59 protein-coding genes, 1 tRNA gene and 1 other RNA gene (2 of these 61 only partly in view) are annotated in these 57,671 nt (G+C 32.6%); 41 read left to right on the top strand and 20 right to left on the bottom strand.

The features are described from left to right. A protein-coding gene (gene gdpS, locus SBL15_RS02185; RefSeq protein WP_037536363.1) for a GGDEF domain-containing protein GdpS crosses the window boundary here: on the bottom strand, nucleotides 1-523 show its 5' end (the start). Its footprint begins 548 nt before the window's first position; only the first 523 of its 1,071 coding nucleotides appear in the window; its start codon is at nucleotides 521-523; its stop codon lies beyond the left edge, outside the window. A gap of 364 nt (nucleotides 524-887) precedes the next feature. On the opposite strand from gdpS, the gene SBL15_RS02180 reads away from it, so the two are divergent. Then, entirely contained in the window at nucleotides 888-1,973 is a 1,086-nt protein-coding gene (locus tag SBL15_RS02180) for a glycosyltransferase family 4 protein (RefSeq protein ID WP_107611476.1), read from the top strand. Nucleotides 1,974-2,033: 60 nt separating this feature from the next. Here SBL15_RS02180 and SBL15_RS02175 read toward each other — a convergent pair whose 3' ends face one another. Next, nucleotides 2,034-2,675, bottom strand: a complete 642-nt coding sequence (locus tag SBL15_RS02175) for a YigZ family protein (RefSeq protein ID WP_037536361.1) — start codon at nucleotides 2,673-2,675, stop codon at nucleotides 2,034-2,036. A 143-nt stretch (nucleotides 2,676-2,818) separates the two neighbouring features. On the opposite strand from SBL15_RS02175, the gene fakB1 reads away from it, so the two are divergent. The 20 genes from fakB1 to whiA all read left to right on the top strand — a co-directional run bounded on the left by fakB1 (nucleotide 2,819) and on the right by whiA (nucleotide 27,509). Beyond that, nucleotides 2,819-3,685: a fatty acid kinase binding subunit FakB1 gene (gene fakB1 / locus SBL15_RS02170; protein WP_107613421.1), complete on the top strand. Its 867-nt coding sequence runs from the start codon at nucleotides 2,819-2,821 to the stop codon at nucleotides 3,683-3,685. Between the two features lie 145 nt (nucleotides 3,686-3,830). Further along, complete coding sequence (locus SBL15_RS02165) at nucleotides 3,831-5,087, top strand: DEAD/DEAH box helicase family protein (protein WP_317955035.1); 1,257 nt, start codon at nucleotides 3,831-3,833, stop codon at nucleotides 5,085-5,087. Beyond that, nucleotides 5,080-5,754 carry a ComF family protein gene (locus SBL15_RS02160; protein WP_317955033.1) on the top strand — a complete coding sequence of 225 codons (675 nt, stop codon included), beginning with the start codon at nucleotides 5,080-5,082 and terminating at the stop codon, nucleotides 5,752-5,754. Before SBL15_RS02165 ends, SBL15_RS02160 begins: the two co-directional genes overlap by 8 nt. Nucleotides 5,755-5,815: 61 nt before the next feature. After that, nucleotides 5,816-6,394: a ribosome hibernation-promoting factor, HPF/YfiA family gene (gene hpf / locus SBL15_RS02155; RefSeq protein WP_053019045.1), complete on the top strand. Its 579-nt coding sequence runs from the start codon at nucleotides 5,816-5,818 to the stop codon at nucleotides 6,392-6,394. Nucleotides 6,395-6,824: 430 nt separating this feature from the next. Beyond that, nucleotides 6,825-9,362, top strand: a complete 2,538-nt coding sequence (secA, locus tag SBL15_RS02150) for a preprotein translocase subunit SecA (protein ID WP_107611473.1) — start codon at nucleotides 6,825-6,827, stop codon at nucleotides 9,360-9,362. 102 nt (nucleotides 9,363-9,464) lie between these two features. Further along, nucleotides 9,465-10,581, top strand: a protein-coding gene (gene prfB / locus SBL15_RS02145; RefSeq protein WP_317955032.1) for a peptide chain release factor 2 whose coding sequence is annotated in 2 segments (ribosomal slippage) — nucleotides 9,465-9,536 and nucleotides 9,538-10,581 — 1,116 coding nt in all. Because the reading frame shifts where the segments join, the coding sequence is not laid out codon by codon here. Between the two features lie 260 nt (nucleotides 10,582-10,841). After that, a complete protein-coding gene (locus SBL15_RS02140; protein ID WP_182477419.1) occupies nucleotides 10,842-11,699 on the top strand; it encodes a CHAP domain-containing protein in 858 nt (285 codons plus the stop codon). A gap of 400 nt (nucleotides 11,700-12,099) precedes the next feature. Continuing rightward, a complete protein-coding gene (locus SBL15_RS02135; protein ID WP_107611471.1) occupies nucleotides 12,100-12,915 on the top strand; it encodes an oxidoreductase in 816 nt (271 codons plus the stop codon). 207 nt (nucleotides 12,916-13,122) lie between these two features. Continuing rightward, nucleotides 13,123-13,764 carry a YfbR-like 5'-deoxynucleotidase gene (locus tag SBL15_RS02130; protein ID WP_107611470.1) on the top strand — a complete coding sequence of 214 codons (642 nt, stop codon included), beginning with the start codon at nucleotides 13,123-13,125 and terminating at the stop codon, nucleotides 13,762-13,764. 5 nt (nucleotides 13,765-13,769) lie between these two features. Beyond that, complete coding sequence (locus tag SBL15_RS02125) at nucleotides 13,770-13,997, top strand: CsbA family protein (protein ID WP_037536344.1); 228 nt, start codon at nucleotides 13,770-13,772, stop codon at nucleotides 13,995-13,997. A 451-nt stretch (nucleotides 13,998-14,448) separates the two neighbouring features. Next, on the top strand, nucleotides 14,449-16,434 hold the full coding sequence (uvrB, locus tag SBL15_RS02120) for an excinuclease ABC subunit UvrB (RefSeq protein ID WP_016930981.1): 1,986 nt from the start codon (nucleotides 14,449-14,451) through the stop codon (nucleotides 16,432-16,434). 7 nt (nucleotides 16,435-16,441) lie between these two features. After that, entirely contained in the window at nucleotides 16,442-19,276 is a 2,835-nt protein-coding gene (gene uvrA / locus SBL15_RS02115) for an excinuclease ABC subunit UvrA (protein WP_107611469.1), read from the top strand. Between the two features lie 336 nt (nucleotides 19,277-19,612). Continuing rightward, nucleotides 19,613-20,548, top strand: coding sequence for an HPr(Ser) kinase/phosphatase (gene hprK, locus SBL15_RS02110; protein ID WP_011276393.1), 936 nt, complete (start codon nucleotides 19,613-19,615; stop codon nucleotides 20,546-20,548). A 3-nt stretch (nucleotides 20,549-20,551) separates the two neighbouring features. After that, nucleotides 20,552-21,400, top strand: a complete 849-nt coding sequence (gene lgt, locus SBL15_RS02105; protein ID WP_107613416.1) for a prolipoprotein diacylglyceryl transferase — start codon at nucleotides 20,552-20,554, stop codon at nucleotides 21,398-21,400. Then, on the top strand, nucleotides 21,397-21,876 hold the full coding sequence (locus SBL15_RS02100) for an acyltransferase (protein WP_053019094.1): 480 nt from the start codon (nucleotides 21,397-21,399) through the stop codon (nucleotides 21,874-21,876). Before lgt ends, SBL15_RS02100 begins: the two co-directional genes overlap by 4 nt. A gap of 16 nt (nucleotides 21,877-21,892) precedes the next feature. Further along, the gene (locus SBL15_RS02095; protein WP_107611466.1) at nucleotides 21,893-23,332 is read left to right on the top strand and encodes a tetratricopeptide repeat protein; all 1,440 of its coding nucleotides are present in this window, start codon (nucleotides 21,893-21,895) and stop codon (nucleotides 23,330-23,332) included. A 63-nt stretch (nucleotides 23,333-23,395) separates the two neighbouring features. Beyond that, on the top strand, nucleotides 23,396-24,337 hold the full coding sequence (gene trxB, locus SBL15_RS02090) for a thioredoxin-disulfide reductase (RefSeq protein WP_037536326.1): 942 nt from the start codon (nucleotides 23,396-23,398) through the stop codon (nucleotides 24,335-24,337). Between the two features lie 198 nt (nucleotides 24,338-24,535). After that, on the top strand, nucleotides 24,536-25,450 hold the full coding sequence (gene rapZ, locus SBL15_RS02085; protein ID WP_011276388.1) for an RNase adapter RapZ: 915 nt from the start codon (nucleotides 24,536-24,538) through the stop codon (nucleotides 25,448-25,450). Continuing rightward, nucleotides 25,447-26,433, top strand: a complete 987-nt coding sequence (locus SBL15_RS02080; RefSeq protein WP_037536325.1) for a uridine diphosphate-N-acetylglucosamine-binding protein YvcK — start codon at nucleotides 25,447-25,449, stop codon at nucleotides 26,431-26,433. Before rapZ ends, SBL15_RS02080 begins: the two co-directional genes overlap by 4 nt. Nucleotides 26,434-26,564: 131 nt before the next feature. Beyond that, nucleotides 26,565-27,509, top strand: coding sequence for a DNA-binding protein WhiA (whiA, locus tag SBL15_RS02075; RefSeq protein WP_037536323.1), 945 nt, complete (start codon nucleotides 26,565-26,567; stop codon nucleotides 27,507-27,509). A 359-nt stretch (nucleotides 27,510-27,868) separates the two neighbouring features. Here whiA and SBL15_RS02070 read toward each other — a convergent pair. Next, nucleotides 27,869-27,940, bottom strand: a tRNA-Arg gene (locus tag SBL15_RS02070). A gap of 193 nt (nucleotides 27,941-28,133) precedes the next feature. Between SBL15_RS02070 and clpP the strand changes: the two genes are divergently transcribed. Continuing rightward, nucleotides 28,134-28,721, top strand: a complete 588-nt coding sequence (clpP, locus tag SBL15_RS02065; protein WP_011276385.1) for an ATP-dependent Clp endopeptidase proteolytic subunit ClpP — start codon at nucleotides 28,134-28,136, stop codon at nucleotides 28,719-28,721. A gap of 205 nt (nucleotides 28,722-28,926) precedes the next feature. On the opposite strand, the gene SBL15_RS02060 is transcribed toward clpP, so the two are convergent. The 3 genes from SBL15_RS02060 to SBL15_RS02050 form a co-directional block, all read right to left on the bottom strand. Further along, nucleotides 28,927-29,112, bottom strand: coding sequence for a hypothetical protein (locus SBL15_RS02060; protein WP_317955030.1), 186 nt, complete (start codon nucleotides 29,110-29,112; stop codon nucleotides 28,927-28,929). Nucleotides 29,113-29,134: 22 nt separating this feature from the next. After that, a complete protein-coding gene (locus tag SBL15_RS02055; RefSeq protein ID WP_317955028.1) occupies nucleotides 29,135-30,034 on the bottom strand; it encodes a TIGR01777 family oxidoreductase in 900 nt (299 codons plus the stop codon). Nucleotides 30,035-30,339: 305 nt separating this feature from the next. After that, nucleotides 30,340-30,519: a hypothetical protein gene (locus tag SBL15_RS02050; RefSeq protein WP_107611463.1), complete on the bottom strand. Its 180-nt coding sequence runs from the start codon at nucleotides 30,517-30,519 to the stop codon at nucleotides 30,340-30,342. A gap of 207 nt (nucleotides 30,520-30,726) precedes the next feature. On the opposite strand from SBL15_RS02050, the gene SBL15_RS02045 reads away from it, so the two are divergent. Beyond that, on the top strand, nucleotides 30,727-31,476 hold the full coding sequence (locus SBL15_RS02045) for a DUF4887 domain-containing protein (protein ID WP_107614126.1): 750 nt from the start codon (nucleotides 30,727-30,729) through the stop codon (nucleotides 31,474-31,476). Nucleotides 31,477-31,542: 66 nt separating this feature from the next. Here SBL15_RS02045 and SBL15_RS02040 read toward each other — a convergent pair whose 3' ends face one another. Beyond that, a complete protein-coding gene (locus SBL15_RS02040; protein ID WP_033079633.1) occupies nucleotides 31,543-31,761 on the bottom strand; it encodes a hypothetical protein in 219 nt (72 codons plus the stop codon). Nucleotides 31,762-32,098: 337 nt separating this feature from the next. On the opposite strand from SBL15_RS02040, the gene SBL15_RS02035 reads away from it, so the two are divergent. The 14 genes from SBL15_RS02035 to SBL15_RS01970 all read left to right on the top strand — a co-directional run bounded on the left by SBL15_RS02035 (nucleotide 32,099) and on the right by SBL15_RS01970 (nucleotide 47,261). Continuing rightward, nucleotides 32,099-33,112 carry a sugar-binding transcriptional regulator gene (locus tag SBL15_RS02035; RefSeq protein ID WP_317955026.1) on the top strand — a complete coding sequence of 338 codons (1,014 nt, stop codon included), beginning with the start codon at nucleotides 32,099-32,101 and terminating at the stop codon, nucleotides 33,110-33,112. Nucleotides 33,113-33,163: 51 nt separating this feature from the next. Beyond that, on the top strand, nucleotides 33,164-34,171 hold the full coding sequence (gene gap / locus SBL15_RS02030; protein WP_317955025.1) for a type I glyceraldehyde-3-phosphate dehydrogenase: 1,008 nt from the start codon (nucleotides 33,164-33,166) through the stop codon (nucleotides 34,169-34,171). Between the two features lie 163 nt (nucleotides 34,172-34,334). Continuing rightward, nucleotides 34,335-35,525, top strand: a complete 1,191-nt coding sequence (locus tag SBL15_RS02025; protein WP_107613412.1) for a phosphoglycerate kinase — start codon at nucleotides 34,335-34,337, stop codon at nucleotides 35,523-35,525. Nucleotides 35,526-35,652: 127 nt separating this feature from the next. Beyond that, entirely contained in the window at nucleotides 35,653-36,414 is a 762-nt protein-coding gene (gene tpiA, locus SBL15_RS02020; protein ID WP_011276375.1) for a triose-phosphate isomerase, read from the top strand. 2 nt (nucleotides 36,415-36,416) lie between these two features. After that, nucleotides 36,417-37,934: a 2,3-bisphosphoglycerate-independent phosphoglycerate mutase gene (gpmI, locus tag SBL15_RS02015; protein WP_317955022.1), complete on the top strand. Its 1,518-nt coding sequence runs from the start codon at nucleotides 36,417-36,419 to the stop codon at nucleotides 37,932-37,934. A gap of 154 nt (nucleotides 37,935-38,088) precedes the next feature. Next, nucleotides 38,089-39,393 carry a surface-displayed alpha-enolase gene (gene eno, locus SBL15_RS02010; RefSeq protein WP_037537260.1) on the top strand — a complete coding sequence of 435 codons (1,305 nt, stop codon included), beginning with the start codon at nucleotides 38,089-38,091 and terminating at the stop codon, nucleotides 39,391-39,393. Nucleotides 39,394-39,658: 265 nt separating this feature from the next. Next, the gene (locus SBL15_RS02005) at nucleotides 39,659-40,129 is read left to right on the top strand and encodes a hypothetical protein (protein WP_107611459.1); all 471 of its coding nucleotides are present in this window, start codon (nucleotides 39,659-39,661) and stop codon (nucleotides 40,127-40,129) included. A 67-nt stretch (nucleotides 40,130-40,196) separates the two neighbouring features. Then, nucleotides 40,197-40,430 carry a preprotein translocase subunit SecG gene (secG, locus tag SBL15_RS02000; RefSeq protein ID WP_011276371.1) on the top strand — a complete coding sequence of 78 codons (234 nt, stop codon included), beginning with the start codon at nucleotides 40,197-40,199 and terminating at the stop codon, nucleotides 40,428-40,430. Nucleotides 40,431-40,654: 224 nt separating this feature from the next. Continuing rightward, a complete protein-coding gene (locus tag SBL15_RS01995) occupies nucleotides 40,655-41,395 on the top strand; it encodes an alpha/beta hydrolase (RefSeq protein ID WP_037537259.1) in 741 nt (246 codons plus the stop codon). Nucleotides 41,396-41,437: 42 nt separating this feature from the next. Further along, nucleotides 41,438-43,816 (top strand): ribonuclease R, encoded by a 2,379-nt coding sequence (gene rnr, locus SBL15_RS01990; protein WP_317955020.1) that lies wholly within the window; start codon nucleotides 41,438-41,440, stop codon nucleotides 43,814-43,816. Nucleotides 43,817-43,840: 24 nt separating this feature from the next. After that, entirely contained in the window at nucleotides 43,841-44,311 is a 471-nt protein-coding gene (smpB, locus tag SBL15_RS01985; protein ID WP_011276368.1) for an SsrA-binding protein SmpB, read from the top strand. A gap of 206 nt (nucleotides 44,312-44,517) precedes the next feature. Further along, nucleotides 44,518-44,879: a transfer-messenger RNA gene (gene ssrA, locus SBL15_RS01980) on the top strand. Nucleotides 44,880-45,381: 502 nt separating this feature from the next. Continuing rightward, on the top strand, nucleotides 45,382-45,702 hold the full coding sequence (locus SBL15_RS01975; protein ID WP_053019122.1) for a hypothetical protein: 321 nt from the start codon (nucleotides 45,382-45,384) through the stop codon (nucleotides 45,700-45,702). A gap of 551 nt (nucleotides 45,703-46,253) precedes the next feature. After that, on the top strand, nucleotides 46,254-47,261 hold the full coding sequence (locus SBL15_RS01970; RefSeq protein ID WP_142400140.1) for a hypothetical protein: 1,008 nt from the start codon (nucleotides 46,254-46,256) through the stop codon (nucleotides 47,259-47,261). Nucleotides 47,262-48,077: 816 nt separating this feature from the next. Here the strand turns inward: SBL15_RS01970 and SBL15_RS01965 are convergent. The 5 genes from SBL15_RS01965 to SBL15_RS01945 form a co-directional block, all read right to left on the bottom strand. After that, on the bottom strand, nucleotides 48,078-48,254 hold the full coding sequence (locus SBL15_RS01965; RefSeq protein ID WP_011276336.1) for a hypothetical protein: 177 nt from the start codon (nucleotides 48,252-48,254) through the stop codon (nucleotides 48,078-48,080). A gap of 197 nt (nucleotides 48,255-48,451) precedes the next feature. Continuing rightward, nucleotides 48,452-49,183 (bottom strand): hypothetical protein, encoded by a 732-nt coding sequence (locus SBL15_RS01960; protein WP_107611454.1) that lies wholly within the window; start codon nucleotides 49,181-49,183, stop codon nucleotides 48,452-48,454. Nucleotides 49,184-49,310: 127 nt separating this feature from the next. Continuing rightward, complete coding sequence (locus SBL15_RS01955; protein ID WP_107611453.1) at nucleotides 49,311-49,535, bottom strand: hypothetical protein; 225 nt, start codon at nucleotides 49,533-49,535, stop codon at nucleotides 49,311-49,313. A gap of 59 nt (nucleotides 49,536-49,594) precedes the next feature. After that, a complete protein-coding gene (locus tag SBL15_RS01950; protein WP_011276333.1) occupies nucleotides 49,595-49,882 on the bottom strand; it encodes a hypothetical protein in 288 nt (95 codons plus the stop codon). A 75-nt stretch (nucleotides 49,883-49,957) separates the two neighbouring features. Continuing rightward, the gene (locus SBL15_RS01945) at nucleotides 49,958-50,704 is read right to left on the bottom strand and encodes a poly-gamma-glutamate hydrolase family protein (protein ID WP_053019110.1); all 747 of its coding nucleotides are present in this window, start codon (nucleotides 50,702-50,704) and stop codon (nucleotides 49,958-49,960) included. A gap of 136 nt (nucleotides 50,705-50,840) precedes the next feature. Here SBL15_RS01945 and SBL15_RS01940 point away from each other — a divergent pair, with 136 nt between their 5' ends. Continuing rightward, complete coding sequence (locus SBL15_RS01940) at nucleotides 50,841-51,449, top strand: GNAT family N-acetyltransferase (RefSeq protein WP_107611452.1); 609 nt, start codon at nucleotides 50,841-50,843, stop codon at nucleotides 51,447-51,449. 68 nt (nucleotides 51,450-51,517) lie between these two features. Here the strand turns inward: SBL15_RS01940 and SBL15_RS01935 are convergent, their stop codons facing one another. Then, on the bottom strand, nucleotides 51,518-52,273 hold the full coding sequence (locus SBL15_RS01935) for a hypothetical protein (RefSeq protein ID WP_411861516.1): 756 nt from the start codon (nucleotides 52,271-52,273) through the stop codon (nucleotides 51,518-51,520). A 160-nt stretch (nucleotides 52,274-52,433) separates the two neighbouring features. Here SBL15_RS01935 and SBL15_RS01930 point away from each other — a divergent pair, with 160 nt between their 5' ends. Beyond that, nucleotides 52,434-52,670 carry a hypothetical protein gene (locus SBL15_RS01930; protein WP_016931008.1) on the top strand — a complete coding sequence of 79 codons (237 nt, stop codon included), beginning with the start codon at nucleotides 52,434-52,436 and terminating at the stop codon, nucleotides 52,668-52,670. Between the two features lie 47 nt (nucleotides 52,671-52,717). Here the strand turns inward: SBL15_RS01930 and lnsA are convergent, their stop codons facing one another. The 3 genes from lnsA to tsaA all read right to left on the bottom strand — a co-directional run bounded on the left by lnsA (nucleotide 52,718) and on the right by tsaA (nucleotide 53,885). After that, nucleotides 52,718-53,299 (bottom strand): lipoprotein N-acylation protein LnsA, encoded by a 582-nt coding sequence (gene lnsA / locus SBL15_RS01925; RefSeq protein ID WP_011276327.1) that lies wholly within the window; start codon nucleotides 53,297-53,299, stop codon nucleotides 52,718-52,720. A gap of 117 nt (nucleotides 53,300-53,416) precedes the next feature. Continuing rightward, complete coding sequence (tsaT, locus tag SBL15_RS01920; RefSeq protein ID WP_011276326.1) at nucleotides 53,417-53,605, bottom strand: type II toxin-antitoxin system toxin TsaT; 189 nt, start codon at nucleotides 53,603-53,605, stop codon at nucleotides 53,417-53,419. Between the two features lie 22 nt (nucleotides 53,606-53,627). Beyond that, nucleotides 53,628-53,885, bottom strand: a complete 258-nt coding sequence (gene tsaA / locus SBL15_RS01915) for a type II toxin-antitoxin system antitoxin TsaA (protein ID WP_037537251.1) — start codon at nucleotides 53,883-53,885, stop codon at nucleotides 53,628-53,630. A 550-nt stretch (nucleotides 53,886-54,435) separates the two neighbouring features. On the opposite strand from tsaA, the gene SBL15_RS01910 reads away from it, so the two are divergent. Continuing rightward, nucleotides 54,436-54,639 carry a sterile alpha motif-like domain-containing protein gene (locus SBL15_RS01910; protein WP_033079647.1) on the top strand — a complete coding sequence of 68 codons (204 nt, stop codon included), beginning with the start codon at nucleotides 54,436-54,438 and terminating at the stop codon, nucleotides 54,637-54,639. Here SBL15_RS01910 and SBL15_RS01905 read toward each other — a convergent pair. Continuing rightward, nucleotides 54,631-54,873 carry a hypothetical protein gene (locus SBL15_RS01905; RefSeq protein ID WP_011276324.1) on the bottom strand — a complete coding sequence of 81 codons (243 nt, stop codon included), beginning with the start codon at nucleotides 54,871-54,873 and terminating at the stop codon, nucleotides 54,631-54,633. The two genes, SBL15_RS01910 and SBL15_RS01905, sit on opposite strands and share 9 nt — an antisense overlap. Before the next feature lie 227 nt (nucleotides 54,874-55,100). Here SBL15_RS01905 and SBL15_RS01900 point away from each other — a divergent pair, with 227 nt between their 5' ends. After that, on the top strand, nucleotides 55,101-55,709 hold the full coding sequence (locus SBL15_RS01900; protein WP_317955017.1) for a histidine phosphatase family protein: 609 nt from the start codon (nucleotides 55,101-55,103) through the stop codon (nucleotides 55,707-55,709). A 187-nt stretch (nucleotides 55,710-55,896) separates the two neighbouring features. On the opposite strand, the gene SBL15_RS01895 is transcribed toward SBL15_RS01900, so the two are convergent. From SBL15_RS01895 to SBL15_RS01885, 3 genes are all read right to left on the bottom strand, one after another. Then, entirely contained in the window at nucleotides 55,897-56,514 is a 618-nt protein-coding gene (locus SBL15_RS01895) for a LysE/ArgO family amino acid transporter (RefSeq protein ID WP_053017929.1), read from the bottom strand. Between the two features lie 129 nt (nucleotides 56,515-56,643). Beyond that, nucleotides 56,644-57,135, bottom strand: coding sequence for a GNAT family N-acetyltransferase (locus SBL15_RS01890; RefSeq protein ID WP_059747626.1), 492 nt, complete (start codon nucleotides 57,133-57,135; stop codon nucleotides 56,644-56,646). Between the two features lie 284 nt (nucleotides 57,136-57,419). Continuing rightward, nucleotides 57,420-57,671, bottom strand: partial view of an organic hydroperoxide resistance protein gene (locus tag SBL15_RS01885; protein WP_016931015.1) — the 3' portion only. Its footprint extends 171 nt past the window's final position; only the last 252 of its 423 coding nucleotides appear in the window; its start codon lies beyond the right edge, outside the window — the gene reads right to left on this strand; its stop codon occupies nucleotides 57,420-57,422.

The following is a 57,671-nucleotide window of genomic DNA, read 5'->3' as shown; positions in this document are numbered from 1 at the left end:
ACATATCTACAAATGTAATTGCAGAAGCGATGGTTAAAACGAATGAAATTGGGACTAAAAATGCGATTTCAGTAAGATCATATAGCGGACTAAAGATAGATAAAATAAGTAAAATAATAACACTAATCAAATTTAAAACGACTAAAGCTACAATGTCATTTTGTTTTAAAAAAGGTCCAACCATACTTACAATGATACCTATTACAATAAGTACTACACCATAAAGAAGTGAGTTTCCAAATGCGAACACTTCTACTAAAGCAACGATAACTGCCGATACAAGCGTATAGCCCATATTAGTAAAGCGTCCTAAAAATAACAATGGGACAAATGTTAAATGAACTAAGTACTCTTGATGGAATGGAATTGGATAAGCTGCAAGTAGCAATGCAACAATCGTCATTAATACAGTGACATAGCCTTTTGAAAAGACCATTATTTTATTTTCGGAATATTGTAATCGATGAAATAAATAAATGCCAGCTACCATAACTGCAACATTATAAATGATAGATTCAATCATATTGGAATCGACTCCTTTAATTTAACCATTAGTTATTGTAAGTGAAAACTTACCATTTGTCATTAAGTTGTATCAGATTACATAAATAAAATAGATAGAATATTTGAACTTTTATATTCAAATGAATACTGAAGTGATATGATATAAATTGATTATCTTTACAAAAAATTTACAATTAATTAAAAAATAAGGATTAATTTGAAGAAATAGGGTAAAATAGTTGAAGTTTAATGAACTATTTAAAGAATAGTTAGTAATTTACAACTATAGTCCAATACAAAAATGATTTGAAAATTGTTTAAATAGAATGAATAGATAACTCGCAAATATGTAAAATTAAAAGAGATTTATTGAAGGTGAACTGATGTATACTTTACTACTTATTGCTGTAACATTGGTAATCAGTTTAATATTAACACCTATGATTATAAAGGTCTCTATTAAATTTGATTTAGTAGATAGGCCAAATTTTAGAAAAGTACATACAAAACCAGTTTCAGTATTGGGTGGTACTGTTATACTACTTTCTTTCTTAATAGGAATCTGGCTTGGACATCCGATTGAAAGAGAAGTTAAGCCCTTAGTTATGGGGGCTATAGTTATGTATTTAGTAGGATTAATTGATGATATTTATGATTTAAAGCCTATTTTAAAGTTAATTGGTCAAATTGTCGCAGCTTCAATCGTAGCATTTTATGGAATTACCATAGATTTTATTTCGTTTCCTATGGGCCCGACAATTCATTTTGGAATATTAAGTATACCGATTACCATTATTTGGATTGTGGCGATAACTAATGCTATCAATTTAATTGATGGTTTAGACGGACTGGCTTCTGGAGTATCTGCAATTGGTCTTATTACAATTGCTTTTATTGCGATTTTACAAGCTAATGTATTTATTATCATGATTTGTAGTGTACTAATAGGATCATTATTAGGATTTCTATGTTTCAACTTTCACCCGGCTAAGATCTTTTTAGGGGATAGTGGTGCACTACTGATAGGATTTATCATTGGTTTTCTATCCTTACTTGGCTTTAAGAACATCACATTTATTTCATTGTTTTTCCCAATTGTGATTTTAGCTGTACCATTTATTGATACGTTATTTGCAATGATTCGAAGAATGCGAAATGGTCAGCATATTATGCAAGCAGATAAGTCGCATTTGCATCATAAACTTTTAGCTTTAGGATATAGCCATAGACAAACGGTATTATTAATTTATTCAATAGCGATTTTATTTAGTTTATCAAGTATCATTTTATACTTATCTCAACCTTTAGGTGTACTCCTAATGTTCATTTTAATTGTTATCACAATTGAATTGATTGTTGAATTTACAGGTTTGATTGATGATAGTTACCGTCCGATACTTAATTTAATAACAAAAAAGAATGAACAACATCACGGTAATAATGGTGTTGATCAACATGATAAAAAATAAAGCCTTGTTTGTAATAACTACTTAAATGATTAAGTAGTGTTATACAAACAAGGTTTTTTATTAATTAGTGGGTATATCAAAAGGTAATTTCTTTACGTCCGCTTCATGCAATTCGAAATTTCCAGCTGTGTTCTTATTTAAAAATGCAATAAAGTCATCATATTCAGTTTGTACGACATCAATTTGATAACTAACCTTATCGGTATAAGTGGTATCTCTTAGAAAGTACGTTGTAGAGGCCAATTCATATTCTAACTTTCCAGTTAAATCATAATTGATAGTCACGGTAGTAGGAATAGCATCACGCAGTTCTACACGTCCTATATCATAAATGACGTCTCTAACAGCACCACTATATGCCCGTATAAGTCCGCCACCACCAAGTTTAATACCCCCAAAGTATCGAGTAACAACGACACAAACATTATGTACATCTAGTTTTTTTAAAATATCAAGCATAGGGACACCCGCAGTGCCACTTGGTTCACCATCATCATTGGCTTTCTGAATATTCATTTGATCACCGACTGTATAAGCTGAACAGTTATGCGTAGCCTCTTTGTGTTGTTGCTTAATTTCGTTTATGAATGCTTTAGCTTCATCCTCTGATGAAACAGGTTTGATATGTGCGATGAATCTAGATTTATTAATGACATTTTCAATCGAATGTTCTTGTTTAATCGTAATAATATGATTGCTCAAAGATGTTCACCTCCAATAAATAAAAAGAATATTTGACCTTTATTATACACGCTTCATTTTAAATGAATAAATATCTGATTATGAATTTCTTTTTTAATAAAAATAATTTATAATAGCTTTGAGTATAATTGAGGAGGACTACTATGAAAATCGCATTAATGGCAGATTCAACTGGGTATCTACCACAAGACTTTATGGACCAATATGAGATACCTATTGCACCATTAAGTGTTGCATTTGATGATGGAGAAACGTTTACTGAGAATGATAACGTACCAATTGAACGTTTTTATAATAAAATGGCCTCATCTAAAACATTCCCAACAACAAGTCAACCGGCTATTGGAGAATGGATTGAGAATTATGAGAAGTTAAGAGATAAAGGCTACACTGATATTATTGTGATTGCTTTATCAAGTGGTATAAGTGGCAGCTATCAATCAGCTACACAAGCTGGAGAAATGGTAGAGGGCGTCAATGTTCATACGTTTGATAGTAAATTGGCAGCGATGATTGATGGAAGTTATACAATCTATGCTAAGGAACTCATTGACAAAGGATTTACACCAGAAGTAATTATTGAAGAATTACAAGAAATCCGAGAACAAGCTGGTGCTTACTTAATTGTTGATGATCTTAAGAATTTACAAAAAAGCGGACGTATAACTGGTGCTCAAGCATGGGTTGGAACATTATTAAAAATGAAACCTGTACTTCGTTTCGAAAAAGATGGCAAAATTCATCCTTTTGAAAAGGTACGTACTAAAAAACGTGCATTTAATACATTAGAAGAGAATATCTTTGAAATTATTAAAGATATTGATGAAGTGACCGTTTTTGTAATTAATGGTGATAAAATTGATGAAGGTAAAGACTTTTATAACCATTTAAAAGAAACATATCCAAACATCAATATCCAGTATTCAGAATTTGGACCAGTTATTGCATCTCACCTTGGTTCAGGCGGATTAGGTTTAGGATATTTCCCAAGAAAAATCGAAATTAATTAATTGTTGATAATTTAAGTCTAAAAGCGTTTAAGAAAGTATTGTTTAGCACATAGTGTTTCAATACTTTTTTAACATCTTTTAGGCTTTTTTATTTTAAAAGGAGTGATTCGTAATAAAATTTTACGGAAAGTTAGTTAGTCCAGATGTGGCGTTAAGTGATGAGACAGTTATTCAAATTACACCTGGTATTATCGCTACAGATGATAATTATCAATGTCTTCAATGTGGCAATTCAGATAAACGTTATATGTATGAATATGAAACACCCTTTTCAGAAGAACGTATTATTTATTGTAGGTATTGTATACAATTAGGGCGCATGGACAATATTACAGAATTTAGAATTACGCAAAGTGAGAATGCTATTTCTGATGGATATTACGACTTACCCTTTCAATTATCAGAACAACAACAATATGCTTTAGAGGCCATTGTACAAGCAATTAAAACGCTTCACCCATTATTATTATATGCGGTTACTGGTGCGGGTAAGACTGAAATGATGTATGAAGGTATACGGGTAGCGCGCCAACTTGGGTTTAATGTAGCCATAGTATCCCCAAGAGTAGATGTTGTAGTAGAAATTAGTTTGCGCATTAAAGAAGCATTCATTTCAGAAGACATAGATGTATTACACCAAAGTAGCCAACAACAATATAATGGTCACTTCATTGTTGCAACCGTTCACCAATTGTTTAGATTTAAATCTCACTTTGATGTTATATTTATCGACGAAGTTGATGCCTTTCCTTTATCAATGGATCCTCGGCTTATGGAGGCAATTCGATTATCATCAAAACAAAAACATAGCCACATATTTATGACGGCAACACCTCCGAAAAAGCTGTTGAACCTTTTATCTTCTGAGCAAATCATTACATTACCTGCGCGTTTCCATAAACATCCACTACCTGTCCCCAATTTCACATATTTCAAATTAAACGTTAAGCATATACAACTTAAATTGAAAAGAATTTTAATGAATCAAATTACCGAAAAACGATACACACTAGTATTCTTTAACAATATTGAATTGATGGTAAAGACGTACGAACATTATCGTTACCAATTTTCAGATTTAATCTATGTTTCAAGCAAAGATGCACTACGATTTAGCAAAGTTCAAGCACTACGAAACGGTGAACATGCAATCGTTTTTACGACAACAATTTTAGAAAGAGGTTTTACAATGGCACAATTAGATGTCATTGTCATCAATGCACATACTTTTGAAAAGGCTGCACTTATTCAAATTGCGGGTCGGGTTGGTCGTAAACAAGAAGCACCTACAGGAAAAGTGATATTTATGCATGAAGGTGTGAGTATAGCTATGATACAAGCTAAAAGAGAAATTAAAAAAATGAATCGATTAGGTATAGAACGTGGGTGGGTAATTGGTTAAATGTATACAATGCGGATTGCCAATATATGAATCGCTTAATGTTTTTAACTTTTATCGAGTACCTCAACGTATGTGTTCATCATGTCTAGAAATGTGGGATAGTGTGAAATTAATTAAGAATGACCAACGTTGTCCTAAGTGCTTAAATTATCGGGATAATAAAGAAAATGACTGCTTGGATTGTCAATTTTTAGCTAAAAATTTTAAACTAATGGAACAGCTTTATTGTGACTACCAATATTCCGTTATTATGAAAGAAATGATACAGCAATACAAACTAATGAAAGATTATTATTTAGCTGAGGTTATAGCCTCACAACTCAAATTACCAAAAACATCTTATGATCTGATTGTACCAATTCCATCTCCAATTGAACGAGACACTCAAAGAACATTTAACCCAGTCGCAACAATATTAGAAAAAATGGGGGTTCAATATTCGAACCTATTGGCAACTGAATTGCGTCCCAAACAGTCAAAACTTGGGAAAGTAGAGAGAGCAAGAGCTATAAATCCTTTTTATATTAAAGAAGATGTGGACTTAACTGATAAAGATATATTACTCGTTGATGATATTTATACAACAGGATTAACAATTCATCATGCAGGGTGTAAATTATACGATAAAAATGTCAGAAAATTCAAAGTGTTTACGTTTTCAAGATAGGTTAAACGTGGTATTATAATAGTAAGAATTACCAACATAAGAGGTTAAAGGAGAGATAGCTATGATTAGATTTGAAATTCATGGAGATAACCTCACTATTACAGATGCCATCCGCAACTATATTGAGGACAAAATTGGTAAACTTGAACGTTATTTTAACGATGTGCCTAATGCAGTCGCACACGTTAAAGTAAAAACGTATCAAAATTCTACAACTAAAATCGAAGTAACAATTCCATTGAAGAATGTTACATTAAGAGCAGAAGAAAGACATGATGATTTATATGCAGGTATTGATTTAGTTACTAGCAAATTAGAACGTCAAGTACGTAAATATAAAACACGTGTTAATCGTAAGCATAAAACGCATGGAGAACCAGAAGCGTTTGTAGCTGAAGTACAAGAAGCACCGCCAGAAACTGTTGATGACGTTAATGTTGAACCAACAAATGATAGTGAAATTGAGATTATCCGTTCTAAACAATTTAGCTTAAAACCAATGGATTCTGAAGAAGCAGTATTACAAATGGAATTATTAGGACATGATTTCTATATCTTCACTGATCGTGAAACAGATGGTACAAGTATTGTTTATAAACGTAAAGACGGTAAATATGGATTAATTGAAACGACTGAATAATTGATTAATAGTAAGTTATTAATTTAAATCAATTTTGAAATATATTTATGGTGTTAAGTTCACAATGACAATTTGCAGATATAACTAAGCTGAGAAGGTAATAATAATTAAATACACTCAGTTATAGTTATCCTTATAAGGGTGGGACAATGAATTCAAAATGAATTTTGTTCCACTCTTTTTTGTAACTTATATTATAGTAATTCGTGGACGCTAATATCATGCTGTGCTAATGTAATGAGGTAATTGGATATTAAAATAATAAATTAGGCTTAGCGATTCAAATTAGGGGAAAAAGGAAGTAAGTTATTTAAGTTGCGCACAATTAAGCGTCGCACTTATATGAGTATTTAAGTATAAATTCTAAAGTATAAATGATATGATAAATTGTTGTAAGCCAAACAGTTTTTAAGCTAAAGGAGCGGACGTAATGGGATTTTTATCAAAAATTGTTGACGGCAATAAAAAAGAAACTAAACGTCTAAGTAAAATAGCCGATGAAGTACTTTCGTTAGAGGAAGATATGGCTATCTTAACTGATGAAGAAATTAAAAAAAAGACGAAGCAATTTCAACAAGAGGTACAAGAAATTGAAGATGTAAAAAAACAAAATGACTATCTAGATAAAATCTTACCTCAAGCATATGCTTTAGTAAGAGAAGGGTCAAAACGTGTCTTTAATATGACACCTTATAAAGTGCAAGTAATGGGTGGTATCGCCATTCATAAAGGTGATATCGCTGAAATGAGAACCGGTGAAGGTAAAACTTTAACAGCGACGATGCCTACGTATTTAAATGCGCTTGCAGGTCGTGGTGTGCACGTAATCACAGTTAACGAATACTTATCTAGTGTTCAAAGTGAAGAAATGGCAGAGTTATATGAATTCTTAGGCCTAACTGTAGGATTAAATTTAAATAGTAAATCAACAAGTGAAAAACGTGAAGCTTATGCTCAAGATATTACTTATAGTACGAATAATGAATTAGGATTTGATTATTTAAGAGATAATATGGTGAACTATGCCGAAGAGCGTGTAATGAGACCATTACATTTTGCAATCATCGATGAGGTAGACTCTATTTTAATTGATGAAGCTAGAACGCCTTTAATTATCTCTGGGGAAGCAGAAAAATCTACGTCGCTTTATACACAAGCGAATGTATTCGCCAAAATGTTAAAAGCTGAAGATGATTATAAATATGATGAAAAGACAAAAGCAGTTCATTTAACTGAACAAGGTGCAGACAAAGCTGAACGCATGTTTAAAATTGAAAATTTATATGATGTACAGAATGTGGAAGTTATTAGTCACATTAATACAGCATTAAAAGCACACGTAACATTACAACGTGACGTGGACTACATGGTTGTTGATGGAGAAGTACTCATTGTTGACCAATTTACTGGACGTACAATGCCTGGTCGTCGTTTCTCTGAAGGGCTTCACCAAGCGATAGAAGCTAAAGAGGGCGTTAAAATTCAAAATGAATCGAAAACAATGGCATCCATTACTTTCCAAAACTATTTCCGTATGTATAATAAATTAGCTGGTATGACTGGTACTGCAAAAACAGAGGAAGAAGAATTCCGTAATATTTATAATATGACGGTTACACAAATTCCTACGAATAAACCTGTTCAACGTGATGATAAATCTGATTTAATTTACATTAGTCAAAAAGGTAAATTTGATGCAGTCGTTGAAGACGTAGTCGAAAAACATAAACAAGGTCAACCCGTTCTTTTAGGTACTGTTGCGGTTGAAACAAGTGAATATATCTCAAATTTACTTAAAAAGCGTGGTATTAGACATGATGTTTTAAACGCTAAAAACCATGAACGTGAAGCGGAAATTGTTGCAAATGCAGGACAAAAAGGTGCTGTGACAATAGCTACAAACATGGCTGGTCGTGGTACTGATATTAAACTAGGTGAAGGTGTAGAAGAAATTGGCGGTTTAGCAGTTATTGGTACTGAACGACATGAATCTAGACGTATAGATGACCAATTACGTGGTCGTTCTGGTCGTCAAGGTGATAGAGGGGATAGTCGTTTCTATTTATCACTTCAAGATGAATTAATGGTTCGTTTCGGTTCTGAAAGACTTCAAAAAATGATGAACCGTTTAGGCATGGATGATTCAACTCCTATTGAATCAAAAATGGTATCCCGCGCTGTTGAATCTGCTCAAAAACGTGTTGAAGGTAACAACTTTGATGCACGTAAACGTATACTTGAATACGATGAAGTGTTACGTAAGCAACGTGAAATTATCTACAATGAAAGAAACAATATTATCGATTCAGAGGATAGTTCACAATTAGTTAATGCAATGTTACGTTCTACATTACAACGTGGTGTGACCTATCATATAAGTGAAGAAGATGACAATCCTGACTACGCTCCGTTTATTAATTACGTTAATGATGTCTTTTTACAAGAAGGCGATCTTAAAGAAGAAGAAATTAACGGTAAAGATTCTGAAGACATCTTCGAAGTAGTTTGGTCTAAAATTGAAAAAGTATATGAAAGTCAAAAAGCCAAAATTGGTGACCAAATGGCTGAATTTGAGCGTATGATATTACTACGCTCTATAGATACTCATTGGACAGATCATATTGATACTATGGACCAATTACGTCAAGGTATCCATTTACGTTCATATGCACAACAAAATCCACTTCGTGATTATCAAAATGAAGGTCATGAGTTATTTGATATGATGATGCAAAATATTGAGGAAGATACATCTAAATTCATCCTTAAATCTGTAATTCAAGTTGATGAAGATATAGAAAGAGAGAAAACAACTGACTTTGGAACAGCTCAACATGTCTCTGCTGAAGATGGCAAAGAAAAAGCTAAAAAGCAACCTATTGTTAAAGGCGACAAAGTTGGTCGTAATGACCCATGTCCTTGTGGTAGTGGCAAGAAATATAAAAATTGTCATGGAAAAGAAGAATAGGTATTATGTTCAATAATAAGTGGGAGTTGTGAAATAGAATTCACGCTCCTACTTTTTACATATCCAATCAATATGAATTAGGTAAGAATAGGAGAGATAAATATGGAATTATCTGAAATTAAGCGAAATATAGATGAATATCGTAACAACTTAACACAAATTAGGGGGTCTCTTTGACTTAGAAAATAAAGAGGCAAATATTCAAGAATATGAAGAAATGATGACTGAACCTGACTTTTGGGATGATCAGAATAAAGCACAAGATGTTATTGATAAAAATAATGCATTAAAATCAGTTGTAAATGGTTATCATGAATTAGAAGAAGAAGTTGAGGATATGACGGCAACTTGGGAATTATTGCAAGAAGAGTTAGATGATGATGTAAAGAGTGATTTAGAACAAAGTGTTCTCGACTTCAAAGAGAAAGTTGATCAGTTTGAATTGCAATTATTATTAGATGGTCCACATGATGCGAATAATGCAATTTTAGAATTACATCCGGGTGCTGGTGGTACTGAATCACAAGATTGGGCTAGTATGTTACTACGTATGTACCAACGTTATGGTGAACAACAAGGGTTCAAAGTTGAAACTGTTGATTATTTACCAGGTGATGAAGCGGGCGTCAAAAGTGTCACATTGTTAATTAAAGGGCATAATGCGTATGGTTATTTAAAAGCCGAAAAAGGTGTTCATAGACTAGTTAGAATTTCTCCATTTGATTCATCTGGGCGCCGTCACACGTCATTTGCTTCATGTGATGTCATTCCGGAATTTAATAATGATGAAATTGAAATAGAAATTAATCCTGACGATATTACAGTAGATACATTTAGAGCATCAGGTGCTGGAGGTCAGCATATAAATAAAACAGAATCTGCAATTCGAATTACGCACCATCCAACAGGCATCGTAGTTAATAACCAAAATGAACGTTCACAAATTAAAAACCGTGAAGCAGCGATGAAAATGTTAAAAGCTAAATTATACCAATTAAAATTAGAAGAGCAAGAACGTGAAATGGCTGAAATACGTGGTGAACAAAAAGAAATTGGTTGGGGAAGCCAAATTCGTTCATATGTTTTCCATCCTTATTCTATGGTAAAAGATCATCGAACAAATGAAGAGACTGGTAAAGTTGATGCAGTCATGGATGGGGAGATTGGACCATTCATTGAATCGTATCTAAGATATACAATGAATCAAAGTGATAATTAATGTAAAAGAATTGAAAATAGGAGTGAGATAGAGTTCGTTTTGAATTGATTATCTTACTCCTAATTTTTTTGAGAATCTAAATAATAGCTAAGTAAATGTAAATTGAAATGTTATTTATTACTAGAGTATATAATTTCATATGTTATTTAAGCCCTTTTTAACCTTTATATTACAAGCCGATAACATTGAACTTCTATAAAATATGTTGTGCTACAGTATAAAAGAACAATAATATAAAACAACAAAGGAATGACAACATGATTAATAAGACTCTTACAGTAACATTGACTTCTATTGCAGCTTTAGCAGGTTTAAGTGGTTTAGCTAATGCACAAGAACATACAAATTCAACACATACAACTTCACAACAATCAAATACATACAATAGTCAAGTGGAGCAAGAAACAAATCTAGGATTAACAAATAAAGATATCGTTAAAGTTAAAGCTGGCGATACATTATACCAAATTGCGTTATCACATCACTTATCACTTGAACAATTATATAACTTTAATCCAGGTGTAACTGCATTAATTCATCCAGGTGACTTAATTGCAGTAAGTGAAAAAGGTGCAGCAAAATTAGAAAATAAAGAGATCAATTATGCACAAACTTATGCAGAAACAACAGCATTTAATCAATCAGATGTGGTAGCTCAATCGGTAAGTGCTAGCACAACAAATGTGACTGGTTACAATATTGTACCTACAAGTGCACCTACAACTACTACGCACGATTCATACTACTCATCAGTGAATACACCAGTATCGTATCAACATATTACAACTGCCAATCAAGGAAACCGTTATAGTTTCGGAAATTGTACATACTATGCATTTGATCGTCGACAACAATTAGGGCGCTCAATTGGTAGTTATTGGGGTAACGCCAATAACTGGGCATACTCAGCAAAAAATGCTGGATTAACAGTAGATAATCGTCCAGAAGTAGGTGCTATTTTCCAAACAACTGCTGGTTATTATGGTCATGTTGGTGTCGTGGAACATGTTAATCAAGATGGATCAGTATATGTTTCAGAAATGAACTGGAATGGTCATTATAACCATGTTACAAATAGAACAATTACAAACACTTCAAGCTATAATTTTATTCACTAACAAATTTAAAGACATTATTTTTAATATATTCAAATGTCAGAGTTCAATGGCTATGCAATTTAGCATAGTTATTGAACTCTTTTTTTATGAGGTATGCCGTTTTATAAAAATTTATAGGAAGACTAAACGAAATAGCGCGGCATAGTTAGAGCAAGGGGTGTTTATTTTATATAAATAGTTAGGAACCGGTTTGTGTACATTTTAGGAAAACAATCTAATCTTTAATTAAAGTACTTATCACAATACATTTCTATGTAACTAGTATATATTGGGTAATAAATGAAAATGAAATAATTGTTATGTATTGAAGAAAGCTCAATGTAAGCGAATATTTATTAATAGTTTTGCTCTTTTTACGCATAATTATGTTTTAAAATAGAATATAAAGGTGGACTCATTTATGGGAAAAGTCATTTTAATTACAGGAGCAACGAGTGGTATTGGTTATAAAACAGCAGAATATTTAGCAGCACAGGGAAATATTGTTTATGGCGCTGGTCGTAGGATAGAAAGCCTTGAAAAAGTAAACCAAGTTAACCCTTTAAAATTAGATTTAACAAATGAAGCATCAATTAAAACGGCAATCGATACAATTATCGCAAACGAAGGAAGAATTGATGTGCTCGTTAATAATGCCGGTTATGGTTCATATGGTGCAATCGAAGATGTCACAATTGAAGAAGCGAAACAGCAATTTGAAGTAAATATATTTGGTTTAGCACGTATTACACAGCTAGTTTTACCACATATGAGAACGCAAAAATCAGGACATATCATTAATATTTCATCAATGGGTGGACGACTTACAACTTATTTTGGCGCTTGGTATCATGCTACGAAATATGCATTAGAAGCCTTTAGCGATGCTTTACGAATGGAAGTAGAGGAATTCGGGATAGAAGTATCTATTATTGAACCAGGTGGGATTAAAACAGATTGGGGGATTATCGCTGCTGATAAATTAGCTGATTCTGCAAAAGGCGGTGCCTATGAAGCTACTGCGATGAAAGTGGCTCAAAGTATGAAAAAGCAATATCATTCTAATATGCTTTCAAATCCAATGGTAGTCACAAAAGCGATTTCAAAAGCAATAGATAGTAATAAACCTAAACCACGTTATCTATTAGGATTTGCAGCTAAACCCCTTGTGTTTTTACATGCTATATTGCCAACCAAAGTATTTGATAAGATGATGAAAGCTTCAAATTCAATTTAACGAATCGTAATATAATCATTCGACAAATTGTATACATAAGACTCCTCGATAGTTCATTTAAGCGTGAAACTATGTTGAGGGTCTTATTTTTTATACTTCTTCAACATTTTACAATATATAAAGAATTGACACTTCTCATAGAAATGTTGATTGATATAATAAATGTAAGTATAATCTTTATTTAATAGAGTATGGAGGTAAGGTAAAATGGGTGTTCATCAATACTTTAAGAGACTTTCTGATTTAGAGAAATTAATTCGCTTACCAGGTAAATTTAAATATTTTGAACATAATGTTGCTGCTCACTCTTTTAAAGTTACTAAGATTGCACAATATTTAGCGACTGTAGAAGAACATCATGGTAATACTATTGATTGGAAAAGTTTATATGAAAAAGCACTGAATCATGATTTTGCAGAAGTGTTTACTGGTGACATTAAAACACCAGTGAAGTACGCTAAAACGGAATTGAAAATGTTGTTTTCTCAAGTTGAACAAGATATGGTGGACACGTTTATTAATGAAGAAATACCTGAACCTTATAAAGATATTTATCGAGAACGACTACAAGAGGGGAAAGATGATTCGTTAGAGGGTCAAATTTTATCTGTAGCCGACAAAATTGATTTATTGTATGAAACGTTCGGCGAAATACAGAAACGTAATCCCGAGGACCTGTTCTTTGAAATTTATGAACACAGCTTGGAAACAATCATGCAATTTGATCACTTAAGTTCTGTTCAAGATTTCATAGAAAATGTCATACCTGAAATGCTAACTGAAAACTTCATTCCTCGAGCAGAATTGCGAGAAACTACAATGGCGATTTTAAATCGAAGAAATGGGTGAGATAAATGATTTGGTACGCTTTAGCTGCATTTTTTCCATGTGTATTAGTCGTGTTGTTTAGTGTGATAACTCGAAGTAAATGGGTTGGTGTTATTGCGACATTAATTTTGATAGCTGCTTCAATTTACAAAGGATTCTTTCACAATGAATGGATAATCTTTATCGATGTAGTGTCCTTATTAGCTGGATATGTCATCATAGATAACCTTGAGTTTCATAAGCATCAAGACTAAACATTATTAAACAGAACTTTTGAATGTTGCTGTAAGTTGGTTTATAGTGTAAATGCACAATTTGTCCAAATGGAAGTAAATATTTAAAGTATATTTAAGAGCGGGCGTCATTAAATTATATATGAATAAATCACACGCATTAGTGGAATATAAAATAAGAATAAATGTTTTTGAAAATACAAACGTAAGCGAACAAACGTTTGTATTTTTATTTATATGTTTGATAAAATAGCCTTAAGTGAGAGTAGTTTACAAATAATAGGAAATTTTTAAGTGAATGAATTTATGAATTTCACTTAATAAGGTGGTTTAAGCTATTTCAGTAGAATTTTTATTAATAATAAAGATACAATTTAAAACAAATCATTGTTAAATTTTCATACATCATTTATTTACATCAAAGTTTAAATAAATAGTTAAGAATGCTTAATTCAAGGAGGCGCTTATCAGAATGGTGGAACATTACCCGTTTAAATTGAATTCTGAGTTTGATCCACAAGGGGACCAACCGCAAGCAATAGAGAAAATAGTTAAAGGTGTTAAAGAAGGAAAGCGTCACCAAACGCTTTTAGGTGCCACTGGTACAGGTAAGACATTTACAATGAGTAATGTTATTAAAGAAGTGGGAAAACCAACGCTCATCATTGCACACAATAAAACATTAGCGGGACAACTTTATAGTGAGTTTAAGGAATTCTTTCCAGAAAATAGAGTAGAATACTTTGTTAGTTATTATGATTACTATCAACCAGAAGCCTATGTACCTTCTACAGACACGTTTATTGAGAAAGATGCCTCAATTAATGACGAAATTGACCAACTACGACATTCTGCCACAAGTGCATTATTTGAACGTGATGATGTCATTATCATAGCCAGTGTCAGCTGTATCTATGGTTTAGGTAATCCGGAAGAATATAAAGATTTAGTAGTAAGTGTTCGAGTTGGTATGGAAATGGATCGAAGTGAACTGCTTCGTAAACTCGTAGACGTACAATATTCTAGAAATGATATTGATTTCCAACGTGGTACATTTAGAGTACGTGGCGACGTGGTGGAAATTTTCCCAGCTTCACGTGAAGAAATGTGTATTCGCGTTGAATTTTTTGGCGATGAAATTGATCGGATTCGAGAAGTTAATTATTTAACGGGAGAAGTCATTCGCGAACGTGAACATTTCGCGATTTTCCCGGCGTCTCACTTCGTAACACGTGAAGAAAAAATGAAAGTTGCCATAGAACGTATTGAGAAGGAATTAGAAGAACGATTAAAAGAATTAAAAGATGAGAATAAGTTATTAGAAGCTCAACGTCTAGAGCAACGTACAAATTATGATTTAGAAATGATGAGGGAAATGGGATTCTGTTCGGGTATCGAGAACTATTCTGTACATCTAACGTTAAGACCTTTAGGTTCAACACCTTATACGTTACTAGATTATTTCGGTGATGACTGGTTAGTAATGATCGATGAGTCTCACGTTACATTGCCACAAATAAGAGGAATGTTTAACGGTGACCGTGCGCGTAAGCAAGTTTTAGTAGATCATGGTTTCCGATTACCTAGTGCGATGGATAACCGACCATTAAAATTTGAGGAGTTTGAACAAAAAACGAATCAATTGGTATATGTATCAGCTACACCAGGACCTTATGAGATTGAACATACCGATGAAATGATTGAACAAATTATTCGTCCTACTGGTCTTTTAGATCCTAAAATTGATGTTCGACCAACTAAAAATCAAATTGATGATTTACTTAGTGAAATTCAAGAACGTATTGATAGAGATGAACGTGTCTTAGTCACAACGTTAACTAAAAAAATGAGTGAAGACTTAACGACATACATGAAAGAAGCGGGTATTAAAGTAAATTACTTACACTCAGAGATTAAAACGTTAGAACGTATTGAAATTATTCGTGACTTAAGAATGGGAACGTATGATGTTGTTGTCGGTATCAATCTATTGAGAGAGGGAATTGATATACCGGAAGTTTCATTAGTTGTTATTTTAGATGCAGACAAAGAAGGTTTCTTACGCTCAAACCGCTCATTAATCCAAACGATAGGTCGTGCTGCACGAAATGAAAAAGGTGAAGTGATTATGTATGCTGATAAAATCACCGATTCAATGCAATATGCGCTTGATGAAACGCAAAGACGTCGTGATATACAAATGGCACATAATGAAAAATATGGAATCACACCTAAAACAATTAATAAGAAAATTCATGATGTTATTAGTGCCACGGTTGATAATGATGAAACAAATGAAAAACAACAAACCGAATTACCTAAGAAAATGACTAAAAAAGAAAGACAAAAAACAATTGAAAATATAGAAAAAGAAATGAAAAAAGCAGCTAAAGATTTAGACTTTGAAAAAGCAACAGAATTAAGAGATATGTTATTTGAATTAAAAGCAGAAGGGTGACAGTTAAATGAAGGGACCAAGTATTATAGTAAAGGGTGCACGTGCACATAACTTAAAAGACGTAGACATTGAACTTCCAAAAAATAAATTAATTGTTATGACAGGGTTATCTGGGTCAGGTAAATCGTCTTTAGCATTCGATACGATTTATGCTGAAGGGCAAAGACGTTATGTAGAATCATTAAGTGCATATGCGCGTCAATTTTTGGGGCAAATGGATAAACCAGATGTCGATACGATAGAGGGATTATCACCAGCTATTTCAATTGACCAAAAGACGACAAGTAAAAATCCCCGCTCAACAGTAGCAACGGTAACGGAGATTTATGATTATATTCGTTTGTTATACGCACGAATAGGCAAGCCATATTGTCCTAATCATAATATTGAAATTGAATCTCAAACTGTGCAACAAATGGTTGATCGCATTTTAGAACTTGAAGAACGCACTAAAATTCAAATTTTAGCGCCAGTTGTTTCTCATAGAAAAGGTAGTCATGAGAAACTTATCGCAGATATTGGTAAAAAAGGCTATGTACGTCTTAGAGTTGACGGCGATATTGTCGATGTCAATGAGGTTCCTGAATTAGATAAAAATAAAAACCATACTATCGAGGTAGTCGTAGACCGTTTGGTAGTTAAAGATGGTATTGAAACACGTTTAGCAGATTCAATTGAGACAGGTTTAGAATTAGCTGATGGCAATATTACTGTCGATGTAATTGATGGAGAGGACCTTAAATTTTCTGAGAATCACGCTTGTCCAATTTGCGGGTTCTCTATTGGTGAATTAGAACCTAGAATGTTTAGTTTCAATAGCCCATTTGGTGCTTGTCCAACTTGTGATGGTTTAGGCCAAAGATTAACAGTCGATCTTGATTTGGTAGTTCCAGACCCTAATAAGACTCTAAATGAAGGTGCGATTGAACCATGGGAACCTACGAGCTCAGATTTTTACCCAACTTTATTAAAACGCGTATGCGAAGTATATAAAATTAATATGGATAAGCCATATAAAAAGTTGACTGATAGACAGAAAAACATATTAATGAATGGTTCAGGTGATAAAGAAATTGATTTCTCTTTCCACAGTCGTAACGGTGGGACACGTCATAGAAGAATGAAATTCGAGGGTGTTGTTGCCAACATTGACCGTCGTTATCATGAATCACCATCGGAATATACACGTGAAGTAATGAGTAAATACATGACTGAACTGCCTTGCGAAACTTGTCACGGTAAACGTTTAAGTAAAGAAGCGCTATCTGTTTACGTTGGTGGATATAATATTGGAGAAGTTGTCGAATATTCTATCAAGAATGCATTAAATTACTATGAAAATATTGAGCTTTCAGAACAAGATAGAGCTATTGCAAATCAAATTTTAAAAGAAATCATTTCAAGATTGTCATTTCTAAATAATGTTGGATTAGAATATTTAACACTTAATCGTGCGTCAGGCACTCTTTCGGGTGGTGAAGCACAACGTATTCGATTAGCGACACAAATCGGTTCACGCTTAACAGGGGTACTTTATGTGCTTGACGAACCCTCTATTGGTTTACACCAACGTGATAATGATCGTCTGATAAGTACATTGAAAGAAATGCGAGATTTGGGCAATACACTTATTGTTGTTGAACATGATGATGACACTATGCGAGCAGCTGATTATCTCGTAGATGTCGGTCCTGGTGCAGGTAATCATGGTGGTGAAATCGTCTCTAGTGGCACTCCAAGTAAAGTCATGAAAGATAAGAAATCTTTAACAGGACAATATTTAAGTGGTAAGAAACGTATCGACGTTCCTGAACATCGTCGAGAAGTAACTGATCGCAAAATTAGTATCAAAGGTGCACGAAGTAATAACTTAAAAGGTGTAGATGTAGATATTCCATTGTCTGTAATGACAGTTGTAACAGGTGTGTCTGGTTCAGGTAAAAGTTCACTAGTTAATGAAGTATTATATAAATCATTAGCTCAAAAAATAAATAAATCTAAAGTTAAACCGGGTGCCTTTGATAGCATTGAAGGTATTGATCAACTAGATAAAATTATTGATATTGACCAATCTCCTATCGGTAGAACACCACGTTCTAATCCAGCCACTTATACTGGCGTATTTGATGATATACGTGATGTATTTGCTCAAACAAATGAAGCGAAAATTCGTGGTTATCAAAAAGGACGCTTTAGCTTTAATGTTAAAGGTGGACGTTGTGAAGCTTGTAAAGGTGATGGCATTATTAAAATTGAAATGCACTTTTTACCTGATGTGTATGTTCCATGCGAAGTTTGTGATGGAAAACGCTATAACCGTGAAACATTAGAAGTTACTTATAAAGGTAAGAATATTGCTGAAGTGCTTGAAATGACAGTGGAAGAAGCAACGTATTTCTTTGAAAATATTCCTAAAATACATCGTAAATTACAAACACTTGTAGATGTTGGTTTAGGTTACATCACGCTTGGACAACAAGCCACAACACTATCAGGTGGAGAAGCACAACGTGTTAAATTAGCTTCTGAATTGCATAAACGTTCAACTGGTCGTTCCATCTATATTCTTGATGAACCTACAACCGGTTTGCACGTCGATGATATTAGTCGTTTGCTAAAAGTGCTTAATCGTCTAGTCGAAAACGGTGACACAGTTGTGATTATTGAACATAATTTAGATGTCATTAAAACAGCAGATCATATTATTGATCTAGGACCTGAAGGTGGCGATGGTGGTGGTACACTAGTTGCTACTGGTACACCAGAAGAGATTGCAAATGTAGAATCATCATACACAGGTAAATATTTAAAAACGGTACTTGAACGAGATAAAGTAGAATAAATTAAATTATAGATTATGGAAATTAATAGTAATTTAAGGGATCATAGTCATCTCGCATTAATTGACTTAACTGAGAAGACGCTCATATCGAGCTTTTCTCAGTTTTTTTAATAACAAAACATCAAACCCAACAAAGGGAATTGTAATAAGAAATTCAATAAGTGAGGTTAAGTAATCCAATACAAACTATATGTTGCTCCCTTAATGATTTAAAAGCAATCTAAGGTGTATATGAAACAAATATATTAGGATTTCTTCTTTTTTATATTAATCTTGTCTTTATTTTTGATATGATAATAGGTGAATGAATTCAAGTGAAAATTTTGAGGTGAACTCATGTTAACGACAGAGAAATTAGTCAAATTACTTAAATTAGAATTGTTTACAGGTGAAAAAGGATTACATAAACCTATTAAAAATACGGATATTTCTAGACCAGGTCTAGAAATGGCTGGATATTTTTCACACTATGCTGCAGACCGAATTCAATTACTAGGTACTACAGAATTATCGTTTTATAATTTGTTACCAGACGAGGAACGTCATGGACGTATGAGAAAATTATGTCGTCCTGAAACACCTGCAATTATTGTGACAAGAGGATTAGAACCTCCGCAAGAGCTGATTGATGCCGCTCAAGAAATGGATACACCACTCATCGTATCAAAGGATGCAACTACAAGTTTAATGAGTCGATTAACGACATTCCTTGAACATGAATTAGCTAAGACAACATCATTACATGGTGTGTTAGTCGATGTTTATGGTGTGGGTGTGTTAATCACTGGAGATTCTGGTATAGGTAAGAGTGAGACTGCACTTGAATTAGTGAAACGAGGTCATCGACTTGTAGCTGATGATAACGTAGAAATTCGTGAAATAACTAAAGATGAATTAATAGGGACACCACCTAAATTAATTGAGCACTTACTAGAAATTAGGGGTCTCGGTATCATCAATGTCATGACATTATTTGGAGCGGGGTCAATCCTCACACAAAAACAAATTCGTCTTAACATTAACCTTGAAAATTGGGATAAAGATAAACTGTATGACCGAGTTGGATTGAATGAAGAAACATTACAAATTCTTGATACAGAAATCACTAAAAAAACAATTCCTGTAAGACCAGGACGAAATGTTGCAGTCATTATAGAAGTCGCAGCAATGAATTATCGTTTAAATATAATGGGGATTAATACAGCTGAAGAATTTAATCAACGTTTAAATGAAGAAATCTTAAAAAAAGGTCATCAAAGCAAGGAGAACTAGAACATGCTTTTTAATCTGAATTATATTGATCCTACTGCATTTAGCATAGGTCCACTCTCAATAAAATGGTACGGTATCATTATTGCGGTAGGAATCCTTATTGGTTATTTCATAGCTCAAGAAAGCTTGAAATATGTTGGTTTACATAAAGATACGCTTGTTGACGTCATCTTTTACAGTGCCATCTTTGGGTTTATCACTGCACGTATTTACTTCGTGATTTTTCAATGGCCATATTACGCCCAAAACCCTATTGAAATTCCAATGATATGGCATGGCGGTATTGCAATACATGGTGGTCTTTTAGGTGGATTTATCACTGGTATTATTGTATGTAAAATTAAAAATTTAAATCCATTTCAAATTGGTGACATTGTGGCACCAAGCATTATTTTAGCTCAAGGTATTGGACGTTGGGGTAACTTTATGAATCATGAAGCTCATGGGGGTCCAGTCTCAAGAACCTTTTTAGAAAATTTACATATTCCAGAGTTTATTATTCGTAATATGTATATTGAAGGGATATACTACCATCCAACATTCTTATATGAATCTATATGGGATATATTGGGATTCATCATTTTAATTACAATTAGAAAGCATCTTCGCGTAGGTGAAACATTCACACTTTATTTAATATGGTATTCAATTGGACGTTTCTTTGTAGAGGGGTTAAGAACGGATAGTTTGATGCTAACAAGTCATATTAGAGTAGCGCAATTGGTATCAATTATTTTAATCATAATTGGTTTGGTTATTTTAATTTATCGTCGCATTAAATACCAGCCACCATTGTACAAAGAAGCAGGTCCGTTAACTTGGAATAGCTCTAAGGCGAAAGTGAAATCATGAGACGGTTAACTAAAGAAGACCATCATAAGATTAATCCACTATGGCGGATTTATAGTTTAGTACGTTTTCCCAAAGTATTTACCAATACATTGCTTATTGAATTATGTCGTTTTATACCAAATTTAAAATGGAAACGTTGGATATATATTAATCTATTGAACATGACCATTGGACAACATACTGCTATTGCCTATAAAGTAATGCCTGACATCTTTTATCCGCAACTCATTACAATTGGCAATAATTCTGTAATTGGTTATAATACAACAATATTAACGCACGAAGTATTAGTGGATGAATATCGCTATGGCCCAGTGTACATTGGTGACCATACATTAATTGGTGCAAATTCGACCATTCTACCAGGTGTACATATTGGTAATCATGTAGTCGTTAAAGCTGGAACAGTTGTATCAAAAGATATACCAGATTATGCCATTGCATATGGCAATCCTATGCAAATACATCATAAATAAAGAGAGGTGACAAAGAATGGCGCAAAACAATGATAAAATTATCTCGATGAAATTTGATGAACCATTTTATCGTAAAATGGCTGATCAAAAATATAGAATGCAAGATTTTAATAAGGCAGTAGAATACTATAAAAAAGTGCTTGATTTGTCACCACAAGATTTTGATATTAAATTAAAGTATGCTTATTGCTTAAATAAACTTAATTTAGGTAGACGAGCTGAGCATTTATTTTATGACAGCATTATTGAAGGTAATCATGTTGCCGACAGTTTCTATCAACTTAGTCAATTAAACATTGACCTTAATGAGCCAAACAAGGCCTTCTTGTTTGGTATTAATTATGTGATTTTAACTGATGATACTGACTTTCGAGAAGAATTAGAGAAAACATTCGAAGTGTCTTATATGAGTGAAGATAAAATTCAGCTCGAAGCACAACTTTTCTCAACGCAATTACTATTCCAATATTTATTTTCTCAAGGAAGATTACAAGATGCACGTAAATATATTTTGAATCAAGAGGAGAAAATTCAAGAACATAGAGTCATTCGCAACTTATTAGCAATGTGCTATTTGTATTTAAGTGAATATGAAATTGCTAAAGATATGTTTGAAGCGTTATTGGCAGAAGATAATTCAGATGTACATGCACTATGTCACTATACATTGCTACTTTACAATACGAATGAAAAAGATAAGTATCACAAATATCTTAAAATATTAAGTAAAGTAGTACCAATGAATGATGATGAAAGTTTTAAATTAGGCATAGTACTAAGCTATTTAAAACAGTACGATGCATCTCAACAAATATTATTACCACTTTATAAAAAAGGTAAGTTTGCCTCAATTCAAATGTTTAATGCATTGAGCTTTAATTATTATTACCTCGGAAATAAAGAACAGAGTAAAGTATTTTGGGAGAAGTTACTGCAAATTTCTAAAGTTGATGTGGGCTACGCACCTTGGGTACTTGAAGAGAGTAAACAAACATTTGATCAAAAAATATTACCACTGTTATTAGATGATGATAGCCATTATAGACTTTATGGTGTGTTTTTATTAAATCAATTAAATGGTAAAGAAATATTAATGACTCAAGAGATTTGGTCTATTTTAGAAACAATGAATGACTATGAAAAACTTTACCTTACTTATTTAGTACAGGGACTGCATTTAAATAAATTAGATTTCATTCACAAAGGTTTAGTGAGTTTATATGAAATGGACGACATACAGAAAGATACGGAATTATTTATAAGTTGGATTGATAAAGGTGAAGGGTTAATTGCGAACGATGTTGATTTTAGTGAAGTTGACAGATATGTAGCTGCACATGCTTATCTATATCATCGTTATTATCATAGCCATATGACTAAAAAGAAAATTATGGAATTGTTTAATATATCAAGTTATAAGTTAGATAACGCAATTGATCAATTGTTGAGCATATAAATTTAAAGATTTCAAATATTAATATATAATGCGCATGATATTAAAAACGTAGGAGGCATAAAAATGACTGAAGTAAATTATGATGTTGCAATTATCGGTGCTGGACCAGCCGGTATGACTGCAGCAGTTTATGCATCACGTGCAAATTTAAGCACAGTAATGATTGAACGAGGCATGCCTGGTGGACAAATGGCAAATACAGAGGAAGTAGAGAACTTCCCAGGATTCGAAATGATTACTGGTCCAGATTTATCAACTAAAATGTTCGAACACGCTAAAAAATTCGGTGCTGAATATCAATATGGAGATATTAAATCAATTGAAGATAAAGGTGACTATAAAGAAATTAATTTAGGCAATAAAGAGATAACAGCTCGTGCGGTAATTATTTCAACTGGTGCTGAATATAAAAAAATTGGTGTCCCTGGTGAACAAGAACTAGGTGGACGCGGTGTAAGTTATTGTGCAGTATGTGATGGTGCATTTTTCAAAAATAAAAACTTATTTGTAATAGGTGGCGGGGATTCTGCTGTTGAAGAAGGTGCATTCCTAACTAAATTCGCAGATAAAGTTACAATTGTACACAGAAGAGATGAATTAAGAGCACAAAAAATCTTGCAAGATCGTGCGTTTAAAAATGACAAAATCGATTTTATATGGAGTCATACTTTAAAATCTATTAATGAAAAAGATGGAAAAGTAGGTTCTGTAACACTTGTTTCTACCAAAGATGCCTCTGAACAAACTTTAGATGCAGATGGGGTGTTCATCTACATTGGTATGAAACCATTAACAGCACCATTTGTGAATCTAGGAATTACGAATGATATGGGCTATATTGTAACTGAAGATAATATGAGTACGAAAGTGCCAGGTATATTTGCGGCTGGTGATGTTAGAGATAAAGGTTTACGTCAAATTGTAACAGCTACGGGTGATGGTAGTATAGCAGCACAAAGTGCTATTGATTACATTGAAGAATTAAAAGATAAGCAAGAAGCATAAATAAGATTAGGCTAGAGCATGCAATCACATCATATAGTGATTAAAGCATGAATTCTAGCCTTTTTTATTTAATTCAATATTAGATTCAGATATCGCAATAATAGTTACGATAAGTAGCTCATATGATATTATGAAAGTAAATTAACGATATTCTAAAACGTATGTATATATTAAAAAGATTAACTAGGCGGTGTCAAAATGACGAACCATAAAGAAAATGAAATGAGTAAAAGTGAACTATTAGTAGTAACAGGTCTATCCGGTGCGGGTAAATCAGTGGTCATACAATGTTTAGAAGATATTGGTTACTTCTGTGTTGATAATCTACCACCTATTTTACTCCCTAAATTTGTAGAATTAATGGAACAAGGTAATCCTTCTTTGCAAAAAGTAGCTATTGCTATAGATTTAAGAGGTAAAGAATTATTTAAATCATTAGTAGAAGAAATTGATGCAATCAAAAGTAGAAACGATGTAATTGTAGATGTCATGTTTTTAGAAGCGGAAACAGAAAAACTAATTTCTAGATACAAAGAATCTAGACGAGCTCACCCTTTAAATGAAAATGGACAAATGTCTTTGATGGATTCAATCTTAGAAGAAAAGCAATTGCTTAGCAATATTCGTACAATCGCTAATTATATTGTAGATACAACTCAATTGACGACGAAAGAACTTAAAGCTAGAGTGAAAGAAAAATTTGAAGATGAGAATTTTAAATCCTTTAGTATCAATGTATCAAGTTTCGGCTTTAAACATGGTATACAAAAAGACGCAGATTTAGTATTTGATGTCCGTTTCCTCCCAAATCCTTATTATGTTGAAGACTTAAGACCGATGACAGGAGAAGATGAACCAGTTTACCATTATGTTATGAAATGGAAAGAAACTGAAATATTTTTCGAAAAATTAATGGATTTACTGAAATTTATGATACCAGGTTATAAAAAAGAGGGTAAATCACAATTAGTAATTGCAATAGGTTGTACAGGAGGTCAACATCGCTCTGTTGCGTTAGCTAAACGCATTGGTGAAGAATTAACAGAAATATTTGATTATAATGTCTATGTTCATCACAGAGATGCACATATCGAAAGTGGCGTGAGAAAATGAAACAATTAAAGATTGTACTCATAGGCGGTGGAACAGGCCTATCAGTATTGGCGAGGGGGCTGAGAGAGTACCCCATTGATATAACGGCCATCGTTACTGTAGCTGATGATGGTGGTAGTACTGGTAAAATACGTAGTGAGATGGATATACCTGCTCCAGGTGATATTAGAAATGTTATAGCGGCACTAAGCGATGCTGAACCAGTCATAGAAGAATTATTTCAATATCGATTTAAAGAAAATCAAATCGAAGGACACTCACTAGGTAATTTATTACTAGCAGCCTTAACAAACATAAAGAATGACTTCGGTCATGCAGTTAAAGAATTAAGTAAGATTTTAAATATTAAAGGTAAAGTGATTCCTTCAACGAATACTAATGTTATGCTAAACGCAGTGTTAGAAGACGGAGAAATTGTACGAGGAGAATCTCAAATACCAAAGAAAAACAAACGTATTGATCGTGTTTTTTTAGAACCTGAAAATGTTGAACCTATGGAAGAAGCAATTGACGCATTAGAAGATGCAGATTTAATCGTGCTCGGACCTGGCTCACTATACACAAGTGTTATTTCGAATTTATGTGTTAAAGGTATGTCAGAAGCTATTTTACGTTCTAAAGCACCTAAATTATACATATCTAATGTTATGACTCAACCGGGAGAAACATCAGATTACGACGTTATGGACCATATTCAAGCAATACATAAACATGCTGGAAGTGATTTTATTGATTATGTCATCTGTAGTAATGATAAATACGATGATAAAGTGTTAGAACGTTATAGAGAGCGTAATGCTAAACCGGTTGTTATGGATGAACATAAAATTACAGATCATAATATTAGAATGATCACGTCATCTAATTTAGTCGAAATATTAGATGATCATTTAGTACGTCACAATACTAAAGTTTTAGCAAGATTGATCTATGATTTAGCACTTGAAATGACAAGTACGATTCAATTTAGACCTAAAAAATAACACTTCTAATCATCTGTATAACTATGGTATGATATAGGGCGTATGTTTATTAATGTATTCGCGTAATATAGTGCAACTATATAGGATGTTAGTTACTTGTATATATAAAATTGATTAGAGGGGGAAATGTGATGAGTTTTGCATCAGATATGAAGAATGAATTAACACGCATTGATGTTGATGAAAGCAATGCCAAAGCAGAGCTTAGCGCATTAATTCGTATGAACGGTGCACTTAGCCTATCTAATCAACAATTCGTAATTAATGTTCAAACAGAGAATGCTACGACCGCTAGAAGAATTTATTCATTAATTAAACGCATATTTAATGTAGAAGTGGAAATTCTAGTTCGTAAAAAAATGAAATTAAAGAAAAATAATATTTATATTTGTCGTACAAAAGTGCGAGCTAAAGAAATTCTAGATGAACTTGGTATATTAAAGAATGGTATTTTTGTTCACGATATTGATGCTAGCATGATTAAAGATGATGAAATGCGTAGAAGTTATTTAAGAGGCGCATTTTTAGCTGGAGGATCTGTAAATAATCCAGAGACATCATCCTACCATTTAGAAATATTTTCTCAATATGAGAATCATTCTGAAGGTTTAACTAAATTAATGAATAGTTATGGATTAAATGCTAAACATTTAGAACGAAAAAAGGGTAGTATTGCTTATTTAAAAGAAGCTGAAAAAATTTCTGATTTTCTAAGTTTAATAGGTGGATACCAAGCATTATTGAAGTTTGAAGATGTGCGAATTGTTAGAGATATGAGAAATTCAGTGAATCGTTTAGTAAATTGTGAAACTGCAAACCTTAATAAGACTGTAAGTGCCGCTATGAAACAAGTAGAAAGTATCCAGTTAATTGATCAGGAAATCGGATTAGATAATTTGCCTGATCGCTTAAGAGAGATTGCTAAACTTCGAGTTGAGCATCAAGAAATCTCTTTAAAAGAACTGGGAGAAATGATATCGACGGGTCCGATATCTAAATCTGGAGTCAACCATCGTTTAAGAAAGTTAAATGAACTTGCAGACAAAATTCGAAGTGGTGAAAAAATAGAATTATAAGTATAAACTCGTCATGGATTGGCGAGTTCTTTTTTTAGAACTAGGGACTTGGATCCCTGAAAAGTCCCTGAAATTTAATTTTCTTTGTTTTTTTATTAAAAGACAAATAAAAAAGAACGAGCCTGGAACATAAATAATATGATGATGCTATTTTGCAAATTCGCAGTAGATGACTGAACTGAGAAGGCGCTTAAATCAAGCTTTTCTCAGTTCTAGTCATCCTTGTGGGGCCCCAACAAAGAGAATTTCACTAAGAAATTCTACAAGCAAAGCAAGTTGGGAGTGGGACGACGAATTTAAAAAGAATTCTGTCGCACTCCCATTCTTGAAATTAAAATGTGCATAATTAAAGCTATTAGCCCCCTCGAGAGGAGTCGAACCTCTATCTTAAGAACCGGAATCTTACGTGCTATCCGTTACACTACGAGGAGATATTAAATGATAAAGACAAATTTCTGTACTAATTGTTATTTTAAAAGTACAATCTGAATGTATGTTTATAGTGTACAAAATCTATTAAAATATGGTCAACTTTTCTTAGTGCTAGATGAGTTTAAATTTTGACCATTTTTGACTTTTGATGTAAAATACTAATTAACTGTTAATCACAAGGAGGAAATATAAATGAATTTAATTCCTACAGTAATTGAAACAACAAATCGCGGTGAACGCGCATACGATATTTATTCACGTTTATTGAAAGACCGTATTATTATGCTAGGTTCTGCAATTGATGATAATGTAGCAAATTCAATTGTATCACAATTATTATTCTTACAAGCTCAAGACTCTGAGAAAGACATCTATCTATATATTAATTCTCCAGGTGGTAGTGTTACGGCTGGATTTGCAATTTATGATACGATTCAACATATTAAACCAGATGTACAAACAATTTGTATCGGTATGGCTGCATCAATGGGTTCATTCTTATTAGCAGCTGGTGCAAAAGGTAAACGCTTTGCATTACCAAACGCTGAAGTTATGATTCACCAACCATTAGGTGGTGCACAAGGACAAGCGACTGAAATCGAAATTGCTGCTAACCACATTTTAAAAACACGTGAAAAATTAAACAAAATTTTAGCTGAACGTACAGGTCAAAGTATTGAAAAAATTCAAAAAGATACTGATCGTGATAACTTCTTAACTGCTGACGAAGCTAAAGAATATGGTTTAATTGATAATGTTATGCAACCAGAAGATAAATAATCAAATTTAACCATGGCATACAAATGGGAGTAGGACAGAAATAATATTTTCTCAAAATTTATTTCGTTGTCCTACCCCGGCAAGGATGACTAGGTTTGAAAAAAGCTTGATTCAAGCGCATTTTCAAATCAGTCAGCTACTGACAAAATGATAAAGTAGGCTGAGACATTTTATTTTGTCCCAGCCTCATTTTTTTATGACTATTTTAATTGTTTGAAGAACGTTTTAGGAACAGTCGAATAGATATAATAAGTAAAATAATGCCAATTAATATGAAGAATATGGACATTAAAATAATTACTAAATTATGTTCGAAAGCGAAAACACCATTGAGTATAAGAAATAGACTTGCGATGATAAGTAGAATATAAGTTGATTTCTCGTCATTCATTTTCAAAACTCCAATTAAATTATTATGCATCTATTAAATCTTCGAAAGCAATTTTTAGGTTAGGATAGTTAAACGTAAAACCGAGCGCATCCAGTTTATTTGGTAATACCTTTTGCGTATCTAAAACAACCGTAGACATTTCACCAAGTGCTAATCGCATTAGGAAGGATGGCACCCATGTTTCATGAGGGCGATGCATGACACGCGCAAGTGTGTACCCAAATAAATTATGGCGTTCAGCAATTGGTGCAGCCATATTGAATGGACCTTTTGCTTTAGGATTATCGATTGTGAATAGAATTGCGCGCACTAAGTCATTAATGTGAATCCATGAATACCATTGGAATCCAGATCCTAATTTACCACCTACGAAGAATTTATAAGGAAGCTTCATCGTCTGTAGGGCGCCTCCATCATCAGATAAAATCATGCTGAATCTGCCAAGTACTACTCGCGTACCAAATGACTCAAAGCGTTTAGCAAAACGTTCCCACTGATAAACCACATCAGATAGAAAATCAAACGGATGTGTTTGATATTTCTCTGTATACGTATGATATAAACTAGGTGGATAATAACCCATTGCACTAGCATTAAAGAGCACTTCAGGTTTATGTTCTCGTTCGCTAAATAAATCAACTAGTGCTTGAGTTGACTGAATACGACTAGTCATAATCAATTGTTTATATGATGGTGTCCAACGTTTATTTAAAGTTGCACCAGCCAAATTAATTACAACATCTATATCTGGAACTTGGGACATCCAACCGTCTTTTGACCAATTAACATAAGAAATCTTTGGATCATCACTTTGCTTATCACTACGAGTTAGTATTGTAATATGTACATCGCGATTCTTTAATTCATTTACTAATTGACTGCCTACCATTCCAGTTCCGCCAGTTATTAAGAATTGCTTCATATTTACACCTCTATTAATTTATAGTATTAAGATAGCCTTTCTATAATCAACATTGAACTTTTCTTGTTCAAAAAATGTACAATGATTAGTCAATAATATGTCATTTACTAAGCTGTAAACAGGATTTAAATTATCTAAAGTTAAGTTATAATTAATTTGTACCTTCGCTATAGTAGATTTCAATATCTTTGAGTAAATTGAGTATACCCCATAGACTACACAAAATAAACGAAGGTCAATTTTGACTCCCTTTAGTAGAAGCCCATGCGAGAATCGTGTGGGCTCTTTGTATATCTATTATAGTACTAATGAATAAAGATTAAGAATAATATGATTAGAGGAATGAAAATGACTGATAAAAATATAAAGTCAAACTGAGATGTATGACTGTCATCATAATCATCATTATTCAACATCATAGATTTTAGATTATGTTTAGGGACATTTTCATCTTCAAACATATCTTCAGAAACAAATTTTTTCATTATGACTCACACTTTCACATTTTAATAAAATTAAATTTGCATAATTGATGTTTGTAATTACTTATGATGTTATCATATATAAGTGATTATGTATCATTATAATTAATGTCTTAAACCTTTTTATTTCATTTCCGTGCGAATTACTGTAAAATTATATGCTACATTTAGGGGACTAGACAATTTTAATATATTAAAGTGAGGTAACTTATGTCTAAGAACAATAGAAATAGAGATGACTTTGGTGAACCGGAAAAGAAAAAAATGAGTGGCATTTCGAAACTTATTAGTACGATTATCGTTTTATTATTATTAAGCGGATTAGCATTTGCGATTTTTGCATTTGTAGATCATTCAAATCGTTCAAGTGAACGCTTAAACAATCAATCAACTGAAGAGCACAAAGATAAAAATGATAAAAAAGACAAAGAAGATAAAGACAAGAAGGATAAGTCAGATAAAGATAAAAAAACAAGTGAAGATAGTTCGAATGTGACTCAAGAGAATGTTACGCAGCAAACAGCTCAAACCCAACAACGTCAGACACAACAAGCAACACCTCCAACTCAGCAAAGAACTAAACATCAACCATCAACGGAGGAGAAACAAAGAACCAAAGAAGCACAGACTAAGGAAGAAAAAACACAAGAGAAAACAACTAAAGAAGAAGCTACAACAGAAGAAGCTCGCACTAAAGAACAAGCAACTCAAGAAAGTAACAGTAATAATAGTAGTGATAATAATTCTAGTGAATCAAATACGGATAAGTCTAATAGTAACCAGACAAGCAATCAAACTAGAACGCAACAATCACCACAGACACAACAATCACCACAGACCCAACAACGATCAACAACTCAGTCGTCTACGCAGCAATCAACCTCAAGACAAACTTCACAACGAAGTGCTACGTCTAGTCAAAGTCAGTCAAGCCAAGAATCATCAAATAGTAATGAATAATATAGTTAGTAGTTATCAAAGTGAGATTTTGAAACAGTCATGTTTCAAGTCTCACTTTTTACTTTTTTAAAACATCCAATTGAGTAAAAAGGTAAAAATAATTGAAAGCAAAATAGAAATGATTAGTGAAGAAAGGCAACCAAATGGACAACCACAACCATAATGATATCTTATCGAATAGTTGTTACGTTCATTATGATCATTACCATTAAAATAGTTATCATCTTTATATCTACGATCTTCAGGGTCAATGACTTCTACATTATTATCATTTTCTCGAGCCATTTCTTCATCCTCCTTAAATGAATTTCTTATATTGTAAATTAAAATAGTTTAAACAAGAAAGTGTTTTGCAAAAGAATAATTTCTAAACTTTAAGGGTAATACTATAAAATAAGGGTTTAATTAAACTTTGCGCCACTTTATAAAAAGGGAAATACTACTTAAATTAGGGAATTTTACAGATAATTTTAAATATTAGAGTTTTTCTCTTGCATTTTCAACAACACAATAGTACTATTGCAAGTGTAAAGAGGTTAGATTTTGTCCCACGCGGGACGCAATAAGTCAAACCAGGTTTATGCTATTGGTTACCTTTTATATATAAAGGAGGAAGGTAGTAGTGAAGGACTTGATTAAAATTCAACAGAAGCTGATACCTGATTTAATTGATAAAATGTATCGACGCTTTTCTATCTTAACTACTATCTCAAATAATCAACCAGTAGGTAGAAGAAGTTTAAGTGAGCACATGGATATTACCGAACGTGTTTTAAGATCTGAAACTGATATGTTGAAAAAGCAAGATTTAATTCAAGTCAAATCGACTGGAATGGAAATCACTGAAGAAGGCAAGTCAGTTTTGAATCAGCTTAACGAATATTTCAATATTTATACTGATGATAATCAATTAGCTGATCAAATTAAGTCAACTTTTGGTATTAAAGAAGTTCACGTTATACCTGGTGATGCAGATGCTCAAGAGAATGTTAAATCCGAAATGGGAAGACAAGCTGGCCAATTATTGGAAAGCATCTTATATGAAGACGCTATTGTTTCAGTAACAGGTGGTTCAACAATGGCAAATGTAAGCCGAGCCATGCATCTTCTACCATTTAATGTATTTTTCGTACCAGCTCGTGGTGGTCTTGGTGAGAATGTTATTTATCAAGCTAACACGATTTCAGCGAGCATGGCGCAACAAACAGGTGGTTATTATACAACACTTTATGTACCAGATAATGTAAGTGAATCAACGTATAATACACTTCTGATGGAACCCTCTGTGGTTCATACATTAGATAAAATTAAACAAGCAAATATAACAATTCACGGTATTGGTGATGCGCTGAAGATGGCGTATCGTAGACAATCGTCAGATCAGGTGATTGAAAGCCTTCAACATCATCAAGCCGTCGCAGAAGCTTTCGGTTACTATTTTGACGCTCAAGGAAATGTAGTCTATAAAGTAAAGACAATAGGACTACAACTTGAAGATTTAGAAACCAAAGATTTTATATTCGCTGTTGCAGGTGGACAATCTAAAGGTGAAGCAATTAAAGCTTACTTAAGTATTGCACCTAAAAATACAGTTTTAATTACTGATGAAGCAGCAGCAAAGGTAATATTAAATTAGTAATAAAAAGTTTAAAGCTTTTTAAATATCATTTTAAAGGAGGCCATTATAATGGCAGTAAAAGTAGCAATTAATGGTTTTGGTAGAATTGGTCGTTTAGCATTTAGAAGAATTCAAGACGTAGAAGGTATTGAAGTAGTTGCAGTAAACGACTTAACAGACGACGAAATGTTAGCTCATTTATTAAAATATGACACTATGCAAGGTCGTTTCACAGGAGAAGTTGAAGTTGTTGATGGTGGTTTCCGCGTAAATGGTAAAGAAGTTAAATCATACGAAGAACCAGATGCAAGCAAATTACCTTGGGGCGATTTAGATATCGACGTAGTATTAGAATGTACTGGTTTCTATACAGATAAAGAAAAAGCAGAAGCACACATCAATGCAGGTGCAAAAAAAGTATTAATTTCTGCACCAGCTAAAGGTGATGTAAAAACAATCGTATTCAACACTAACCACAATGACTTAGATGGTTCAGAAACAGTTGTTTCAGGTGCATCATGTACTACTAACTCATTAGCACCAGTTGCTAAAGTATTAAGTGATGAATTTGGTTTAGTTGAAGGTTTAATGACAACTATTCACGCATACACTGGTGACCAACTGACTCAAGACGGTCCACATAAAAAAGGTGACAAACGTCGTGCACGTGCAGCAGCTCAAAACATCGTACCTAACTCAACAGGTGCTGCAAAAGCAATCGGTAAAGTTATTCCTGAAATCGATGGTAAATTAGACGGTGGTGCTCAACGTGTACCAGTTGCTACAGGTTCATTAACTGAAGTAACAGTTGTATTAGAAAAAGACGTTACTGTTGAAGACGTTAACAAAGCAATGAAAAACGCTTCAAACGAATCATTCGGTTACACTGAAGACGAAATCGTTTCTTCTGACGTAGTTGGCATGACTTACGGTTCATTATTCGATGCTACTCAAACTCGTGTAATGTCTGTTGGTGACCGTCAATTAGTTAAAGTTGCAGCTTGGTATGACAACGAAATGTCTTACACTGCTCAATTAGTTCGTACTTTAGAATATTTAGCAGAATTATCTAAATAATTTAGAAGCATAGTTAAATAAACTTGTGCTCAGTATGGATGTACTATTCACAGTACACTTGTACAAATTATTGAAATAAGTTAGCTTATGAGTAAGCGGGGAGCCCTAACGCTTCTCCGCTTATTTTTATATTAGTAATTCCTATTTAGAGGAGGAAATTATAATGGCAAAGAAAATTGTTTCTGATTTAGATTTAAAAGGGAAAGTTGTTTTAGAACGTGCTGATTTCAATGTACCTTTAAAAGACGGTAAGATCACAAATGATAACCGTATTGTTCAGGCTTTACCAACAATTAAATATATCATCGAACAAGGTGGTAAATTAGTACTATTTTCTCACTTAGGAAAAGTTAAACAAGAAAGTGATAAAGAAGGTCTTACATTAAAACCTGTTGCTGATGCTTTATCTGAAAAATTAGGTAAAGAAGTTACTTTCGTACCTGAAACACGTGGTGAAAAATTAGAATCAGCTATCAAAAACTTAAGTGAAGGCGATGTATTATTAGTCGAAAATACACGTTACGAAGATTTAGATGGTAAAAAAGAATCTAAAAATGATCCTGAATTAGGTAAATATTGGGCATCACTAGGTGATGTATTTGTAAATGATGCTTTCGGTACAGCTCACCGTGAACATGCATCTAACGTTGGTATTTCAACTCATTTAGAAACAGCGGCTGGTTATTTAATGGAAAAAGAAATTAAATTTATCGGTGGTGTTGTTAACGACCCACATAAACCAGTAGTTGCAATTTTAGGTGGCGCAAAAGTATCTGACAAAATTGGTGTCATTAAAAACTTAGTAAATATCGCTGATAAAATTCTTATTGGTGGTGGAATGGCGTATACTTTCTTAAAAGCACAAGGCAAGGAAATTGGATTATCTTTACTAGAAGAAGACAAAATCGACTTTGCTAAAGAATTACTTGAAAGTAACGGAGATCAAATTGTGTTACCAGTAGATGCGAAAGTTGCGAAAGAATTCTCAAATGACGCTGAAATTACTGAAGTATCAATTGATAACATCCCTTCTGATCAAGAAGCAATGGACGTTGGCCCTAAAACTGTTGAATTATTCTCTAAAGAATTAGAAGGTGCACATACAGTAGTATGGAATGGACCTATGGGTGTATTTGAATTTAGTAACTTTGCTCAAGGTACAATCGGTGTATGTAAAGCCATTGCTAACTTAAAAGACGCTACTACAATTATCGGTGGTGGTGACTCAGCAGCAGCTGCAATTTCTTTAGGTTTTGAAGATGACTTCACACATATTTCTACTGGTGGCGGTGCATCATTAGAATACCTTGAAGGTATTGAATTACCAGGAATTAAAGCAATTAATGATAAATAATCACCTTATAAAAGGTGTACGTTTTTCTAAGCATTTTCAAGGGAAAATGTATAAAGAATAAGACTTTACGTCTTAAAAAATTATTTAATGCTAAAATTACAATTTTAAATATATAGGAGTGTAATCAATGAGAAAACCAATCATAGCTGGTAACTGGAAAATGAACAAAACAGTTAAAGAAGCTAAAGACTTCGTTAATAATTTACCAACATTACCTGATGAAAAAGAAGTTGAATCAGTAATTTGTGCACCAACAATTCAATTAGATGCATTAATTTCATTAGTGAATGATGGCAAAGCAAAAGGATTAAAAATTGGTGCTCAAAACACTTATTTTGAAGATAATGGTGCATTCACAGGAGAAACTTCTCCAGTGGCATTAGCTGACTTAGGTGTTAAATACGTAGTTATTGGACACTCAGAACGTCGTGAATTATTCCATGAAACAGATGAAGATGTGAATAAAAAAGCACATGCGGTATTTAATCATGGCATGACACCAATTATTTGTGTTGGTGAAACTGATGAAGAACGCGAAAATGGCAAAGCTAATGAAATCGTTAGCAATCAAGTTGAAAAAGCATTAGAAGGTTTATCAGAAGAGCAACTTAAAGAAGTTGTTATTGCATACGAACCAATTTGGGCAATCGGTACTGGTAAATCAGCTACTTCTGATGATGCTAATGAAATGTGTGCTCACGTGCGTAAAACAGTAGCGAAAGTGGCTAGTCAAGATGTTGCTGATGCAACACGTATTCAATACGGTGGTAGTGTTAAACCTAACAACGTTAAAGAATACATGGCTCAATCTGACATTGATGGTGCATTAGTAGGTGGCGCATCATTAAAAGTTGAAGATTTCGTACAATTGTTAGAAGGTGCAAAATAATTATGGCTAAACAACCGACAGCTTTAATCATTTTAGATGGTTTCGCTAATCGTGAAAGTGAACATGGTAATGCTGTAAAACAAGCGCATAAACCAAATTTTGACCGCTATTACAGCAAATACCCAACTACACAAATTGAAGCAAGTGGTTTAGACGTAGGTCTTCCAGAAGGCCAAATGGGTAACTCAGAAGTTGGTCATATGAACATTGGTGCAGGACGTATTGTTTACCAAAGTTTGACTCGTATTAATAAATCAATCGCAGATGGCGATTTCTTTGAAAATGATGTGTTAAATAACGCCGTGCAACATGTTAATGAGCATGATTCTGCATTACATGTCTTTGGATTACTATCTGATGGTGGTGTACACAGTCATTACCAACATTTATTTGCATTGTTAGAACTTGCTAAACAAAAAGGTTTAGATAAAGTTTATGTACATGCATTCTTAGACGGTCGTGACGTAGACCAAAAATCAGCACTAAAATACATTGAAGACACAGAAGCTAAATTTAAATCATTAGGTGTAGGAGAGTTCGCATCTATTTCTGGCCGTTATTACGCTATGGACCGTGATAAACGTTGGGATCGTGAACAAAAAGCATATAATGCTATCCGTAACTTTGAAGGGCCTACTTATGCTTCAGCAAAAGAAGGCGTTGAAGCTAACTACGCTAATGATTTAACAGATGAATTTGTTGAGCCATTTATTGTTGAAGGTCAAAATAATGGTATCAATGATGGAGATGCAGTTATCTTCTTCAACTTCCGCCCTGATAGAGCAGCTCAGTTGTCAGAAGTATTTACTAATAAAGCATTTGATGGCTTTAAAGTAGAACAAGTTAAAGATTTATTCTACGTAACATTTACTAAATATAATGACAATATAGATGCTGAAGTTGTCTTCGAGAAAGTGGATTTAACAAATACAATTGGTGAAGTTGCTCAAAATAATAACTTAAAACAATTACGTATTGCTGAAACTGAAAAATATCCACACGTAACGTACTTCATGAGTGGTGGACGTAATGAAGAATTTGAAGGTGAGCGTCGCCGTTTAATCGATTCACCAAAAGTAGCGACTTACGATTTAAAACCAGAAATGAGTGCGTATGAAGTTAAAGATGCGTTATTAGAAGAGTTAGATAAAGGTGATTTAGATTTAATTATCTTAAACTTTGCTAACCCTGATATGGTTGGACATAGTGGTATGTTAGAACCAACTATCAAAGCAATTGAAGCAGTGGATGAATGCTTAGGTGAAGTTGTTGATAAAATCTTAGACATGAATGGTTATGCAATTATTACAGGTGACCATGGTAACTCTGACCAAGTATTAACAGATGATGATCAACCAATGACTACTCATACGACTAATCCGGTTCCTGTTATTGTAACTAAAGAAGGCGTTACATTACGTGAAACTGGTCGTCTAGGAGATTTAGCACCAACACTATTAGATTTATTAAATGTAGATCAACCATCAGACATGACTGGTGAATCACTTATTAAACACTAAAAATTAGTCCAGTTATAAATGGTAAGAATATTGTAATCCCTAATACAATATTTGAAACTTTAGGGATTCAGTCCTTATCTGATATAAATATTTTATTTAAAGATTAAATCAAGCTATAATAGCTTTAGAATCTAAATTAAAGGAGATTTTTCACATGCCAATTATTACAGATGTTTATGCTCGCGAAGTCTTAGACTCACGTGGTAACCCAACAGTTGAAGTTGAAGTATTAACTGAAAGCGGTGCTTTCGGTCGTGCATTAGTGCCATCAGGTGCTTCTACAGGTGAACACGAAGCAGTTGAATTACGTGATGGAGATAAATCACGTTATAGCGGTAAAGGTGTTACTAAAGCTGTTGAAAATGTTAACGAAATTATTGCACCAGAAATCGTTGAAGGTGAATTTTCAGTATTAGATCAAGTATCTATTGATAAAATGATGATTCAATTAGACGGTACACCTAACAAAGGTAAATTAGGTGCAAACGCTATTTTAGGTGTATCTATCGCAGTTGCACGTGCAGCAGCAGACTTATTAGGTCAACCTTTATACAAATATTTAGGTGGATTCAACGGTAAACAATTACCAGTTCCTATGATGAACATCGTTAATGGTGGTTCTCACTCAGACGCACCAATCGCATTCCAAGAATTCATGATCTTACCAACAGGTGCAGAATCATTCAAAGAAGCATTACGTTGGGGTGCTGAAATCTTCCATAACTTAAAATCAATCTTAAGTGAACGTGGTTTAGAAACAGCAGTAGGTGACGAAGGTGGTTTCGCTCCTAAATTTGAAGGTACTGAAGATGCTGTAGAAACAATTATTAAAGCTATCGAAAAAGCAGGTTACAAACCTGGCGAAGATGTATTCTTAGGATTCGACTGTGCATCATCTGAATTCTACGAAAATGGTGTATATGATTACACTAAATTCGAAGGTGAACATGGTGCGAAACGTAGCGCAGCTGAACAAGTTGACTACTTAGAAGAATTAATTGGTAAATACCCAATCATCACTATCGAAGATGGTATGGATGAAAATGACTGGGACGGTTGGAAACAATTAACTGATCGTATTGGTGATAAAGTTCAATTAGTAGGTGACGATTTATTCGTAACAAACACTGAAATCCTTTCTAGAGGTATTGAACAAGGTATTGGTAACTCAATCTTAATCAAAGTTAACCAAATTGGTACATTAACTGAAACATTCGATGCAATCGAAATGGCTCAAAAAGCTGGATACACTGCAGTAGTTTCTCACCGTTCAGGTGAAACAGAAGATACTACAATCTCTGATATCGCAGTGGCTACTAATGCTGGTCAAATTAAAACTGGTTCATTATCAAGAACTGACCGTATTGCTAAATACAATCAATTATTACGTATTGAAGATGAATTATTTGAAACTGCTAAATTTGATGGTATCAAATCATTCTACAATTTAGACAAATAAGTCTAATAATTTAACCTATTTAAAACAATAATAGAGTTCACGCTTATGTATTACCTGTCACAGAGTTGAGACTGTGGCAGGTTTTTTCAATTATTAAACAATGTAAGTGATTAACTAATTGTAAAATCATAATGACAAAATCATTAATGTAGCTTTTATCACATATATCTAACCTACTAATGATTCTTAACGAACATGGAACAGATTTAATTTAGGTATACAAACTGATATAATAGCTATGTATATAAAAGAAGGAGAAATAAAGATGGAGAATCAACTTAATCAACCTAGTCAAAGAGAACGCAATGCAGGTAAATTAATAGGCTACAGTTCTTTAATTTTATGTATTTTATTGATCATCCATAACTTTATTGCATTAGATACGTTAACAGCTAAGACACTATTATCACAGGTAGGACAGAAAGCAAGTGATAGTGCAGTAGCTAATATTTTAAATAGCTTTAGATATACTGGCATTATGTATATTTTGGCATATTTAGCAGGTGTCATTGCATTATGGAATCGACATAAATATCTGTGGTGGTTTATGTTTGCAGTCTATGTTTCAAATGTATTATTTACATTAGTAAACGTAACTATGGTTATTAATGCGATAATAACAGCTAAATCAGTGTTGTTTATTATTCCTATTATAATCGTAATTGTGGGCTCTACAGTATTAGCATTATACATGCTAGTTATTTCAATCATCCGTAAGAGTACCTTTAATCGATAGTCATTGATTATAAAGACTAGTATATGATATAATTCGGAACGTATATAATGAATGGAGGACAATTTTCATGCATACACTTTTCATAGTACTATTAATTATTGATTGTATTGCATTAATCACTGTTGTATTACTCCAAGAAGGTAAAAGTAATGGACTTTCAGGTGCTATTAGTGGTGGCGCAGAACAGTTATTTGGTAAACAAAAACAACGTGGCGTCGATTTATTCTTGCATAGATTAACAATTATTTTAGCAGTCATTTTCTTTTTAATAATGATTGGTATCAGTTACTTTGGTTTATAAGGTCCGACGATGTTAATGTCGGGCTTTTTTATTTATAATGAATAGTGACGGACGACGTCATTGATATTTAGTCAGGAGACCTAAGGTCCGATTTAAATAATGTATATTTCCGAGAAAATAAGGGAATATTTAGTTAAATATAATATTAATACGAAGCATTGTATTTGAATTAAAACATATAATGCAAGAATAATTTTGAGATAATGATGGAAGAGGGATTTTAAATGCAAATTAAATTACCACAACCGTTTTTCTTTGAGGAAGGGAAACGAGCAGTCTTACTTCTACATGGATTTACAGGTAATTCATCAGACGTAAGACAATTAGGAAGATTCCTACAGAAGAAAGGTTACACTTCTTATGCGCCTCAATACGAAGGGCATGCTGCACCACCTGAAGAAATTCTAAAATCAAGCCCACATGTGTGGTTTAAAGATGTGCTTGATGGTTATGATTATTTAGTGGACCAAGGCTATGAAGAAATTGCCGTAGCAGGCTTATCTCTCGGTGGTGTATTCGCATTGAAATTGAGCTTAAATCGTCCTGTAAAGGGTATTGTAACTATGTGTGCACCCGCTGAAGGTAAAACGCAAGGTGCGATATACGAAGGCTTTTTAGAATATGCAAGAAACTTCAAAAAATATGAAGGCAAAGATCAAGCAACGATTGATAAAGAAATGGAAGACTTCCATCCTACTGAAACGTTAAAAGAGTTAAGCGAAACATTAAATAACGTTAGAAACGAAATCGATGAAGTGTTAGATCCAATTTTAGTAGTACAAGCTGAAAATGATGAAATGATTAATCCTCAATCAGCAAATTATATATACGAGAATGTCGACTCAGATGAAAAAGACATCAAATGGTATGCAAATTCAGGACATGTCATTACAATCGATAAAGAAAAAGAACAAGTATTTGAAGATGTATACAGTTTCTTAGAATCTTTAGATTGGTCTGAATAATAAATTTAAAAATATTAAACGAAAGAAGAAAGGAGGGGCATGATGAATTTAAAGCAATCCATTGAAGAAATCATAAAGCAACCTGATTACGAACCAATGTCGGTATCTGATTTTCAAGATGCTTTAGGTCTTAATAGTGCCGACTCGTTTAGAGATTTAATAAAGGTGCTAGTAGAACTTGAACAAGCAGGTTTAGTTGAACGAACTAAAACAGATAGATACCATCGCAATCAATCGCATAAAAGTTCAAATTCTAAGTTAATTAAAGGGACGTTAAGTCAAAATAAGAAGGGCTTTGCATTCCTACGTCCTGAACAAGAAGATATGGATGATATCTTTATTCCTCCAACTAAGATTAATCGCGCATTAGATGGTGACACAGTTATTGTAGAAATACAGAAGTCTAAAGGTGAACATAAAGGTAAAATTGAAGGCGAAGTTAAATCAATTGAAAAACATTCAGTAACGCAAGTAGTGGGTACGTATAGTGAAGCGAAACATTTTGGCTTTGTTATCCCAGATGATAAACGCATTATGCAAGACATCTTCATTCCGAAAGGTCAAAGTCTTGGTGCGGTAGATGGTCATAAAGTACTCGTTCAAATTACGAAGTATGCAGATGGTACAGATAATCCTGAAGGACATATATCTGCGATTCTAGGCCATAAAAATGACCCAGGAGTAGATATCTTATCAATCATTTATCAGCACGGTATCGAAATCGAATTCCCTGATAATGTATTGAAAGAAGCCGAAGCGGTTCCTGAAGAGATTAAGCCTGATGAAATTAAAGGTCGTACAGACTTGCGTGACGAGTTAACGATTACCATTGATGGTGCAGACGCAAAAGACTTAGACGATGCTATTAGTGTGAAAAAATTAAAAAATGGTCACACAGAATTAACTGTAAGTATTGCGGATGTCAGTTACTATGTTAAAGAAGACTCAGCACTAGATAAAGAAGCTTACGATAGAGCGACAAGTGTTTATTTAGTAGACCGTGTTATTCCAATGATTCCACACCGTTTGAGTAACGGTATTTGTTCATTGAACCCAGAAGTCGATCGCTTAACACTAAGTTGTCGTATGGAAATCAATGAACGAGGTGTAGTGGTTAATCATGACATTTTTGATAGTGTCATCCATTCTAATTACAGAATGACATATGATGCAGTTAATCAAATTATCACTGAAAAGGACCCTGACGTACGTAAGCAGTATCAAGAAATTACACCAATGCTTGATTTAGCACAAGATTTATCAAATCGTTTAATCCAAATGCGTAAACGTCGTGGTGAAATTGACTTTGACATCAGTGAAGCTAAAGTGTTAGTGAATAACGAAGGCTTACCAACTGATGTGGTTTTACGTGAGCGAGGCGAAGGTGAACGTTTAATTGAATCATTTATGCTAGCTGCTAACGAAACGGTGGCAGAACATTTCAATAAACTTGAAGTTCCTTTCATTTACCGTGTTCACGAACAACCTAAATCAGATCGTTTAAGACAATTCTTCGACTTTATTACAAACTTCGGTATTATGATTAAAGGTACAGGTGAAGATATCCATCCTTCAACATTACAATCTATCCAAGAAGAAGTTGAAGGTCGCTCTGAACAAATGGTTATCTCAACAATGATGTTACGTTCAATGCAACAAGCACATTATGATGATACAAACTTAGGTCATTTCGGTTTATCAGCGGAATACTATACACATTTCACATCACCTATTAGACGTTATCCGGACTTAACAGTTCATCGTTTAATTCGAAAATATCTCATCGATAATTCAATGAATAATAAAGAATTACACAAATGGGAAGATAAATTACCTGAATTAGCTGAGCACACGTCTCAACGTGAACGTCGTGCAATTGAAGCAGAACGAGATACTGATGAATTGAAAAAAGCTGAGTATATGATTCAACACATCGGTGATGAATTTGAAGGTATTGTAAGCTCTGTTGCAAATTTCGGTATGTTTATCGAACTACCTAACACAATTGAAGGTATGGTTCATATTTCAAATATGACAGATGATTATTATCAATTTGATGAACGCCAAATGGCACTTATTGGTGAGCGCCAAGCAAAAGTATTCCGTATAGGCGATCAAGTTACAGTGAAAGTCACACATGTCGATGTAGATGAACGAATGATTGATTTCCAAATTGTTGGTATGCCATTGCCAAAAAATGATCGAAGTCAACGACCATCGAGAGGTAAAACGATTCAAGCTAAAACACGTGGCAAGTCTTTAGATAAATCAAAAGATGATGATCATAAAGGCAAGAAGAAAAAACGTAAGCAACGAAAAGGTAAAAACCAACGTAGTCGTGATAAGCAAGGTAAAACGAATCACAAACCATTCTATAAAGATAAAAGTGTGAAGAAAAAATCACGTCGTAAGAAAAAATAATCAGCAAAGAGGTGACATAGATTAATGGCTAAGAAGAAAACGAAATCACCCGGTACACTAGCTGAAAACCGTAAAGCCAGACATGATTATAATATTGAAGATACAATTGAAGCGGGTATTGCTTTAAAGGGAACAGAGATTAAATCTATTCGTCGTGGAAGTGCCAATTTGAAAGATAGCTATGCGCAAGTTAAACGTGGCGAGATGTTCATTAATAATATGCACATTGCACCTTATGAGGAAGGTAACCGTTTCAATCATGACCCTTTACGTTCTAGAAAGTTATTACTTCATAAGAAGGAAATTATTAAACTTGGGGAACGTACGAGAGAAATTGGCTATTCACTTATTCCATTAAAACTTTATTTAAAACATGGTCAATGTAAAGTCTTATTAGGCGTAGCACGTGGTAAGAAGATACATGATAAACGACAAGCTTTAAAAGATAAAGCAATGAAACGTGATGTTGATCGTGCAATTAAAGACCGTTATTAAGCGTGTTTGTTGCTTAATCGGGTGCTATTTGGTATGATAACTGATGTTGTGAATAAAAAATACGTTAGATAGAAAGTGAAGTAGGATTCTTTCGATTGTGTTATTTCACTTTAGTATGAATGACTAGAACTAAGAATTGCTTATATATATTGCTTTCTTAGTTCAGTCAGTCACTACGTATTGTAATGATTTATAAATTTTGTTATGGGGGCGTTTTTGGATTCGACAGGGGTCCCTCGAGCACATTAAGCGTGTCGGAGGGTTGTCTCCGACATCAACACATTTCAGTAAATATAACTGACAAATCAAACAATAATTTCGCAGTAGCTGCGTAATAGCACTCTGCATCGCCTAACAGCATCTCCTACGTGCTGTTAACGCGATTCAACCCTAGTAGGATATGCTAAACACTGCCGTTTGAAGTCTGTTTAGATGAAATTTAATCAAACTAGCATAATACTGGTTGTCTGTTGCTTACTATTATGCGAAATTTATCAATAGACTACACACGTAGAAAGGTGTGTATCAGGACCTCTGGACGCGGGTTCGAATCCCGCCGTCTCCACTATATAGCCTATAACCCTTGTGGTTATGGGCTTTTTGTTTTTTGGTGCCACAGTATTGCCCCAAAATTGCTATACAAAAATTACGCCCTATAATTAGGACGTAATATTTTTGTATAAAACTATTTCCTTTTTATCTTTGTGAATTTAAGGAATTATATCATAAATTTTCTCATATTCAATATAAGTATCTTCATTTCATTGTATTTAAAATATACTAACTTCTATTTATTCAATAGTGCATTAACGCTAACAAACGTTCTATGTTGCAGTGGGGAATAAGTATGTGTAATTATTGTATGTAACACTTGGTATATAATATATATAGGATGAGTTATATGAGTATAATTACAAGATTGTTAAACAACAGTGATTTTAAAAAATTAGATTAACTATGTAAATTCATTTATCGATGCAGCAAAGAGTGAATGTCATATACATAATATTAATTTAATGATAAGTAGAATGATTACTAAAATGAAAAGATAACTGATAGGATGATGTGAAATGATTGAATATGAATGGTTTCATTTGAAAAGTGAAAATAGATCTGGAAATAAAGTTCTAGATATTTTGCATCCAAACTTTAAAGAGTTTGGAAAATCAGGAGAAGTTTATTATAAAGCTGATATAGATCAAATTCGACTGGATAATGATGACTATAAAATCAGTGACTTTGAAGAATGTTCTTTGTCCGAAGATTGCATATTATGTACATATACTTTGTTTAATAAAACAAATAATACTATAACGAATCGAAGTTCTATTTGGAAATACTATGAAAATGATTGGAAATTATTATTTCATCAAGGAACAGTTAAATATTAACTAAAAGAGAATAATTGTATTAGTTTTTCAATAAATCACAGATTTTGAAAGTGAAATTAAAAGCAAAGAGTGCATAACTTTCTTTTGTTTTCAATTTCAACATTTTAAACTCAACTGATTAGACAATGTAAATGCTGATACGACAATACTCATAGCGATTTGAACTTTGATTAATAAACGCTCTAATGACCTCCCACCGTTTCCACTATGAAGCCTATAACCACAAGGGTTATAGGCTTTTTGATTTTGTATTTAAACTTTTATGGGTTAAAATATATAAATGTTGTATTTATTATATAAAAATATTATAATATAATTAAGTCAACGACCATGCGTGGACTTTGAAAAACATAATCATGTACAGTAGTAGCCGTCTGCTATGAGACTAGGCATTATAATTGAATATCATAGTGTTGATAAAGAGATATGATTAATGAGTGATTAGTCATATCTCTTTTTTACATATGCAAACATACAAATCAAACCATCAAATTAATGTGTAATGAACTAAAGTTAACCTTATAAGTAGAAGAGGTGGTTATTTGAGATATGTGAATAACGAGAAACATAGACATGCTTTAATCAGTCAATTAACTGAGAACCAAAGAGAAATACTGTTTAAGTATTATAAATACAGAAAAAAGAATATATTAATCAATGATATGTATCGCTATTCAGAAGAGTGGGAACTTATCGACTTTAAAGTAAATGAAAATTACCGAACGAGTTGTAATGATAACCCGCTATATTGTGAATGCGGAAAAGAATTAAAGTATCAATATATACTACGATCAAAGTCAAAAGACACAATTGTGAAACTTGGGATTGAACATTTTAAAGAACATAGTGGCATTCCAAATCGTATTGCTTATCAGGTTAGAAAGAATATGTTCTTGTTAGATGATTGGTTGGATGATGTACTCTTAAATCATGAGAAATTTATGAATGATTCAGAGTATCATCGTAAAGTGATAAACATGTATAAAGAGTGGAATACGATCTCTGAGTTAGACGTGGAAGAATTTAACTCGAATTCATCAAAGCCTATTACGAGTAAGAATATTGAATTAATTAATGATTTTAAAAAGTATAGTATGGCTTTGCCCACTAACATCGAACAGAAAGTTTTTGCTTTGATTGATTATTTTCATAGAAAGAAATATCTTGCGTATATAGAAGAACTAGAACGAGAAAGACGCATTCAAAGAGAAAAAGAACAAGAAGCATTGAGAAAAGAGCGAGAGTTAAAGCGACAGCAATTATTAAAAGAGGCTGAAGCACGTAATAGTCAAAAAAGAAAAATTATGGCCAAAGAAAAGACTGATAAGATGTTAATTGCTGAATGCAGAGTGAAAATAACAAAACTATTAGACGTACAAAATGTGATTGATATCACTACAATTTATAATGAATGTAAAATAGAGATAGACGAATTATTAAAATCGCATGTTAATACAAAGATTGTAAATGATATCGTAAATTCTATTAATAGATACACGATGTATACTGTGAAGTTTCAAAACAATAAGCTATTTAAAGCATGGACTAAGCGTTTTTGATAAGCAACATAGTCATATCCAAAATATATTGGATGAGTACAACTAAATTATATCACATTTATTAGTATTGAAATATTTAATAAAAATGTTATAATATAAATATCAACGACAATGCGTGGACGTTATAAACCGAAATACATTGCATAGCTAAGAATAAGTTTTAAATAACTTAGGAAAGAGAGCAAGTAGGACTTGTTCTCTTTTTAGTTAACGGTCGTGCGTGGACTTTAAAACAAGTACATTGATTATCTGATTTGAAATGCAAATTTCAATAAATGTAGACGAAGCGTTAGAACGAAGGGTTCTAACGCTTTTTAAAGATTTTTCAACATAAATAATATGATAATGCTATTTGGAAAATTTACAGTAGCTGTCTGAATTGATGAGACACTTAAATTAAGCTTTTCTCAGTACAGTCGGGCCCCAGCAACGAGAATTTCGAAAAGAAATTCCACAAGCAAAGAAAGCTGGGGTTAAAAAGGATTTAAAATTCTGTACCACGCTTCAATGATGTTACATCCAATTTCGATGTGGTATATATATAGTAAGCAGACTAAAGTCAGCATGATGAATTAAGACAACTCGTTATTAAAGGAGCTGTTGTAATATGGAATTATTAACGAAAGCGATTAGTTTTACGATGTCATCTCTTTCAACATGGCTAGGAAGTAAAGATTTATTAAAAGATGTCGGAAAACTATTTGATAAAGATCGCAATTAAAAGTAAGTCAACGTATCGTTTTAAGCATATGTAAAAAAAAAAAAACAAGCATTTACTGTTTCAATAAATGAAACATGTAAATGCTTGTTTTGCTATTAGTTATCGTTAATTTTTTTACCATCTGTACGATCTGATTCGCCTTTATCTTTATGAGCCTTAGGGTTGTCTTTTTTGTGAGAACTTTTCTTAACATTATCTACTGAATCATCATTGTTACCACATGCCCCTAATAGTAAAAAACTTGAGAGTAGTACAAAAGCTACTTTCTTCATAAGTGTCACCCTTTATTTAATTATATTTAATATCTAATTGATATAAATATTATTACTATAAGTATGTCACACTTTTCTAAAAATTCAACAGTTAATAATATTTGATAATTTAAATAAAAAACACCGGGATAAGTCGAAAAGTTGATTATCCCGGTAAAAGTAATTGAATTAATTAGTTTATATATTGATTACACTAATTAGTTTGCACTATTATTTGATTCATTTGTATTAGTCTCAGTTGTTGCTTCGCCATTGTCAGATTGTTCAGCGGAGCTATTTTCTGAATATGTCTGTGTTTGATTTTCATTAGACTGATTCTCAGTACTTGAACTATCCTCTGTAGAAACATTTCCGTTTGAACCGCTATTATCACCATTGTTATTACTATTTCTATTACTTTGATTATAGTTTTGATTTGTGTCGTTTGCTTGATTCGCATTTTGATTATTATTAGAAGAAGTATTATTTTGATTGTTTACAGTATTATCCTGTGTAGTATCTTGTTGAGTAGAAGGTGCTTCGTTATTTGATTCTTCAGTTGTTGGTTGCTCTTGTTGTGAACTTTGTTGTTCTTGAGTATTTAATTCTTCATTAGTTGATGTTTCTTCAGAACGATTTTGTTCTTCTTGAGTAACATTATTATCATCTTTGTCGTCATCTTTTTTGTCTTTTTTCTTTTTATCTTTAGATGATTTATCCTCTTTAGATTGCTTATCTTTAGATTGAGTTGCTTGATTTTCAGAAGGATTATTACTTTCAATCATTTTATGAATGCCTAAAGCAAGCATACTTAGTAGAATAATCGTAATAGCCATCGCAAAATATTTAAAATAATTCTTATTTTTAAATACTGCCACAATAGCGAACAAGATTAATATAATCGCAATAATTAGTAATACCGTGCCTGTATAGAACAACAGTTTCTCCATACGCTACCTCCATTAAATTTACATCATTAATTGTATTGTACTACACATATAATATAATACATATTACCTTGTAATTAACATCTAATTACTATTTAAAAACAGTTGTGTAAACGTATAATTGATTAAGCTATTTCACCTTATCGAAAATGTTAATTTCTTTATGCTCTTTACTTACAGATACATATAAGTTTTCATCGTTAAGTTGTACTTCGTTTGATGTTTGATTTAAGTTGATTTCAGCTAATATTTTGAAAGATCCATTATGATAAGGTTCAACAATAGATATTTCATTCGCATGTTCTTGAATCATCAAATGTCTGTGGGATTGGTTATTTATTTTCCAGTTAGTCATATATTCACCTTTTCCATAAAATAAAACTACGCTAGCAATAGTCTAACGTAGTTGATTAATTATTTAAAACTTTGCTCTATTTCGGTAAAAGCTTTGTTAGTAACGGTAATGTCATCAATTCTATCTGCTGTAAGTTGTCCTTCAAGATAACCATGATCGATTAGAACTTTACAATTCTCTAAAAAATCATCGTATTCACGATCACAGAAATAATCATCTTGTGCTTTTATACTATCTCCAAAATAATTCGCTTCACTTTCAGATTGCCCTTCATTAGAACGTTCCATGTATAATTTATAAAATTTAGCTATCGTATATTTTTGTTCTTGCGTTAATGAATCTAACATGACATGTTCCCCCTCACTATAATACGTTATACCCAAATTAAATATGATTGAAAACGTAGCGTAGGGGTTAATAAACTACTGTGCATCTTCAATGCCTTTATTAACTGCTTTAGCGAATTTGTAAAATGTATGTGTGTAATTGTCTGGGTTCTTTCTTGTATTTTGATCTAATTGTTTATCCTTAAAGAATAATGCTCTTTGCCCAGTAGTTAATTCAAGTTGAACGCCTGAGTCATTATCACTTCTATTAATAATATTAGATGATGATGTTGCTTCAATACCTTTAGGACTCTTTTGAACGGTGAAGCCTTTATTTTTTAATGATTTAGTTATTGATTTCGCTAATTTTTTATCTTTACCGCCAACGTAAACAATAGGGTCTTCACCTGAATAGCCATGAATAGATATTGTCTCATCTGAGTGGTCTAACATTTTTAATAGCGTCGGTTCATCAAACACAGTTGAGGTGATATGCAAGCGTTCGTTATGCTTTGGCATTAATCCTTCGAATGTGTAAAAATCATATTCACCTATATTGGCCACACGACGTGCAAGTTCAGTTGTACCTGGTTCAATACCTCCGCCATGTATTGCTGTGACAAGAATGTGATTATCTTTACGATTTTTCGTTTTAATACGCCAATCTTTACCTTCTGTTGTGTTTTCTTTTAGCTCTTCGAAATTTGAATAATAATCTAATGAACGATTTTGTTTATCTTCACGCGTTTTATAAAGTATAAATGCAATAACTATAATAGTAATAATTAAGACAGAAATAAAAATATAATATAATTTAGAATACCAGTTTTTTCTTTTTCTCATATGACCTTCCTTTATATTGATTGTAATAATAAAAATGTGTAATTTAACTTTTATATTATAAATTATATTACTGATAAGCTCAAATATTGTTTAATTTAGAAAAATAAGTAAATAATTGAAATAAGGAGGAATGAAAGTGACGAAAATAACAATTCAATCAGCGAAGCCTCACCATAATGAAGGGGGTCAGTTAATTTACTCGGCAATAGATGACATGGCTAAAATTATATTAGGTAAGTCAAGTGATAATGAAATTATTGATGACTTACAACAACTTTGGAAAAATCGTGCGAATCGCTTTAGTCATGATATGTCATTTGTAGCTCATGAAGATAATCAAGTGCTTGGGGCTATAACGTGCAATCCTTTAAAAAAGATTGATAGAGCGATGACGCCAACAGTACTTCAAATTATTTCAATGAATAAGTTGAAACCTTTCTTATCAATCATCTCACATCCGAAATCCTTTTATTCACTTGTAACGATGGACGAGGGTAATGAAGATGAATACCATATTAGTATGCTAGCGACTATGCCTAATGCAAGGGGAAAAGGAGTAGGGCAACAATTATTAAATTTTGCTGAACAAAAAGCTAAAGAATCAGGCTTCAGTAAACTTTCTTTAACAGTAGTACAAGATAATGATCCAGCATTGAAACTATATCAAAAAATGGGATTTGAAATTGTTGGAGAAATTAATAAGAAACCGTACTATCTATATCAAATGAGAAAAGAAGTAAAATAGAGAGATACATAGTCACATCACATATTTAACATGTGATAGCTTGCCTCTCTCTAAGTCCATGAACTTTATTAATTATTCTTATATTTATCGTATTTACCGTTAGCTATATCTTGTTCTCGTTGTTGTATTGTTTGATAAACTTCTTCAGCATCATCACCATCATAATAGCCTTGTTCAATTGCATGCTTAGTTTGAATCTCTCCAGAAGATAAACCGCCGTTATATTTTTTTCTCAAAGCATCTACGTATTCATCCTCATTAGTTGCAGCGTTGATTTCTGCATTTGGATCGTCTGTGTTTTCTTCTTCTGAAGACTGGTTAGACTGATCATAAACAGATTTTTCTTGACCACTTTCCACGCGTAGTGAACTTGCATAAGCTTCACTTGCAGGGCCTTCCATTACATTACCTTGTGGAATAACACCATTTGCAACTGCGCTATTATAGGCAGCAATTTTATCTATTTCAGAGTAATTGTTACTGTTTATAACTGCTTCTAATGTGGCGCGGTCAGTTATATTGTGAATATCGATTTGCTTTGCATTCTGAGAAGACGAGTTAGAAGTAGATTGCTGTTCGTTGGAAGAACTGTCTTCATTGCTTTGATCAGTAGATTCATCATCGCTTTCAGCATCATTTTTTGATGAATTAGAATCAGAATGTTGTTCATTTTTCTTTTTAGTATCATCATTCTCTTTTTTATTCTGTGAGGAAGATTTAGATTTAGAATGATCTTCTTCCTTATCTTCATTCGAAAAACTACAACCAGTTAATATAAAAAGACCTAATAATAATGTAAATAAAACTTTTTTCAATATAGTCACTCCTAAATTTAATATAATATTATTTTATAATGAAATGACTAGTAAATGTTTTAAATTTTTGAAAATATTTTAAAAGATATATTTACATAAATTATACGGTAATTTCATTGTTATTTTACAAAATTATGGTAAATATGAAGTGAATAGGATGTGAGATAACATGGATAAAAAATTATTAAAAAAGTATTTTGATAATAATGATTTTAAAGCAATTGCGATTGTAGTGGGTTCTAAAAAAATGGTATTAGAAAATGATATTCATCTAGATTATGAAAATGAAATTATTATCTATCCTTTAAAAAATTGTACGCGTATTATCCCGTTTAGCTCTATTTCTTATATTGATTTATTAGAAGAAAATGAGCATTTCATAAATTATTTCAAGGAAACTGTCTAACGAAAAAAGAGTAGCTATTTCAAAGCTACTCTTTTTACTATGGATATTCAGTATTGTTTAACTAATTTGAGTTGATAATCTTTCGTGAAATTATCTACAAGCGCGTATGGAGAAATGATGAGTAAACCATGTTCGTTAATTGAATTTTTACTTACGCCATATTTATAAGCTTGATAAATAATCTTAGTACAGTATGTAAATCTTTCACTTTTAAGATTTAAAGTGACTAGATATGTCTTATCTGTATCTTTATAGTGTTCTTCAGCCCATTTAGCTGCTCTCTCTCCAGCTCCAGGCATAGAACAACGGTAGATTTTAATCCAATCATCTTTGCCTTCACCAAATCGTTGTTTGAAAGAATGGAATGACTCTGTAATGGGTTTGTCTCCAGGGCCTTCTATTTGTAAAACGGTATCGTGATCAAGTGCGATACTAGAATGACCAAAGAAACCAAATAAAACTGGGCCCTTAGTGAGTATAATATCACCTGGCTGTAAATCAAAATCATCTTCAGTTGGTGAGAGTGCATTAGAGTTACTCGTATAAGCTAATAAGTGTGTTGGAAAAGTTATAAGAATTATCAGTGTAACAAAGAATATTTTTATAAATGGAGAAATTGAATATTTCACTTTGATACTCCTTAGAAATTAACAAATCATATTTGATGAGTTATTAATGAATATTACATATAGATATAAATAAAAAAGAACAAAAATAACAATGTCATTTTGTTCTTTAATTCTACGCTATAATATACCAAATATGAATACGTAGATGAGTAAAGCAAATCCAAAAATATAAAATATTACGGTAAAACCTAAATATGATTCTTTACGTTCTTCTTTTTTAGATTTAAGTAATAAGCCCAATATAATTGAGGCTGCTATTACAAAAATGATACCAAGCCATAACAATATAGTTAAATGCAAACTCATGCGTAAGCCTCCTAAATTTATATTAAAAGAATGTATATACCATAGGATAAATGTAGTATAAAAGCATAACAATATTGATTAGAAAAATAACTTCGCTAACCAGGTTCTTGCAAATGAGCGCAGTACTTAAGCTTAGTACAATTGTAATACCACTAATTGTAAGTCCTGGAATTAGCCAGAAGAAATCATCTAAGCCTGCATTGTAAGTGACAATGATATTGAAACCCAAAAATAATAACGTAATAAAAATATTTATCCAAAAAATTTTATTATTATTCATGGGTGTCACCTCTTATTAAATAGTTAAACTTTATATAATCATATCATTTATTGTATACCGGTAAAACGAGTTAATCAAAGTAATTGTATGTTTTTATCTTAATATTAGAATTTGTCAAAAATTTAGTTGCTAATATTGTAAAAGTGAGCAATAATATATATCAAACTTATATTTAATCTTCTTTATATACAAAAATGCCAACCGACTTAATGAAGCGGTTGACACAACATCCCTTATAACTTTTGATAAATGTTTTAATATTTATATTCATTTTTGCGTGAAGCTACATAACTAAATAAATGAACTTCGATTTCTTCATCATATTGTAACAATTACGACAAGTTACTATCTTAATAAATAACAAATTAAGTGATTAATTATTGGGTAAATGATTTAATAATCTTAAACAGTATATTTAATGCAATGAGTTATATACTAGAAATAAGCAAAAGTTGCTAATTACATGTTAAAGTTGAGTTATCTTATATGTTTAGAAAATATTAATAATGAAATATTTTAAGAGAGATTAATTAAACTGAGGAGGGGAACTATGACATTCTATGATTTTATAATTGGATTTATAAACGATGATACACCTCTAGGAAGTTTAGCTCAATATATCGAAAACGACTGTGAGTTTCCAAAACACGAACGAAATAACAAAGCTATTAGATCGTATGTTATGTCTAACTACGTCGATCATCAACTTATTGAAAGTACTAATAGAGCAATAAGTCTTTATAAATTAATTTGAGTGAGCGTAATACCAATTTTGGGTGTTTAGCGCATTCCACACATCTTTAGTTTTAAAGTTAATTTCATTATCTTTTATTGAAAAAGGCTCAATAATATTTCTGTCCATCCAAGAATTAATTAATTCTTTTGGAACACCATCTAATAACATATCTGTTTTACTTATGATTAAACATTCCCAATCTAACGAGAGCTTATTTGGATTAACATAATTATATTGATTATGGTCGCTCATGAAAGACACTCCTTTTAGAATTGTGAATCTTATAATAATTTATACCCACCATGACGGGACTCAAACCACTTTATAAATTTTTTCTATGTTCTTGTTTTTGAAAATTAAAAAATTAATGTATACTATTACTCGAAAATACAATTGTACTTAGGAACGGTTAATAACAAATAAACGCGTTCAATTAATGTCAGTAATTTGAAACAAAAACTAAGTTTGAGGTGTATACAATGTCAAAAACACTTTATTTAATGAGACATGGACAAACAATGTTTAATTTACGAGGTAAGGTGCAGGGGGCAAGTGACTCTCCTTTAACAAGTTTAGGAATCTCTCAAGCCAAACAAGCTGGTCAATATTTTAACGAACATAATATTTCTTTTGGAAATTTATATTCATCTAGCTCTGAACGCGCATGTGATACATTGGAATGCGTCGCACCAAACCAAGATTATAACCGTTTAAAGGGACTCAAAGAATGGCATTTAGGTATTTTAGAAGGCGAAAGTAATGATTTATTAAACGCAAATTATGATATTACAGATGCTTTTGGGGATCGTTTAGTAGTGTTTGGCGGAGAGTCTAAAAATGAAGTGGAAGACCGTTTTATAGGTACTTTAACTGAAATAATGCGCACATCAGATAGTGATTCGAATTTAGTTGTAAGTCATGGAACTACGATTGACGTATTTTTGAGAAAAGTTATTGGAGATACAGAAGCAATTAATTACTTTATTGGCAATTGTCATATTCTAAAATTTGAATATAGAAATTATGAATTTCAGTTTATTGAAAAGATTGATCCAGAAAACGGTGAAATTACTAAACATGAAAATTAAAATATAGCAAATATAGATAGGCACAAGTCAAAAAATAAAATATTAACTCAACATTCTCTACAAGGTCAATTACTTGTAGAGATTTTTTGCTTTTTAAATCTTCAAAACAGAAATGGCTAGAACCTAAAAACACTTATGATAAGTTATTTTAAGTTCTAGCCTACTGCTATATTTAAGAAAAGCATTTTTAAAATATGAGTTGATAAATTTTTTGAAGTATCATTAATGCAACGATTAAGATAATAATACTTGAAATCTTATTTAGTAAGATCAATAGGCGACCTGATTTATCAAAATGACCTACAGTACGACCAGCAATAGCTAGAAATATAAACCATAGCCATGAAACGCTAATTGTCGCAATAGTAAATGCTATCTTTACAGAGCCATCATAGGCAGAAGCGCTTGTACCTATTACGCCAATGGTATCCATAATTGCATGAGGATTAAGTAATGAAACAGAGAGTGCGAAGCTTATTTGCTTTGCAGGTGAGATGCCACCTTGTTCATCAATATCACTACTTTGTTCATGCCACAATGTCCACGCCATATAAAGTAGAAATACTAATCCTATTATGTAAACAATCATTTGAAGTATTGGAAATGACATAAGTATAAGGGACACGCCAACCACTGCTAGTATGATGAGTAAAGAATCACATAAACCAGCTGTAATAACAGCAGGAAGTGCACGCCTAAATTTCGTTTGATTAGCGCCTTGGTTAAAAACAAATATGTTTTGAGCGCCTAATGGTAGTATTAAGCCTATAGCTAACAATACTCCATGTAAAATAGCTTGTAACAATATAATCCCCCTAGACTTATGAATTTTTAAATTTTATAAAATCTGAAAATTTAGAATATATCAATTATTATAAAGGTCATAAATTAAATGTCTAGAGAAAAATTTTTAAAAGTATAGTTAAAATAGGGGTTAAACAATATCATATAATAGCCAATGAACATCAAAATATTCGTCACCAATTTTTGAAGACTTCGATTCTAGACCCAAAGTTTCAAATCCCATAGATGAGAAAAAGATTTTGCCACTAATGTTATTAGAAGTTACACAAGTCATCAATTTTTCAATGTTGCGAGATTTAGCGTGATCTATAGCAAATTGCATTAAATTTACAATCGTACTTTCATCTTTTTTATCAAGTAAGAATAAATTCTCTATCATAGCTTTGTGAGAACTTCCAACTTGCTTTAATTGACGTAAAGTAACACATGCTACAAGTTCATCATCTTTAAAAGCACCGATAATATTACAAAATTCATCATCATCGGATAGCATTTGTTTAAGATCTTCGTTTGAAAGATTTTCTAAATAGACTTTGTCCCACGAATAAGTGTGTGTGTTGCTGGATAATAATTGAGTATAATGATCTAAATCATCATGCTTTAGTATACGAATATTTGTCATCATGTCCTCCTATACCTGTCATAGAATAACGTTTTTAAAATTTTATTAATTATATAAATAATAGGGTGAACTCAAAAGATTGAAGTAAAAATAATTTTATAAAAACTATTTGAGTTTTAATATGTATAAATGATTTATAAAGTTTTTTATTTACTGTATTTATAGAATAACTTAAATTGGCAAAATTCACAAAAAAAGAAGACACAAAAATCCCCAAAAGATTTTTGTGTCTAAAATAATGAGTACATGATTAAAATAATCACATATTTATTTTATATATAAATTTAATCTACTACTTGAACGTTTAAATCAACATCGATGTTACCACGAGTTGCTTTAGAATATGGGCAGAATTCGTGTGCATCTTGTAAATATTTTTCAGCGTCTTCTTGAGACAATACATTTTTAACTTTAGCGTCAATCGCTACACTTAATTTTGGACTTTCCGCATCTGGATCATCTTCAAGGCGAACCGTTAAAGTAACTTCTGGTTCAGCGTCACGTACTTTATTTTGTTTTAAGATAAGATCGAACGC

It is taken from the genome of Staphylococcus sp. NWU MKU2 (genome assembly GCF_033283605.1).
Classification (GTDB): domain Bacteria; phylum Bacillota; class Bacilli; order Staphylococcales; family Staphylococcaceae; genus Staphylococcus; species Staphylococcus haemolyticus.
Note: the sequence above shows the minus strand (reverse complement) of the source record. Positions and strands in the feature narration are given on the sequence as shown.

Bases quoted from the DNA above. Each gene is read 5' to 3' on its own strand.
- SBL15_RS02180 (WP_107611476.1), top strand. From the start codon at position 888: ATGTATACTTTACTACTTATTGCTGTAACATTGGTAATCAGTTTAATA.
- fakB1 (WP_107613421.1), top strand. From the start codon at position 2,819: ATGAAAATCGCATTAATGGCAGATTCAACTGGGTATCTACCACAAGAC.
- hpf (WP_053019045.1), top strand. From the start codon at position 5,816: ATGATTAGATTTGAAATTCATGGAGATAACCTCACTATTACAGATGCC.
- secA (WP_107611473.1), top strand. From the start codon at position 6,825: ATGGGATTTTTATCAAAAATTGTTGACGGCAATAAAAAAGAAACTAAA.
- SBL15_RS02135 (WP_107611471.1), top strand. From the start codon at position 12,100: ATGGGAAAAGTCATTTTAATTACAGGAGCAACGAGTGGTATTGGTTAT.
- SBL15_RS02130 (WP_107611470.1), top strand. From the start codon at position 13,123: ATGGGTGTTCATCAATACTTTAAGAGACTTTCTGATTTAGAGAAATTA.
- SBL15_RS02125 (WP_037536344.1), top strand. From the start codon at position 13,770: ATGATTTGGTACGCTTTAGCTGCATTTTTTCCATGTGTATTAGTCGTG.
- uvrB (WP_016930981.1), top strand. From the start codon at position 14,449: ATGGTGGAACATTACCCGTTTAAATTGAATTCTGAGTTTGATCCACAA.
- uvrA (WP_107611469.1), top strand. From the start codon at position 16,442: ATGAAGGGACCAAGTATTATAGTAAAGGGTGCACGTGCACATAACTTA.
- hprK (WP_011276393.1), top strand. From the start codon at position 19,613: ATGTTAACGACAGAGAAATTAGTCAAATTACTTAAATTAGAATTGTTT.
- lgt (WP_107613416.1), top strand. From the start codon at position 20,552: ATGCTTTTTAATCTGAATTATATTGATCCTACTGCATTTAGCATAGGT.
- SBL15_RS02100 (WP_053019094.1), top strand. From the start codon at position 21,397: ATGAGACGGTTAACTAAAGAAGACCATCATAAGATTAATCCACTATGG.
- SBL15_RS02095 (WP_107611466.1), top strand. From the start codon at position 21,893: ATGGCGCAAAACAATGATAAAATTATCTCGATGAAATTTGATGAACCA.
- trxB (WP_037536326.1), top strand. From the start codon at position 23,396: ATGACTGAAGTAAATTATGATGTTGCAATTATCGGTGCTGGACCAGCC.
- rapZ (WP_011276388.1), top strand. From the start codon at position 24,536: ATGACGAACCATAAAGAAAATGAAATGAGTAAAAGTGAACTATTAGTA.
- SBL15_RS02080 (WP_037536325.1), top strand. From the start codon at position 25,447: ATGAAACAATTAAAGATTGTACTCATAGGCGGTGGAACAGGCCTATCA.
- whiA (WP_037536323.1), top strand. From the start codon at position 26,565: ATGAGTTTTGCATCAGATATGAAGAATGAATTAACACGCATTGATGTT.
- clpP (WP_011276385.1), top strand. From the start codon at position 28,134: ATGAATTTAATTCCTACAGTAATTGAAACAACAAATCGCGGTGAACGC.
- SBL15_RS02060 (WP_317955030.1), bottom strand. From the start codon at position 29,112: ATGAATGACGAGAAATCAACTTATATTCTACTTATCATCGCAAGTCTA.
- SBL15_RS02055 (WP_317955028.1), bottom strand. From the start codon at position 30,034: ATGAAGCAATTCTTAATAACTGGCGGAACTGGAATGGTAGGCAGTCAA.
- SBL15_RS02050 (WP_107611463.1), bottom strand. From the start codon at position 30,519: ATGAAAAAATTTGTTTCTGAAGATATGTTTGAAGATGAAAATGTCCCT.
- SBL15_RS02045 (WP_107614126.1), top strand. From the start codon at position 30,727: ATGTCTAAGAACAATAGAAATAGAGATGACTTTGGTGAACCGGAAAAG.
- SBL15_RS02040 (WP_033079633.1), bottom strand. From the start codon at position 31,761: ATGGCTCGAGAAAATGATAATAATGTAGAAGTCATTGACCCTGAAGAT.
- gap (WP_317955025.1), top strand. From the start codon at position 33,164: ATGGCAGTAAAAGTAGCAATTAATGGTTTTGGTAGAATTGGTCGTTTA.
- SBL15_RS02025 (WP_107613412.1), top strand. From the start codon at position 34,335: ATGGCAAAGAAAATTGTTTCTGATTTAGATTTAAAAGGGAAAGTTGTT.
- tpiA (WP_011276375.1), top strand. From the start codon at position 35,653: ATGAGAAAACCAATCATAGCTGGTAACTGGAAAATGAACAAAACAGTT.
- gpmI (WP_317955022.1), top strand. From the start codon at position 36,417: ATGGCTAAACAACCGACAGCTTTAATCATTTTAGATGGTTTCGCTAAT.
- eno (WP_037537260.1), top strand. From the start codon at position 38,089: ATGCCAATTATTACAGATGTTTATGCTCGCGAAGTCTTAGACTCACGT.
- SBL15_RS02005 (WP_107611459.1), top strand. From the start codon at position 39,659: ATGGAGAATCAACTTAATCAACCTAGTCAAAGAGAACGCAATGCAGGT.
- secG (WP_011276371.1), top strand. From the start codon at position 40,197: ATGCATACACTTTTCATAGTACTATTAATTATTGATTGTATTGCATTA.
- SBL15_RS01995 (WP_037537259.1), top strand. From the start codon at position 40,655: ATGCAAATTAAATTACCACAACCGTTTTTCTTTGAGGAAGGGAAACGA.
- rnr (WP_317955020.1), top strand. From the start codon at position 41,438: ATGAATTTAAAGCAATCCATTGAAGAAATCATAAAGCAACCTGATTAC.
- smpB (WP_011276368.1), top strand. From the start codon at position 43,841: ATGGCTAAGAAGAAAACGAAATCACCCGGTACACTAGCTGAAAACCGT.
- SBL15_RS01975 (WP_053019122.1), top strand. From the start codon at position 45,382: ATGATTGAATATGAATGGTTTCATTTGAAAAGTGAAAATAGATCTGGA.
- SBL15_RS01965 (WP_011276336.1), bottom strand. From the start codon at position 48,254: ATGAAGAAAGTAGCTTTTGTACTACTCTCAAGTTTTTTACTATTAGGG.
- SBL15_RS01960 (WP_107611454.1), bottom strand. From the start codon at position 49,183: ATGGAGAAACTGTTGTTCTATACAGGCACGGTATTACTAATTATTGCG.
- SBL15_RS01955 (WP_107611453.1), bottom strand. From the start codon at position 49,535: ATGACTAACTGGAAAATAAATAACCAATCCCACAGACATTTGATGATT.
- SBL15_RS01950 (WP_011276333.1), bottom strand. From the start codon at position 49,882: ATGTTAGATTCATTAACGCAAGAACAAAAATATACGATAGCTAAATTT.
- SBL15_RS01945 (WP_053019110.1), bottom strand. From the start codon at position 50,704: ATGAGAAAAAGAAAAAACTGGTATTCTAAATTATATTATATTTTTATT.
- SBL15_RS01930 (WP_016931008.1), top strand. From the start codon at position 52,434: ATGGATAAAAAATTATTAAAAAAGTATTTTGATAATAATGATTTTAAA.
- tsaT (WP_011276326.1), bottom strand. From the start codon at position 53,605: ATGAGTTTGCATTTAACTATATTGTTATGGCTTGGTATCATTTTTGTA.
- tsaA (WP_037537251.1), bottom strand. From the start codon at position 53,885: ATGAATAATAATAAAATTTTTTGGATAAATATTTTTATTACGTTATTA.
- SBL15_RS01910 (WP_033079647.1), top strand. From the start codon at position 54,436: ATGACATTCTATGATTTTATAATTGGATTTATAAACGATGATACACCT.
- SBL15_RS01905 (WP_011276324.1), bottom strand. From the start codon at position 54,873: ATGAGCGACCATAATCAATATAATTATGTTAATCCAAATAAGCTCTCG.
- SBL15_RS01900 (WP_317955017.1), top strand. From the start codon at position 55,101: ATGTCAAAAACACTTTATTTAATGAGACATGGACAAACAATGTTTAAT.
- SBL15_RS01890 (WP_059747626.1), bottom strand. From the start codon at position 57,135: ATGACAAATATTCGTATACTAAAGCATGATGATTTAGATCATTATACT.